The following is a 56,871-nucleotide window of genomic DNA, read 5'->3' as shown; positions in this document are numbered from 1 at the left end:
CCAGCAGCTCCGCATATCTCAGCTGCCTAAGTTCGGATATCCTGAGATTCAGCGGAAATACCACGGCACTGCCTTCCCGAATAAGCGTATACAGCAGGCCTTCGGGTATAAATTCCTTCTTGATCTCTATATCTGCTACCGGAGAAAAGGAGGATCTGCGCTGCCGCCTGCCAAACAAACCAAATAAGCCGGCCATCATGTGTCTCCTTTCTAAAATGCACCGTTCAGGTATTCCCGCGTATAATAATCGAATTTGTAAACCCAATTTCCTCGATGGTCAAGCTTAACAATGAACAACGGAATTCCATTTCTGTTTTCTTCTGTAACTTTCAACATAGACTCTTTGTTTTGCCGGCTCCGGCTGTTTCTAAAAGCACTGGAATTGCTGATAGGGTAAATTAATGAATTGAATCCCTCAATATGATAGAAGTAGGCAGCTCCCATCTCACCAAACTCAACAACGGCGAACTTGTCAAAATAAATGAAGGCGATCATCGGGTCCTGAATCAGTTCCACGTGTTGCATATAATCGATAAATTGTTTCCAATAGTTCAGACGCTTATTGTCCGGGTCTTTTTCGAAAAGGACTTGCAGTTTCTTTCGAATCATCCAGCTATTGACTTCCTTCAAAGCCGCAGAGCTTAAAAATTGCCAATCCACAGCACGTTCTCTTGGATCGCGCAGCCGATCGACAGCCTGCTGAAGGATCATGTTATGGAACTGCTGGTATTTACGCAGCTCCAGGTAATTCTTAATCAGAACTTTATAATCATCCATGGAGTATTTGTCCAGAAGTCTGACGATGAAGTCGGTTCCATCCCGGCGAATAATCCGGTCGTCTGCCAAGCCGCGCTCCAGCAGTTCTCGCATGAGGTATGCTTCCAGCTTTGAGTCTTTTTCTATTCTCAAGGAGATAAGAACATCTTGGGTCTTCATCTCCATCTGAAAGAGGGCGGCGGCCAGCCCCTCAGCGGTTCCTTGGTTATTAACGAAGGCTTGGTCGAGATGGTGCTGCAGCTCATCCTCAAGTCCAAGAAAGGCGAACCGGTCTATCGAATAAATACGCTGCAGAAGGTCCTCCAACACAGGCTCCTCATAACCATGCTGGAATAATACCCACGCGGTCTTCCCGACTTCAATCGAATAACGTGCGGTCAGGATTTGGTTAATCTTGTAGACCGTATCCAGACTTTCATCGGGAAAAGGATAATCTTCGTAAATCAGCATCAGAACTTCCATCTTTTTCAACCCTTGAGCCAGGTCTTCGATTTGTTCAACAGGTGTCGAACGTATGAGCCCCAATAGTTTGGGAAGTAGCATTTTTCCGCGTTTTCTGATTATAACGTTGGCTTGATTCTTATATTTAGATTCTATCTTCCGCCTCTCTTCAGCTAACTGCTGGGGCTTGAACGTAAACTGGTAATAGTAACGATTAATTTCCATCTTGCTCACCAAGTGCTTGCAGTTGATCGATTAATTGGTCATCTTTCAGGCGGAATTTGAATTCTACCCGTCTCGATTTATTCGCATCAATGGATCCATCCGATTTGAGGATGGGAATGCTATAAGATCGTCCGTTTGCTGTAATAACCGATTTGAGTTCTTCTATGTATTTAAATTTAGGAAAAGTCGGTTGAAAGATTTGCTGCACCACGGCAAGCGCACGGTCTTGAGATAGTTTCAAATTATAAAGATAGCCGCCTGCCGTATCCGTATGTCCTTCGACGATAATCTGGGAAATCTCACTTCGAAACCGGTCGGACAGCAGAATATCAATGTACTTGGGAATAAACTTCTCCAAATAGATCCTTCCGGTAGGAGAAACCTGGCTGCTGTTCGAATTAAAGAATACGCCTCCGGAGAAACGGATTGCGCCTGTCTGAGGATCGACTTCCAGAGCCAAATCCGAATCCTTAAAAGCTTTGATAAGTTCCTGGATAATCTCTGACTTGACTCCCGCCGCTTCTTCGATCATCTGGTTCTTCTCATTGATTGCAGCTTCCTTCTCTTCATAGGCGGATCGGGTATTAAAAAGAGTGACCATCAAGACCAATGCAAAAATAACTAACAGAGCAGACATCAAATCCGTATAGGAAACCCAAAAACTTTCTTTCTCTCCTTCATAAGCCCGCGACTTGTGCCGTTCATTCCGGAATCCTCTGGCCAATCTGTATCAACACCTTACTCCATAGTAATCGGATTCATGATCCGCTTGGACTGCCGATTGATTTCATTTACTGCCTGCTTCAAAGTCTGCATCGCATCGGGTAGGTCGATGACGCCTTCCTGTATAGCCTCCACTCCACTTGCCAAATGCTGAACGGACTTCGTCAATTCCTGGTCAAACAGGTTAAACGTATTCTGCAGTCCCCGGTGCATATCATCAGCAAACTGATTCATTGAAGTTTCCAGATGCTTGTTCGTTTTAGCCATTGAGTCGCTCGCTGACTCCCACACCTGACTCAACTGTTCTACACGAGATTCCATATTCTCCAGTTGGCCGGTTAACGTATCCTGTATTCGGATTGATATGCCATCCATTTCCACACGTTCCTGCTGAATTTCTTGGAGCAAAGATTTCAGATTATCTTGAATATGTACGAACTCCGAATTGTGCTGCGTAAATTTATCGAATATCACTTCAAGCTCCTGATTGGAGCGCTGGCTCAAATCGGCCTGCTGCGCCAGGGTTACCGCCAGTGTCTGCTGACTTTCGGTAATATTCGAAATCCGCTGCAAGTTCTCTTCCAAACGCTGTTGAACGGTGACCTGAAGTCCTGTCTGGCCTGTAATGGAGTCCACATTTTCTTTCAAACTGCTTAAATGGATGTCAAAATACTCATGAAACAGCCGGCGTTCTTCCGTCATTCGCTCCAACAGCCCGGTCGTTACTTTTTGAAGCTCGCTGTTCTTATCTGTGGTTCCGCTCAGTTCAGCCGCTGTCTTTTCAAGCACACTCTGATAATCGGTAATTCGCTCGGTATACTCATGAATTTGTGAAGTTAAGAGCGTAGTTTTCTCTACCATGGCCATCTGGCCTACAGCAGATTCCTGCATAGACTGGACAAGAGCAGCCAATTCCGTTTGAACATTCTTCTGCCATTCCAGCGTAGAATTCAGTGCTTCACCCAGATTCTTCATATGGTCGCCTGTCAGCTCGTTAAGCTGGTTCACGAATTGATTCACCATCGTCTGCATGCCCTGTGCCTGATTAAGGCTTGTCGTCTGCATTAGTTCCGACATCATCTGCTGGGTCTGCTGCATTTGAGGTTCCAGCGACTGCTGAACCGAACTCGCAATGCCGTTCACCATATTAGGAATCAGAACATCGGACAAGAAGGCTTGAAAGTCCTGCATTTGTTTCTCTTGGCGCTGATCCATGCTATACAGCAGCGTGCTTTGGTCCTGCGTTGGGAAAGCCTCATCCAGACTGTGACGAATGTCAGAAAAGGATTCGGTCAACATAGGAAAAAAATGTCTTTTGTCAAGATACTGCCAACCAAGCGAAAGCAGTACACCAGCAATCGAAGAACGAAATTTCACTTTCATGCCACTTAACAATACTCCTATTCCTGACTGCATTGCATCAGAGTTACCATCAACATGCAGTCCTGATACACCAACTGAAATTCCAAAGAAAGTACCAACGATACCTAATGAAAGAAAGATGCCAGCGACAATTTCAGCATATTTACGTTTGCCGAAACTATGTACAAGAGACTCTTCAAAGAAAAAGTCATATACATCAGGTGTATATGCGATACCTTTTTGCTGGTAGTATATGTACTGTTGATAATAGCTTTCCCAAGCGGGAAGGAGTTTTTCTTTCACATACAAATTTTTACTTTGAGTCATCCATTCATTAAACTGATTGAATTTTTCAGTTACATCTTGAAATTTCGACAAACTGTTTAACTCTGCTTTTATTTTCTTAGCCGCCACTTTACTCTTGATAGCAGGACCAAAAACATAGAACGCACTTACAGCAAATATAAGAAACATGAAATAGATGAAATACGTGTATGCTTCAGGTGTTATCCACTTTTCCATAATATCCCCCTGACCTCTTGCTATCTATTATTATCAAAAAACGACCTCACTCAATGTGAAGTCGTGCATATAGGAATAAACCCTTGCCTCATTTATTGCTTACGCACTACTAGAATGTTCAAATTCATAGATTATCATTTCTTTCCAGTACATTATACCCAGAATTCCCAAGTATTGAAAAGAGAATATTTTCTAAACCGAACACTTTGTTCTACAATACAAAAGGTTTGTCCCCAGTACTCCCAGAAACAAACTGCAGATTCAGTATACTATTAAGCCCCTAATTGAATTGGAGAGTACCTAGGGAAATTAGGTGCACTATTCATCATTAGGCGGGGAACGCAATAAGACATCGTTGATTTGACCACTGGCGTTATTGAAGTCAGGGTACTTGAAGAGCTAAGGGAATACCATAACTATAGGATCCAGGAACGGCATGACATGGGGGACGTTTGGCGCGGAGGAGCATGGTTATTCCTGTTCTCCCACCCCAACGGACAACCTTTCCATCACGAAGCACCGTGCCAATGGTTCCGAAATTTCATCTTGAAAAACAAACTCCGCTATATTCGATTTCATGATCTCCGGCATACTTCAGCCATGATTTTGATCAACCAGGGCGTTCATGCCAAAATTATTTCAGAACGCCTTGGACATGGAAGCATAACGACAACCATGAACATATATGGTCATGCTCTCCGTAGAGCTGACCAAGCCGCTGCGGATAAGTTCGAATCACTCTTCAACATTAACAAAACTGAAGGACAATCAAAACCACCCGTAGCGTATGGTTTTCTTTTGACAATCAAAACCACCCGTAGAACGGGTGGTTTGCTCTGCGGCTGAAAGCCTTTGTTACTGGCCAGCCCTAAAAGGGCGTTGAGTGATTCGCCAACCGCACTACTTTTTCGGCTACCCCTAAAGGGGTTCTTCTAGTTCTTCTTTCGTTTATCTTTGGTTTCTTCTCCTGTAAATGGATCGATGTATTCCTCCATCGTTATTTGTTCCGCGACGATATCTTCCTGCAATTGATTGCGGATATATTCTTCAATCACTTTCTTGTTTCTTCCTACCGTATCCACGTAAAATCCTTTGCACCAAAATTTCCGATTCCCATACCGATACTTCAAGTTGGCATGTCGATCAAAAATCATTAAGCTACTCTTTCCTTTTAAATATCCTATAAATGCGGACACACTTAGCTTAGGTGGAATACTCACCAGCATGTGAATATGATCTTTACACGCCTCTGCTTCAATAATTTCTACGTTCTTTCTTTCGCATAATTGTCGCAATATTTTTCCGATATCTTGCTTCAACTTTCCATAAATCACCTGGCGTCTGTACTTTGGGGCAAACACGATGTGATACTTACAATTCCATTTTGTATGTGCTAAACTGTTCACATCAGATGACATCTGTATTCCTCCTATTGTGCGATAAATTCGGTTGGCGAACCAAATTTATTGTAACACTGGGAGGAATTTTTTTGATACATCGCTGAAAGCTCTCCCGAACCATACGCATAGCGTATGGTTTTCTTTTGACAATAAGAGACGCTCGGGATTTTCCCGAGCGTCACCCCGTTCTTTCCGGCTGATCTTTTACATCAATATTACATCATTGACATTTCCCGACCATTGTATTACATTTCTTTTCGTGCTGTATCACATTGAAAAACCAATTAGAACAAGTGGTATCAGTCCCTGTTTAATTGTCAAAGTCCTAAATAGTCGTCCCACGCATGTCACCTTTCCTAAACTCCCTCTCCGCCTTACAGCCACAAGGCTTCTCAGCTCTTCCTCCCCCATTTTACTCAATATCCTAAGCAATTAAAGTTTGCATAAGAACAGGGGGAAAAAGAGGGGGCTATGACCGAGAAAATCAGAGCCAAAAAAGCAGTTAAAGTCTGCCTAATGGTAGGGAGGTTGAAGCGAATGATGGATGAATAAATCGAGAAAAAGCCTGATATAATAAGGTTTTTGAATAGTTTAGGATCTCCCCTATGACGCCCATTAGGGACAGCGGCTTCAGATCGTCGCGAGTCAGCGGTTCGAGCGGTGGCCTCGTTTTTTCTCGAATCTAACACCTGAAGCTGTTTGCGTCGGCTGTCCCCGTTGACATAACCGTATTTCCGTACAGCCCCCGAGATGCCGGGATTTTTGGTGCTCCTCGCCCTCCACCAGTTCCATCTGTCCCTGCTCCTCCGTGTGGTGCCACGTATAGGCGTCAGGCGTTTCGCCCGCGCAGATGCTCCAGCGTGAGCTGTGCGCCAGGTTCGGGTCCGTACCCACCACATGAGCGAGCTGTGGTTGCTGTAATCTAAGTGCACGTGGTCGAATTCCGGGTACACGCCCTCATGAAGCTCGGCCCCGAATCCCTTTTGAAGTCCGTGAAGATGCCTTCATAGGCATGACCGTTCGGCATTTCCAGGATCTTCGTCTCGTAAGGCACGCCCGTCTCCGGGTGCGTCGAGCAGGCAAGCTCGGCGTTCGGCGTATCCAGCCGGATCACGTCATCCGCATGAGATTTGCTCGTTCCGTCAGCCACAGCTTGTCACTCATCAAAATAACCGGTTCGTCCGGTCGGGGAAGGCACGAAAACGCCGTACTGATTAAACAGCTTATTGGGCTGTCCCGAGGCGGTATGACGCTTGCCCTTCGATCGCCCTTGTGTTTGTACGGCCGGCTTCTTCGAACGCGTCTGCTGCCAGGCTTTGGCCGGACTTTTGGGGGGCTGGAGGACATCGATCCGATAAGGCCAATGCAGCTCCACCAGCGCGTTATAGTGATGCTTCCTGAGCATTCGCTTGCTGCAAGAGCGGCACTCGTAGACCGAACAGGGGATATAGTCGATGTGGTTCGCATTGAAAATTTTCAGCCGCACGCTGCGTTTATGCAGGATCACCGAACACGACGGGCATTTCTGAGATTCTACTGGGAGAATGCTATGAATATAGTCGATTCGGAGCTCGGACTGACCGGTTACGACAGCGCCTTTGGCCATAGGCTGCGCCGGCTTGGTCCCGGTGGAAACGGGTTTCTGCTTCTGTGCGGCCATTAGTTGAACGTTCCAAACCTCATTATGAGCATCGGTGACAGATTCAAAAGCCTTCAGCATGTAGCCTTTATCCCAGCTCCGGCAATACCAGACATCCGCTTGCAAGTAGGCAATCTGGCCCCTGCGCGTCCGGCTGGCATAACGCAGTTCCAACTTTCGAGCTGCGAGACTTCCGGAACAGGACGGACAGGCTGCAATCGGTGAAGGAACCAACTGTACAGCTTCAAGTCTGCGAACGCTCATCGATATCACCACTCCCTGGTCATATATGGTAGAATCCGGGTTTACACCATTCAAGATTCGACAGCTGCTGCCGAATTCCTCCGTGCAGGCTCCGGGTTCAACTCATTTACATGAATAAACAGATCAACCATCCTGTCGCGCAAACAATGCTCGATATTCAGCCCCAAGCTATCCTTCATCTGTTTGATCGCGTCATGCCACTCCTCTTCTGTTTCCGGACCTCCGATGCTCCTGTCTCCGATAAAGTGAATGTTGACCAATATGCGGGGATATCGTAAAGGACATGGAAGTGATAAAGGTGACAGATCCGGTTGAGATATTGGTAGTCTCGTCTTCGAATTTATGCTCAGCGCAATAAAAAAACTCCCTGCAACCGCGGGAGCGTTAAGGGCGACGCCGTCGTCGCCGATGTCGACCCTTATCTCTATGGTCGAGGTGGCAACCAGCACGTAGCGGTCGAGTCGGCGCACGTCCGGCTCGGTCATCTCGCACAGTCTCTTCCCAAGCTGCCGTGGTGCGCACCGACAGAATACCCAACAACACGCAGCTCTTTACACAGTAGTTCAGATGGCTTAGCTTGACTACATCATTTGAGCTTGAGAAGGATCGTCAACTAAGCAGTCGTCTTCCTACAGTATGGCCGGTGTTCTTCCAGCGCTTCGGACGGATGACGCCAGTCCAGCGGGAAGCGATCGGGCCGATTCTGGACGGTCGGAACATTCTCATCTGTGCAGCAACCCCCAGCGGAAGAGCGAGGCAGCTTATGCTCCGCTAGTAGAGCGGCTGAAGGGAATGTCCTCGAATCCTTTTTAACATCTATAGCCGCACAAGGACAATAACGAAGACGCCGGGGGTTTTATCCGGCGTCTTCGTTTCATTTAGGTTGAATTCGGATTGATTTTTACATCAACTTTACATCAAACCTGATTTTCGACTTCCGTATCATAAATATTCCTTTTCTGTATCACACAGGAAAAAGCAACAAACTAAAGGGTTCGACTAAACTGTTTCATCCCTCACCAACAACGCCACCGACTCCACATGCACCGTCCACGGGAACATATCCACCGGAGTCACCTCAACGGTGGTGTACCCACCGTCCTCCAGCACCCGCAAATCCCGGGCCAGCGTCGAAGGATTACACGACACATACACCACGCGCTCCGGCCGCATCTGCAGAATCGTCTCTAGCAGGCGCGGATCGCAGCCCTTGCGGGGCGGGTCGACGACGATGACGTCGGGGGTGACGCCCTGCTCTTTCCAGCGCGGGATCACGTCCTCCGATGCGCCTACCTCAAACTCAACGTTCTTCATCCCGTTCAGCTCGGCGTTGGCGCGGGCGTCCTCGATGGCTTCGCGGACGATCTCGACGCCGTACACTTGATTCGCATGCTGCGCCAGGAACAGCGAGATCGTGCCGATGCCGCAGTAGGCGTCGATGACGGTTTCACGGCCGGTTAGCCCGGCGTATTCAACCGTCTTGCCGTACAGCACTTCGGTCTGCGCCGGGTTCACTTGATAGAACGAACGTGCGGAGATGGCGAACTGCACATCACCGATATAGTCATAGATCACGTCGCGGCCCCAGAGAACGCGGGTCTTACTGCCAAAGATAACGTTCGTGCGCTCGGTATTCACGTTCTGGCAAATGCTCACGACATCCGGAAGCTCCTCCCGGATGCAGCCGATCCAGGCATCCCGGTGCGGAATGTCCTGGCCGTTCGTGACGAGGACGAGCATCATTTCGCCGGTGCGGAACGCCTTCTTGACGATGACATGCCGCAGCAGGCCGCGGCCGGTCTCTTCATTATATGCGGAGATGCCGAGCTCCCGGCCGAGCCGCTTGACGACCGACACCACGACGTCGTTATGCTCGTGCTGGATAAGGCAGGTCTCCATGTCGATGATGCGATGGCTGCCGCGCGCGTAGAAGCCGCCGACAAGGCCGCCGTCGGTGACGCCGATCGGCACCTGGGCCTTGTTGCGGTAGCGCCAAGGCTCGTCCATGCCGAGCGTCGGCCGCACGAGGATGCCGCCGTCCGAAGCGGCAAGCACTGAATCGCCAGAGCTTGCCTGCCCTGCTTCTTCCTTCGCCACCTTCAGCTTCCCGATCCGCTCCAGGTTATCGATCACCAGCTGCCGCTTCCAGCGCAGCTGGGCCGCATAGTCCATGTGCTGCAGCTGGCAGCCGCCGCACTGGTCATAGATCGGGCAGGGCGGCGCGATGCGGTCGGCGCTCGGCTGAACAAGCTCCAGCAGCTTGGCGTAGCCGTACTGCTTCTTCATCTTCAGCACCTTGGCGCGGACCTTCTCACCGGGAAGCGCCCCCTGCACAAAAAGGGTATAGCCTTCCGCGCGGCCTACCCCTTCGCCCTCATGTGTCAGTCCGATAATGTCCAGCACGACTTCGTCATTCTTGCTCACCGGCAGTCCGGCGATCTCCGCCGAAACGGCACGGCGGCCGGAGTCCCGGCCGCTGCGGTGCTTCTTCATGTTGTCCGCTTCACTTCTTTCCTCTATGTTAACGCCCTTGTGCGCATCGCTATTACTCGCAATCCGCGCACATCTCGGTTCTCTTCTATCGTCTTGACTGTCTTCACTGTTTCCCAAACCTTGCTTTACAAATTCTGCGCAAAAACCTGCAAATGCCCCGGCAGAATGCGGAAATGGCCCGGAAGCGTTCCGCCCAGCTCGCCGTCCAGGTTCAACTGGACATAACCCGGGGATGTGACCTCCATTTCATTCGTGCGGAAGTAGACGACTCTCTTATCCTGCAGATGCTCGCCGCGCAGGGCGAGGCTGACGAGGCGGATGAATTCCGCCAGATTGCATTTCTTCAGCGCGATGACGTCGAACAAGCCGTCGTCAATCCGCGCGTCGGGCGCGAGCCTCTCGAAGCCTCCGACCGAATTTGTGTTGGCGATCAGGAACAGCATGAACTCGTCGTGAAGAACGTCCTGTCCGTTCGCGCGGATGATTAGCTCTGTCGGCGACAGACTGGCCATCTTCTCGATTCCCTTCAAATAATACGCAAGCTGCCCGATCATCGTCTTCAGCCTGCTGGGAACCTCGTATGTCAGTTCAGTCAGCTTCCCGCCGCCGGCGATATTGATGAAATAACGGTCGTTGGCCTTCCCGAGATCGATCGGGCGGGACTGCTGTCTGATGATCAGGTCGCAGGAATCCTCCCAATTCTTCGGTATGCCCATCGCCCTTGCAAAATCATTGGTCGTTCCAAGGGGAAGCACGCCAAGCGGAGGAATATCCGGCTTCTCCGCCATGCCGTTGACGACCTCGTTCAGTGTCCCGTCTCCGCCGGCCGCGATGATCAGGTCGTAGCCGCGCTCCACGGCATCGGCCGCAGCCGCTGTCGCATCGCCCTCGCCCGTAGTCGCATGACAGGACGCCTCGATTCCGCCCTGATCCAGCCGCACCAGAATATCGGCCAGCCTCTTTCTCACTTCTTCCCGCCCGGAAGTAGGGTTATAGATTAATCTTGCTCTTTTCATTTCCGGAACGCCACCCGTTTCATTATTGAACAGCCATTACATTACATCTTCCGATTGTGCCGCGAATAGCAGCATGAATGCCTAACTGATTATACCCAATTCCTGTATGCACAATCAATATATGAGGGCAGGCAGGCAAACAGCACAGCGGTCTCCCCCTTATCAACTTAGCCCTTTCAGGCCGGTATCCGGGCGGGATGAGGCGCTTTCTTTACTGCAAATTCTCTACTCCACGGCGGATTCCCGGACCGTCTTCAGCAGCTTCTCCGCATGCGCGGAAATCCAGTGCGGCAGAAGCGGGTGGGGGAGCAGCGTCCGGCCGGTATATTGGTAAGTCAGTCCCTTCAGCTTCCCGGGGATGACGTTCTTGGTGAAATAACCTTCGCTCAAAAAAATCGGCGCTACCAGCACCTCATACCCTTTCTCCCGATAACGGCGCACTTTGAGCGCCAGATTGTCAGGATTAAGCAGCGCAAAATCGGCGGCCGCAGTCCCGCTGATCCCGCGAACGCGCTCCGCCAGGGAAGCCATGCCGCGTTCCCAGCGCTGCCGGAAGCCGTCATGCACACTGCCGTGGCCGACGAGCAGAATCATTTCCCGGGCGGGATCGGACGACAACTCCCGGATCTTGTCCCAGACCATAACCGCAATATCCGGATCATCGTCGACGGGATCGCCGTAATGCACGCGGGCATTTACGGTGAACCTTGCAAGATCAGTCTCTTTCTCCGGCTCATCCTTCGCCCCGAGCGCATACGCTATCTCATCGACATGGGTGCTGCCAGACGATACGAACAGCGGAACGGTCAGAATATCGGTAACGCCCTGGCTCTCCAGCTCATCGACACCGTCCTGGATGGAACGGCCTTCGACCAGCTCCAAAAAAGAAACCGCCACGGGAAGCTCTTCCCGCAGCGATAAGTCGTTAACCGCCTCGTCGACGATCGCCACCCAGGACGTATCTCGCGAGCCGTGACTGATAATAAGCACACCCGGGTGCATGATATTAGCGTCCCAGACGCTCTAGCGTCATTTTGTAGCCGTCATTGCCATAGTTCAGGCAGCGTTTGACACGGGAAATCGTCGCCGTGCTGGCTCCAGTCTCCGCTTCAATCTGATTGTACGTGCAGCCCTTGCCCAGCATGCGGGCAACCTCAAGACGCTGGGACAGCGACTGGATCTCGTTCACCGTGCACAGATCATCAAAAAATATGTAGCATTCTTCCATATCTTTTAAAGTTAGAATGGCCTCGAATAATTGGTCGACGCTTTTATCGTTGAGCTTCTTCAGCTGCATTCCATCATCATCCCCTATGTGACTAATCTGCCTCTACTATATTGCACCGTGGAGGTTTTTTCAAGCGTTAACGAATTCACGCAGTAAAGAACGAAAATGACGGACACATGTCCACTCACCGCGTACAAAATCATCATTAGCCGCCCCTGGCTTCTCCTCATTTCACAGGGCAGGCACTCCTCCCATGTTACTACATCTGGGTGCACAAAATAAAGCGTGACAAGGATTTATCACATTATGAAAGGTCTGCTGGGCATCCGCCCTTTTCCGCTCCTATCCCGAAAGACCCGGGCATCCGTCCATACCTTATGTTCGCCCATGACATACAGTATAGCAAAACCAAAGGCGAAGGAAAGTGATAGCATGCCTCAGCATTACTATAATCACTCACACCGGAACAGCCGCGCTTTAGCCGAACCCTTCGGCGGTTCTCCCTATCCCGGCATCAGTCCGTATGTACAAGTGCCCGGTCCCGGAGTAGGCGGATTGGGCGGACTTGGGGCCGGAGTGGAAGCGGCGGCAGCCGAGACCGCGCTGGCCGCTCCGGCGGCTGAAGCAGCGGTTGGTGCGGCAGCCAAATCAGGCGGCCTCCTGGGCGGACTGGGGAACCTGGGCAATATGGATCAGATCAAGGGCTTGCTCGACCGCTTCGGCGGGATTGACGGCATTGTAAGCTCCATGGGCAAAGTCCAGAAGGTGATGCAGGGATTTCAGCAGATGGCTCCGATGTTCAAGGTCGTAATGGGAAGCTTCGGCAAAGGAAAGGCTGCGGCGGGACTGCTCGCGGCAGAGGAAGATTCGAAATCGTACACCCCTCGCCGGCGCAAAAAAAGAACCGCCCCAAAGCGCCGCAGTTCGGGCGCCTCGGGACGGCGTCGTTCCGGTTCTTCCTCAGGCAGACGGCGCCGCAAATAAGCGGCGCCCGGGATGCTCCTGGCTCCGGCTCGAATAAGCAATATGAGCGGAGCAGGAGGGCGGGGCGGATTTATTTGAACCAGCCCCGCCGCCGGAACCACAGCACCATGCCGACACCGAGCGCCAGCATGACCAGGAGAACGATGAAATAGCCGTATGGGGATTGCAGCTCCGGCATGACCCGGAAGTTCATGCCGTAAATGCCCGCAATCAGCGTAAGCGGCATGAAGATGGTGGTGATGACTGTCAGCGTCTTCATGATGGCGTTCATCCGGTTGGAGCTGAGTGAAATGTAGCTGTCGCGGAGATCCGCCGTCATCTCCCGGTCCGCCTCGATCATATCGGTCAGCTTGAGCAGATGGTCGTAGATGTCACCGAAATACATCCGCTCCTCCTTGTTACTCTGAATATGCTCCGAGTTCAGCACCCGGTACATCAAATCGCGCATCGGCACGATGGTCCGGCGCAGCTTGAGCAGCCGCCCTCTTACATCGAACACCTGGGCCATCAGCTCCTCCACCGATTCACTGCTACCCTGGCTGTCCAGATCGGCCAGCTCATCCTCGATTTTGTACAAGCTGGGAAAATAGTTGTCGACGAGTTTGTCCATCACCGTGTAGGCGGCAAGGATCGGGCCGCCCGACCAGCCCTTCCGGTGCTGAATCTCGCGCACAAGACGGTTCCAGGCTTCATCCAGCCCGGGCTGATGATTCAAATGAAAGGACACGAAGACCGATTTGCCGACGAACAGGTCCACTTCCTCCGCCTGCAGCGTCTCTTCATTTAAAGCATGCAGCACGAAGAACTGGATATCCTCGTAGTGATCCAGCTTCGGACGCTGCAGCACATGCAGACAGTCCTCGATCGCCAGCGGATGGAAATGAAAATACGTCTCCAGAAGAGCCGTCTCCTCGGGGGCCGGCTCCGAGAAATCGGCCCATATCCAGGCATAATCCTCGATCCGGAGATCTTGAAGCGGCCGCCCCGTCAGAACCTCGCCCCGGCGGTTGACCGCAAGCGTGCGTATCATAGCCTGCCCTCCTGAAGTTCGAGCTGCATCACCTGCAGAAATTTGCGGATATTGACCTTGGCTTTGCCGGATTCCCGGCCCTGCTCGATCTCCTTCATCTTCACCCGCACATCTTCGAAATCGAAATAGAGCGGGGCGTAGTACTCGAACTTGGGATGGCTGTAATCCGTCAGCCCGATGGAAGCGAGATGGGTAAGCCCTGTCGCCAGCGCCCGGCGCAGCCGCTGCTCGATTGCCTTGATCTCCTTCGCGATTTCACCCGGTCCGGCCTTATAGCCCGCCGCCACCGCTTCGTACAGCTCCTTAAGCGGAGGCAGATTCCCCGTATCCTCACGCTCCGACAGAATCTCCATGATCGCGATAATGTCGCGGCTTCCGCTCTCGCCGATCATCCCCATGTTCATCAGGATCGGTTGCACGATCTCCTTCACCGTGCGTCTCGGCGGAGCGGCCGGAACGCCTCCGAACCGGAGTCCCTCCAGCTTCTTCAGGCTGGATTTGATCTCGTCCAGATACAGGCTCATCGCGTAGCGCTCATTCACCTTGCGCAGCACGGTCTGCACCTCGATCCGGTTGATCGGCTTGCGGATGAAGAACTCGATTCCGCTCTCATAGGCGCGGCCCACCATATCCTGATTCTCAATCTGCGAAATCATGACGAACTTCGACTTGCATCCTTGCGCCTGCAGCGACCGGATGGTCTCGATTCCGTCCTGGTCCGGCATCAGAAGATCCATCAGCACAATGTCGGGCGACTCCTCCAGAATGAGCCGTACACCCTCCTGTCCGCCCTCCGCTGTTCCCGCCACTTCGCCGAGCCCGCTATCCTCGATAATATGCTGCAGCATTCGTCTCGCGCTCCGGTCGTCGTCCACTATGCAAAAAGAAAGCGCCATTGCTACTCCTCCTTTCGCAGCTTTTCCGTAAGTATCGCTATTCTAAACATGGCCCCGCCTGCGTATGGGGCATTGCTTACTGTAATATCTCCATCGAACATCCTGACAATGTCCCGGACATGGGACAGCCCGATGCCGGTCGCGGCAGCGCCCTCGTCATCGAATTTCGTCGTGAAGCCCGGCTCGAACAGCAGCTCGATGTCGTGCTCTCTCACGCCTCCACCGCTGTCCGTTACGGTAAACACCGTATATTCATCCTTCTCATAGATGTTCAAGTAGACGTTGCCTTTCACCGGAATGGCTTCGACGGCGTTGGCGGTAAGATTGTTCAGAAGCGTCAGCAGAGGAATATAGCTTGCAGTGGTGTAATCCGTGGTTAGCGTCTGGTTGAAGGTAATGGTCTTGCCCAGCATGTCGGCGTATTTCTGATTGCTCTTGATCGTGAACCGGAGAAGTCCCGACAATGGCATATCTCCCGTTACCTCGCGGTCCACCAGCTTCGTGAGCCCGGCCAGAATCCGCTGCGAGTCCTTCTTCACCTCGTGAATCTGCTGCGTCATCTGAAGCAGTTGGCTGCCGTGTCCATCATCCCCGCCATCCTTCAGGCTGCGGTAGAGCGCATAGCTATCCAGTGTGGCCTGCTCCAAGGTGCCGATTGATTTGCGCAGGTAGAAGACCTCGCCGTACAGGCCCGAACCGAAGCCGAGCATCTGCTCGATCCGCCGGTTCTGCTCCTTCTGCACCGCCCGCAGCTGGCTGACGGAAATGCTGCTGTAGAGTCCGGTCGTGAAATACGTCCGCAGCATGGCGATAGCCATCAAATAGTTCCATTCGTTCAGCCGGAAGCTGTCCGTGCCCAGCACCAGCAGCCGGGTGAGCAGCTCCATCTCGTTCGACAAGAGGTCAATCACCGCCGCGACGGCGCCCAGCACCAGCGGGTGGAACCGATCCATCCGCTTCTTGATGAGCCTCATCAGGAGCGCGAATACGATGTAATATACGGTAGCCGAGAAATGGCGGGCCGTAATCTCATGCAGGCTGAGGTCTGTCGCCGCAAGATCGATGGCCGTCCGGAACAGCAGGACGAATATCCCGGTGATCAGGCCGGTAAGCGGATAGGAGAGATGCCGGAACAACAGCAAAAACAGCAGAAATACACTGCTGCCCAGAGCGATCCGGAAGACGTCGCCGTCGAAGGGATTGATCTTGAACTCCCCGGCAATTGCGGTTACGACGGCGACCATCAGAATCTGAATATATCGATGTCTATAGAACGGCTGGCCCATAGGCTCATGCTCCCGAGTAAAAGTGTTAGCCATTATAGTACCACAATCCGCCTTGAAAACCTACCGAATCCTACACAAACCGAGGCGATTCCATCAAGCGTTTCGGGCCTCCAGACGTCTGGACAGCAGAGACAGCAAATAGTTCACGCAAAAATAGATTAAAGCAACGAGCAGAAGGATCGGAATGGTATAGTTGTATCCGTGTCCGATGATAATACCCGCGTTGTGCATCAGCTCTGCCAGCGAAATGACAACCGCCAGCGATGTATCCTTGAGGAGCGAGATGAACTGGCTGACGAGCGGCGGAACCATCCGGCGCAGCCCCTGCGGAAGCACGATATGCCAGAGCGTCTGTGCGCCCGTAAGTCCTGACGAACGCGCCGCCTCGATTTGCCCTTTGTCCACCGAATTAAGTCCCCCGCGAACAATTTCCGCAATCATCGCTCCCTCGAAGATCGTAAGTGCGACGATGGCCGCCGCCATCGGTCCCATTTTGATACCGACCTCCGGCAGTGCGAACCGCATGAAGAAAATGAGGAGCAGCAGCGGCAGGTTCCGAATGAGCTCCACGAACACGAAGCTGATCGGCGACAGTACCGGAAGCTTGGCATAGCGGATAACCCCCAGCACGCAGCCGAGCAGAAAGCTCAACACAATCGCCGAAAAGGCGACGATCAGCGTAACATAAAGGCCGTCCAGCAAAAATTTCAGATTATCGGGCGAATAGGCTCCTGCAAAATCCATAGGTGGTCCTCCTTCCCTGAAAAAAGATAAGATACTGCTACAATTCAGTAATCTGTTGTTCTCTGCGTTCCCACACAGTACTCGCATATGCCTTATAAGCAGTCACTGACTTAGTGTGATACTTTTAGCGTGCGCTGTGCTGAAGTCTGCGCTCCCACACCCGCATTCCATAGCTCATCGGCAGCGTCATCACGAGATAGAACAGCGCCACAAATACGTAAGTGTCGAAGGTGCGGAAGGTATCCGTATTGATGGAATCCGCGTAGAACATTAGATCGAAGCCCGAGACAATCGTCAGTACCGACGAATTCTTGATCAGATTGATGAACTGGTTGCCGAGCGGCGGAATAACCAGCTTGATCGCCTGCGGAAGCACGACATGGATCATCGTCTGCATATACGTCAATCCTGAAGAACGCGCCGCTTCGGTCTGGCCCTTTGGCACAGCCGCGATGCCCGCCCGGATCGCTTCAGCGATGAATGCCGAGGTATATACGGCAAGCCCCAGGGTTCCGGCCGGAAAGCCGTCCAGCGAAGAGCCGACCGCCGAGGAGCCGTAATAGAAAATATACACGACCAGCAGCAGCGGAATATTGCGGATAAACTCGGTATAGCCGGTTCCGAACCATCTAAGAGCCCGCACCCCGGAGATCCGGAACACGGCAATAATCAATCCGAGCACAAAGCTGCCGATCAGTCCGAGAAGGCTTGACAGCAGCGTTCCCCGAAGACCCAGCATATACGTGCCAAAGTAATCCGTCAGAATGGAGAAATCCAAAGTGGTCACCTGCCTTTCTGTCAGTCTTGCCAATGTTAATTAGCTCTGTGATAACAGGAAAGGATGGCCGGCATAAGAGCACCGTCCCATCCTTTCGCTGCCGCCGGCGTTGTTCGCCGATCTGTTTGATGTTGTGTCTGCCCGGGTCCCTCTCTTGTACATCCCCATGTACCCCGGGCAGGGAGCCTGCCGCTCCAAGATTAGATGTATGAATTATTGTGCCGGCGCTTTGCCGATCCATTTTTCATATATTTTGTCGTATTCGCCGTTGGATTTCAGTTCGGCCAGTGTGTCGTTGATTGCCTTCACCACTTCGGAGTTGCCCTTCTGGACGGCGATGCCGTAAGGCTCGTCGGTGAACGGCTTGCCCACTACTTCGTAGCCCGCGTCCTGGGCGGCCATGCCGTACAGGATAGCGTCATCTGTCGTCAGCGCGTCGCCCTTGCCGGCTTTCAGCGCGTTGAAGGCGTCCTGATAGTTGTCAAATTCCAGGACGGTAATGCCCGGAACCTTCTCTTTGATATTTTTCACAGAAGTGGAGCCTTTGGAGCCAAGCACCTTCGAATCCTTCGTCAGGCTCTCAAGACCGGTAATGGGGCTTCCCTTCTTCACCAGCAGCGATTGTCCCGCCTGGAAGTATACATCGGAGAAGTCGACTTCCTTCTTGCGCTCTTCGGTGATCGTCATTGTCGCTACAACCATGTCGATCTCGCCGTTGTTCAGCATCGGGATGCGCGTCTTGGACGTCACTTCCTTCAGCTCAATCGCGTTCTCGTCGCCGAGGATATGCTTCGCGATCGCCTTGGAGATGTCGATGTCGAAGCCTTCCACCTGACCGCTCGAAGGGTCCTTCAGACCGAACAGCTTCGTGTCGTACTTCACGCCGACCAGCAGCTTGCCGCGCTCCTTGATGGCCGCGATGCCGCCGCCAGAGCTTTCGCTTCCGCTGCCCGAGTTGCCACTGCCCGCGTTGTTCCCGTTGCTGCCGCAGCCTGCCAGTATGAACAGGGCCGCAACCATCATGACGCTCAACCATTTCCAGCTCTTCTTCATTTGTGTTCCTCCCCAGTGTTTATATATAGTCTTAATGACTTAGTACCCGGCTTAGAAAAGTCTTCGTGCGCTCCTCGCGCGGCTCCGCAAAGAACTGCTCCGGAGCGGCCTCTTCCACAATCTGGCCCTGGTCCATGAAGATTACCCGGTCGGCAACCTCGCGGGCGAAGCCCATCTCATGGGTTACGACGACCATCGTCATGCCCTCTTTGGCCAGTGTCCGCATTACGTCTAGCACTTCACCGACCATCTCCGGATCGAGCGCGGAGGTCGGTTCGTCGAACAGCATAATCTTCGGCTTCATCGCAAGCCCCCGGGCGATCGCCACCCGCTGCTGCTGTCCGCCGGAGAGCTGATTCGGAAAGGCCGACGCCTTGTCGGCAATGCCGACTTTTTCCAGATAATACATCGCGGTCTGCTCGGCTTCTGCCTTGGCGACTCCCAGCACCTTGACCGGAGCGAGCGTAATGTTATCGATGACCTTCTTGTGCGGATACAGGTTGAAATGCTGGAATACCATCCCGATATCACGGCGAACCTTGTTGATGTCGGTCTTCTTGTCATTGACGGCTGCGCCGTTCACCGTAAGCTGTCCGCCGGAGATGGTCTCAAGCCGATTGATGCAGCGAAGCATCGTGCTCTTGCCGGAGCCGGACGGACCGACCACGACGACCACTTCCCCCTCCTCAACATGCAGATTGATGCTTTTGAGCACATGGAACTGACCGTAATGTTTATCTACCTGATGAAAATCGATCAACGACTGCCCCCCCTTGCTTCCTGTGATCAGACAGAATACGATGAAGCTCCTTCGCTTCTCTGTCAGCTATCGTAACACCTGAACACAACGTTAATGCAACACCTACGCGAAACTACATTTTCCTACAGCGGACTTCATAAGAAAGCCGTAATTTTCTTCCCGAAGCGTGACATATTTTATTTTCTTTCTCCCCTGATTAATGTTTTTTATCGTTTCTCTGTAATCTTTACTGACATTTCCACCCTTTTAAACGCAAAAAAAGAGTCCCACCGATTCGCCCGGTATAGACTCCTTGTGTCTGGCCTATTGACTTAGAACAAAATTTTGAAGATGACTCCCGCCAGCACGGCGCTGATCGGGATCGTGATGAACCAGGTGATGACAATCCGGCCCGCTATTCCCCACTTCACTGCGGAGAAACGCTTGGCCGAGCCTACGCCCAGAATTGCCGATGTAATGGCATGGGTCGTACTGACCGGCAGATGCAGAAGCGTCGCCGAGAAAATAACCGAGGCTGCCGATATATCGGCGGCGAAGCCGTTGATCGGTTCGATTTTGAAAATCTTCGTGCCCATCGTCTTGATGATCTTCCAGCCGCCGATCGATGTTCCGAGCGCCATGGATGTCGCCGCACAAATTTTGACCCACAGCGGAACTTCCATTGAGCCGAGGTGGCCGGAGGTGACCAGCGCGAAGGTGATAATACCCATCGCTTTCTGTGCATCATTCGTTCCGTGCGTGAATGACTGGAAGGCGGCCGTCAGAATCTGCATCGTACGGAAGCCTTTGTTGACGGTATGCGGACTTCGCCTTGCGAAGATCCATTTGAGTATCGTCATGACGATGTAGCCGATAACGAAAGCAATAATTGGCGAGAAGATAAGTCCTTCCACAATTTCCGTGAATCCGGACCATTTGATATGATCGGAGCCGGCTCCAACATACACCGCACCGGCAAGCGCTCCGATCAGGGCATGGGAAGACGACGACGGAATGCCGAACCACCAGGTGAGCAGGTTCCAGATGATCGCGGCGAGCAGAGTGGCGATAACCACTTCGATCCCGTTGTCCAGCTTCGTGGGGTCGGTTACGCTGCCCCCGATCTTCTTCGCTACCCCCGTAAAGAGCATCGCGCCGACGAAGTTCATGCACGCCGCCATAATGATGGCCGTCCGGGGCGGAAGGGCCCGGGTCGATACCGAGGTCGCGATGGCGTTCGCCGTATCATGGAATCCGTTGATAAAGTCGAATCCGAGTGCAAGTACTATAACAATACCTAGCACAAATAAAGATGTATCCATATTTACTGCCCCTTATGAGTTGCGCATAATAATCGATTCCAGCATGTTGGCCACGTCTTCGCACTTGTCTGTCGTCGTTTCAAGCCGCTCGTACAGCTCTTTGCGCTTGATGAGCTCAATCGGGTCCTTGACCTGATCGAACAAGGCCTTAGTGCAGTGGCGCAGCACTTCGTCGCCCTGGTTCTCCAGATCATTCAGGCGGATCGTATGCTCGCGGATGGCCAGCAGCTTCTTCTGGGACAGCAGGTGAACCGCCTTCTGGATTTCATAAGCGGATTGACGCAGAATTTCAGCGAACTGGGTGATGTATTCGTCCGTCTCGGTCATGTTGTACATATAGAAACGGGTCGCCGAGGAATCCAGTCCGTCGATAACGTCGTCCATGCTTGTGATCAGCGCCATAATATCGTCACGCTCAAGCGGTGTGATGAACGTCTTGTTCAATTCAGTGATGACCGTGTGTGTGAACGTGTCGCACTGAGACTCGTATTTCTTCATTTCCCCTGCGAACTGCTCAAGATCGCTCAGGTCGGACAGATGCTGCGCGAAATAATCGGCGGCCTGTACAATCGTATCCGCCATATTCTCAAGCGTCTCGAAGAAAATGTCCTTTTTTCTCAGCTTCATTATTGTAAGCTCCTTTGCTCGAAATTCCCCATCCAACCTTGGAAGCACCCATTTGTTATCGGCGTATTAAACGGAATGACAACCTATGTTATTTTATCACAGGCAACTTATAGATAGAAAGTAAAACAAGGAAACAAAACGAACATTATGCAGTATTTTGTCGAGCACCGTAAAAGTATTCGCTATCTTCGGAACGACTGGAATGATATGGTCTCTTTGTATACTCTTTGCACTTTCTCTTGTTCCTATTCTGAAAAAAGCTTTCAGCCTTTCGCCGGCTGTATCGGCTGTATGGCTAAATTGACTGTATCACCCGGCGTCTACCGTTATGTGGCTATCAAGCGGCGGCGACGCAGGCACAATGAGAATATGGGTCACGCCCGGCACGAGCGGCGCTTCCTTCCCGTCCTTCACGAACCGGATAATATCTCCGGCGCCCCGGGCCCACCGGCCCGAAAGGACCTGCCCCCGCTGAAACAGCATCGCCTGGCCTCCCTGCTCCAGATTGACGGACAGCCGTCCGACATCGTCGAGCACCTTATGGTTCGCTTCCATGACGATGATGTTCGCGGCGGTCACGGGCTTGCCGGTTTCCAGGTCCGTATGCGGCTTGCTGTTCACCATGCGACCATAGATGCCGGAGGCGGAATCGTATCTGTAAGACACTGTGTAGCTCTTCAGGAGATAATACAGGCTGAACCCGGCGGCGTTCTCCCCCTTCTCCGGCTGCTCGCCCTCCTTCAGAAAGGCGTAGCCTGGAGTGCTCTTCGCATCGTCGTAACCGAGCTTCGTGATTCCTGCCCGCAGCTTGTCGAGGCTCGTATACAAATTATGCGGCGCCTTGCGGCTCTTGTCCCGCCAGAAGAATGCGCCGGCTCGGCCGATCTCGTCCAGATCATCCTTATGCTGCCGCTGCAGGATGGCGTAGGCGTCAGGGCTGCCCCCGGCATGCGCGGTCACGGCGCCGTATGATTCGCCGATGTCGATCAGATACGGCCGGATGCTGCGGACCGGTCCGATCTTCGCGGTGTCCGCTACGCTCTGGTACACAGCGATCAATCGCGTAATGCCGCCTTCGGCCAGCACCTCGTAGAGGATGTCCGCATCCGTAAGGCCGGATTGCGGACGCGCGGCCGGCGCGTTGTTGATCATCACCGCCAGGGGACGGGGAAGCGGAGCGGCCGCGACGGGAAGACCCGTGAGGCCTGACACGGCGGCGGGAGAAGGCGATGGCAAGGGTGACGCCACGGCAGCCGTGACGGTCGGAGCCGGTGCTGCGGATGATAGTGCGGTGCTCGGCAGCGGAGATTTCTCCGGCTCGCCGCCGCAGGCCGTCAGCAGCATGGAGACCAGGGCGGCCCCGGTCAGCAGGCGGTATGTATAAGGCAAGAACTTCGTCATAAACAGCGTTTCCTCCAGTCGGTACGTCAGTTTGTCGGTATGTTGATTTGTCGGTATGTTGATTTGTCGGTATGTCAGTATGTCGGTTAGTCGGCAGAACCGTTGTCTTCCCTTCATTTAACCACGACCGGCAATTTTTGTCTTCTCTATAATATGTTTAATAGGGATATAAAAAGCCCTGCCGGATGGGCAGAGCTTGTCGTCTATCAATTGGGAATCGCAACAAATCACATGGGATGGAAAAGTTTGTGCGCTTCGCGTACAGCCTTATGAGGCTAGCCGAGCTTCCAGCAGTTCAGACTCAGCGTTCCGTACTGGTACGCCTGGAACATCCGCTCCGCCGTGCGGCCGCTGTCCGCCGTCCCCATAGCATAGAAGAGCGGGATAAAATGCTCCCGTCCGTAGGAAGGGACCGCTTCTTTGGCATAGGGAGCAAGCTTGTCGTAATGGTACAGCTCTTCGAGCTTCCAGCCTTCCAGACGTTCCGCGATCCAAGCGTCGAATTCAAGCGCCCATTCTTCCGGCCCGTCGTCTTCCTTCATCAGCCGGAGATTATGAACGAGACCTCCGCTGCCGATGAACAGAACGCCCTCCTCGCGCAGAGGCGCAAGCATCCGTCCGATTTCATACTGCTCCATCGGTGAGCGGAGTGAATCAACGGATAGAGCGACAACCGGAATGTCTGCCTCTGGGAACAGCCGTCTCAGAATAACCCAGACCCCGTGGTCGAGGCCTCGCCCCGATACGGCCCGGCAGGGAAGATTATGCTCTGCGAACAGCTCGGCGATCCTTGCCGCGAGTCCGGGATCTCCCGGAGCCGGATAGGTCAAGCCGTACATTTCCTGCGGGAAACCGTAGAAATCATGCAGCGTCTCATATCGTTCGTCACTCGTGAACAACTGCTCTGAACTGTCCCAATGCGCCGAAAAGACCACAACACCCTTGGGCTTCGGCAGTTCCTGTCCCAGTTTCTCCAGGAAGCGGGTGTACTCATTATCCTCCAGGGCAAGCAGCGGCGAACCGTGTGCGATAAACAAGGCCGGTAGTTTCATCGATGCCAACCTCCGTATACAGTATGATCTGCATCTTTATTGTACCGCTTCTCTCGCGGCAATGCGAGAGCCCCCTTTGACACCCGGTAAAGCTCCACTGATTGCCCGGAACTGTCAACATTCGCTATTATATTAGCCCGTAACAGTCGGCATAGCGTCAGATCATCCAGTTCTGCCACTCCTGCTGGATTTCCTCCCGCTTGTTCATCCAATCGCGCGTAATTCCGATAACCTCAGCCTGGGCTTCGCCCGAAGAGAAGGTATGATCCGCCTGAAAAATAATCTCTTTGTCGCAGCGGCTTTCCGGCCGCTTCCAGAACAGCTTCTGATAGAGGAAGGCGTAATCGGTCGGGATGACCTCGTCGGATGTTCCGTGCACGACAAGAACGTCTCCGCCGAATTTCTCGGCTTCCTGAAAGGGCTGGTAGTCCGCCAGCGAATTGAAGAACACCGGCGCGAACGAATAACCGGCATGGTCCGCAGAGCCATCCTTGACCGAAGCGTCGTAAGTATCCCGTCCGACGATCTTCACGATATCGTTGAACGGATAGCCGACGGCTGCCCACATCACCAGATTCTTCACCCGGCGGTCCCGCACTCCCGTCAGGAGAGCGACGGCGCCTCCCAGGCTGTGGCCGATCAGCGTTACCCGCGTCGGGTCGACATCGGCGCAGCTCAGACCGTAGTCCAGCACGGCCCGGGTCTGGGCGATCATCGATTCCAGCCCCTCAGCCCCGTAACTTCCTGTGCTCTCCCCGCAGCCGATATAATCGAAGCGGATAACCATATAGCCCTCATCGGCCAGCTCCCGTGCCGCCTTCACGAACAGCCGGTCCACCCCGATCCGGCTGCCGATGAATCCGTGGCAGATTACGGCGAGCGGGACACGGTTCTTGCAGCGCCCGGAAGCCCCCTGCGGCTTCGTCGGATAATGGATGCTTGCGGTCAATTCTTCCTGTTGGTGTCTGATGACGATAGCTCGCTCCATACATGAGCCCTCCCTGATCAAGCTTATTCTTAACAAATCCGATTAAAATAGTATGAATTAATTTTATCTTACCCTCTGCTTCCTCGGATTGTCAATAGAAAAGGCTCTTTTTGTCTCATCCCGACAAAAGAGCCTTTCCGGATACGCTGCTGCCTGTTCCTGCTCAAGAATTATTCGTAGCTATGCTTGAACATATCATGCGTGTCCTGTCTGCCTTCCCAGTTCTGAAGCCATGCTTCGGGGGAACCCGGCGTGCATTGCCATAGATTGGCGCAATCCTTCTCCTCCGCTTCTGCCTCGGCCTCGCCGGAGCCGGAGCCGGAAGTAACCTGCAGGCTGCGATCCCCGATCGGCGCCGCCAGCTCCGCCTCGCCTTTCCGCTGATCCATCCCAATCCCGCCTTTTCAAGTAGAGTTAACGGTGCAGACCGTGCTGCCGCCTCACCCAAGTATGACCTTTTCGCAGGCAGACTATTCAGGCGGAATAGGCCATAGAGCCTGCCGTTCCCGGGAATCTCCTTGCGCTGACTGCGCCGGGAACCTATACTTTGAGTAACAAATAGCTGCTTAATTGCTTAAAGAGAGGCTGGCCTTGCTCGTATGAATGTGAAAGAAATGGTCCGGGAAAATAACCGGCTCCGGGAACAAATGACACCGTTCAACCGTTCTTATATGGAGGATATGATTATCGCCCTCCGCGAAAGCGGGGTGAACCGGCAGCACGCAGAGGAACTGCTTCTGGAAGCGGCGCATAAGCTGCTGGAGGCCCAGAAACGGGGCAAGAACGCCAAGCAGGTCTTCGGCGAGCATCCCGAAGAGGTATTCAGGGAAGTGATGGACAGCGCTCCCCGCCGGCCCGGCATCGACGCCGCACGCATACGCCCGCTGATCCCCTTGTTCGCCCTGAGCTGGCTGCTGGGCATATACGGAATCGCCGGCTTGGTCGTGCAGGGGCAGACCGGGTCGCCGGGGTACTTCGGCACCATCGGACTGTTCGAAATTCTGATCGTCGGATTGGGAGCGCCGATACTGGTCGAGCTCCTGATGAAATGGCTGAATTCCCTGTCGGAGGACGATGCGCCGAAGGCCGGCAAATTCGATTTAAAAGCGCTCGGCATCTATGTCGCGGCCGTTGTGGCGGTTGTGGCAGTCAACGCAGTTCTGGGCGGACGCCTGCCGGTCTTTCCTTTGTCCCCTTGGGTCGCGCTTCTGCTGTTCGCGGCGGGTCTTGCAGGCCAAATCCGTTTTTTCCGCCGTAAATAACATTCTATTTATTCAAACTGGCTGGACCGTTTCAAGCTATTCGCCAGCAATGGACAGGAGGAGTTCCCTATCATGAACAAATTCGCCATCCTGACAGCCGCTTCCGCGCTCGTCTTGTCACTGCAGTGTCTCGTTTCCGAACAGGCCTCCGCTCTCGCTGCGTCGCCGCATACCGTATCTGCCGTGTCGGCAGCAGCCAGCCAGAGCCATGCGGAGGCCGTCTACCGGGCTTCTCTCCCATTGCTGCTGAACTCGGCCAAACTGCCTGAAGCGATGGACTACCTGAACGCCAAGCTGTACGCAGTCGGCTCCTACCGGGCCACCATAATGACCCTGACGCTGGAGAATACCCAGAAGGCCGCGTTGCCGGCCTGGGAAGCCAAATTCGCAAATGAAGCGGTTCAGCGGGAGCTTACCATCCTGTATGAACCGGGAGACAGCCTGCACATGCTGGCGGAGAAGAGTGACCGCCCGGCCCTGCGGGCCATGCTTCTCCGTGCGGAAGACTGCGGCTACAAGCTGGAGACGGCGGAAGGTTCCTTTTTTCCCGTGATCGATTACAGCTCCTACCTGAATTTCAAGACGCATGTCACCGGAGACATCCGGGAGTACATCGCTATCATGGCCGTGGAGTCGAATCTCCCCATGAGCAAAGACAACGGGCTGGTCATCGCCTGGGCGGATGTCGTCTCCAGAGCGCTGTCGCAGGAAGCTTTCATTGCCGATTACCCGCGGTCGAACCGCATCGCGACGATCAAGACGCTGTACAAGAGTTATGAGACGGCCACCTTCTACGGGCTGAACAATACACCGCTGTTCCATTACGACAACCTGGAGATGGATTTGGAGGCGGAGAAGGCGTATAACGCGGTTCTTGCCAAAGATACCAGCGGCTCGCCTTACCTTGAGAAGCTGTCTGCGTTCATGAAGCTGGCAAAGGCGGATGACTACAAGCTGACGGGCGAAGTCGAGGCATACCGCAAAGAGAACATCCCCCTTTAGTAAAATAATGACAAATGCTCCCCGCACCGCAACAACCGGGCGATGAGCAATGCAGCCCCAGCACAAAGAAACCTTCGGTTCCACATTGTGGCCGAAGGTTTTTTGGGTTGCGACGCTGAGATGGCTGTCTATAGCCTGTAAGCAAGGACAAGACTAAATCAGCATATTGAACAGCTTCAGATCCTTGTTCAGCTCGACATAGTCCACGCCCTTGAGCTTCATCCGCTCGATTAGCGGCTCATAGGCGTCTTTGGAGAGCAGCTCGATGCCGACGAGCGCCGGCCCGTTCTCCTTGTCGTTCTTTTTCGTGTATTCGAATCGGGTAATATCGTCGTCCGGCCCCAGCGCTTCGGACAGGAATTCGCGGAGCGCCCCGGCCCGCTGCGGGAAATTAATCATAAAGTAGTGCTTCAAGCCTTCATAGATCAGCGAGCGTTCCTTGATCTCCTGCATCCGGTCGATATCATTGTTGCCGCCGCTGATAATGCAGACCACGGTCTTGCCGCGAATCTGGTCGCGGTACAGATCAAGCGCCGCAACCGGCAGCGATCCGGCAGGCTCCACCACGATTGCATTCTCGTTGTACAGCTCCAAAATAGCCGTGCAGGCTTTGCCTTCCGGCACCTTCACGATGTCGTCCAGCGCCTTCGAGCAGATCTCGTATGTGAGTCCGCCGACCCGCTTCACCGCCGCGCCGTCGACGAATTTGTCGATCTCCGGCAGCGTGACAACTTGTCCGAGCCGGAAAGCTTCGCTCATGGAAGCCGCGCCCGACGGCTCGACTCCGATCACCTTCGTCGACGGGCTGACCGTCTTGACGTATGCGCCAACGCCCGCCGCGAGGCCGCCGCCGCCGATCGTGACGAACACGAAATCGGCCGGTTCGCTCAGGCTCTCCATAACCTCCATGGCGATCGTCCCGTTGCCCGCGATGATCTTGGGTTCATCGAACGGATGAATCAGCGTCATGCTGTGTTCGATACAGGCCTGCATCGCTTCTTCATAGGCGTCGTCGAAGGTATCGCCCTTCAGCACTACCTCGACGAATTCACCGCCGAATCTCCGTACCTGCTTCACCTTCTGGTTCGGCGTCGTGCTCGGCATGAACACCTTGCCGTGAATGCCAAGCGCGCGGCAGGAATAAGCGACGCCCTGGGCGTGGTTGCCCGCGCTTGCGCAGACGATTCCCCGTTTCCGGTCTTCCTCGGACAAGCTGCGAATCATATTGTAAGCCCCGCGGATTTTAAATGAACGGACAATCTGCAGGTCCTCCCGTTTTAGATAGACATTGCAATCATACTTGGCCGACAGCACCGCGTCGCGCTGCAGCGGCGTCCGCTGAACGACTTCCCGCAGCATATGGTGCGCGCGCACGATGTCTTCCAGCCCGACAATCCGGCCGTCCTTTTCCTTCATCGTTTCTCCCCGTTTCACTGTCTTGATTGGCGTTTCGTTGTCCCGCTTCTTGTAAAGATACTCTCCCCGCAAGGAATTTTCAAGCACCGGAAGGCTGTTGAAGCCTTCTTCCTTCAATTTCCTCAGGATAAACGCTTCACCTGTCCTCCAGACGCCTGATCGTATTTCATGGAGCCTGCAGACCACTGTGGAACGCCCGACTTATACATGCATGGATTTGCGCAAAAAATCCCGGCTGCCGCAGAAGCATTCTGCCGCAACCGGGAAGCTGCCATCAATCACGCCGGAGCTCGCAAGAGCATCAGGCTTTGAAGCGGGATACCGTGCCCAGAAGCGCGGCCGCGCCGCTGCGGATCTGCTCCATCTCCGCTACAATGCTGCCGGACTGGGCGATGATCTGTTCCGCGCCGGACGCAATGCTGCCGGCTCCTTCCGCCCCTTCGCTCGTGGCGGCTGTCGTCTCGCCAATGGCGCTTAACATGCTCTGGATGGACGCCAGGAGCTGCTCGGTCGTTGCGCTGAGGTCGGTGACGAGCTCCTCGACGTATCTGGCATCGTCGCTGTACTGGAAGCCCGTCTGCTGCATGGCGTCATAATCCCGCATGACCTGCTTGTCCACGAAGCTCAGCATGTCCTCCGCGCCTTCCACGAGACTGCCTACAGCGGCCACAACCGCTCCTGTTACCTCCATGATCTCGCTGACGGCGGTACGGGAGCTTTCGGACAGCTTCCGGATTTCTTCCGCCACAACGGCGAAGCCTCTGCCCGCCTCTCCTGCCCGAGCCGCTTCGATGGATGCGTTCAGCGAGAGCAGATTCGTCTGCGCGGCGATATCCAGAATGGCCGTTGTCAGCACCTTGATCTGCTCAATCGAAGCCGAATCCTCGATCGCCTTCCGCAGCTTCTCCTCGCTCTTGCCATAATGCCGCTCCGCCGCCGTTCTGGATTCCAGCGCCGATTCCTTGAGACTCTCGGCCCGGGCATTGATCTCCTTGGCCGAGCCCGCACCCTGATTGGCTTTGTCCGCGATCGCATGAATCGCATTCTCGATTTCAAGCGTGCTGGCATTAAGCTCCTGCATCGAGGCCGCCGACTGCTGCATGCCGGCGGATAATTCCTCGGTGATAGCTGAGATATCCGCTATACTGTCATCCAATGACGATACGTTGCCCTCCGTATTGTGTACAGCCTCCGAAATGCCGCGGGAGCTGTGCACAACCTCGCCAATCATCTTCTGCTGGGCCGCCACCATTTCATTGAAGCCGTTCACCAGAACCCCCATCTGCCCCTTAACCTGAAGAGAGGCCCGCGCCGTCAGATCGCCAGCCGCAGCTTTCTGGAAGGCTTCCGTCAGAACCGGAATCGGCTTCAGAATACTGCCGGACAGGAAGAAGAGCAGAAGACCGAGCACAACGACCGAACTGAGAATCGACAGCACGAAAATAAGCTGGAAGACTCTCAGTTGCTTCTCCGCATCACCCGCCGGTACAAGAAGGGCAACCGCCCATTGCTTGTCCACAGCGGGAGCATAGGATACATACATGGCATGACCGTCTATCTTGGTCTTGACGACGCCGGAGCCCCACTGCACCATCCGGTCGCCGACCGCCTTCCAGTCGGCTCCGAGATCGCTCATCTTCTTCATCAGAATATAGTCGCTGTCCGGATGGTAGATGAACGCCCCCGTCTTGTCGACCAGCAGGGCGTATCCGCTGCCTTTGTAGTTGAAATGCTTCAGCGTCTCGGTAATCTGCTGCGTGGAGATATCGGCGCCCGCCACACCGTTCAGCTTGCCGTTGTCATCAGTAATGGGCGCGCTGACCGTAACTACCATTTTGCCGGAAGTGACGTCGATGTAAGGATCGGTCACTGTTAATCCGTTGTTCTTCACCGTTGTGGCATACCAGCCACGTTCCTTCATATTATAGTCGGCCGGCGGCTCGAACTCGTCCTGCGTAATGAGCTTGTTGATGCCATCCAGCCCGATATACACATTTAGCAGATCCTTGTTGCTCTCCTTCATGAAGGTAAGCGAACGGATCAGCTCGCTGTACCCTTTGGTTGTCTTAACATTGTCGGCGGATGTAACGCCCTTAATATAATCCCGGATGTACGCGTTGGCCCCGATCGATTGCACGTTGTCTCCCGCTGGCTGAAGCAACTCCGTCACCTTCGAGGCGATCTGCATTTTCTCATAGTTCAGAGACTGGTTGAGATCTTCCACGATGATACTCTTCGCCCGGTTATAAATCACACTCGACATTACTAGAAGAATCAGTACAGCCGCCGCAATAACCGACAGGAACAGCTTTCTGCGAATACCCATTTCCGTGAAGCCACCAAGGGCTTGCTTCCATCTGCTTCGGAAGTCTGGCGATTTCTTAGGACCATCCCCGGAAGGGTCCGGTCCGGCAGCGCGCCGATTCCGCTTAGCCTCGTCTTCCCCGAGTCTTGGCGTCAGCAGACGTTTAAGTCCGGATTTCCCCGTTCCGGATGGACGCGTCTCCCCTTGTTCTTTCCCCTCATTATGCAGTTCTTCGGTTGGCGTTACCTTTTGTACCATAGTCATCCCGCCTTCGGCATTCATAAATGATAAAAATGTTAATTTTTTCAGAAAACCATTTGAGTTTTCTTCTTTATCTAGCACAAATGCACCTCATTCCTCCAGCCGTTTCCGGCTGCAGCCGAACAAAGTGTAGCTGCTCAAATTAGGTTTTCTATAACTAAGCCGATAATTAAGAATATCGGAACTCAAATATCCGATTTTAATGGTATGTCAGGTTTTCTCTCAGAAGTAGTGTCTAAAATATGTACAAGCGGGATGATAACGAAATTAATGGCATGAGGATAACGGCCTGGTGGTATTTCTTGGCGGACAAGAGCGTTTTCGGGGAGTATAGAGCCGCATTTTTAAACAAGAAGTTTATAAATATTTGTTTCTATGCTTTGCACATAAATTTATGGAGTGATACCATATGCTCCTATTTGAATGATGCAGCATGCTAATTTCAAAAAAAGCCTCTACCCCAAGGGTAAAGGCTTTTGTTTTGGTCATTTTATGGAAGAGCTCTACTGCTTCAGCATCCATTTCAGCAGCTCCGGCACGCTTGTCCACAGCCGGGAATGAAGAATGACGTACCAGACCGCCTCGTTCGCATCCCCTACACCGATATAATCCGGCAGGCTGTGCGGCAGCATCCGGGCTCCCAGCAAATAATCCGGAACATGCTTGTTCACGCCCTGGGCTACCCGGTACAGCATTTTCAGCCGGGCGGTTGCACCGTGGCGTTTGAACTCCAGCACCATCCGGTCATAGGCATAAGCCGCAGCCTGGTCATCTTCGGCAAAGTGTTCGAGCCGTTCTTCCGCTTCATCAAGCCGGTTGTCATACAGATATACGGCGGGCAGCAGATAGCGAGACCCCGTATGATCATCAGAATCAATCTCCAGAATATGCTCCAGCATGGCAGCAGCCTCTTTCGTCTTCCCGCCGAACCAGCAGGACTCCGCATAGCTGTGGCAGAGCCGCACATACGGCCGGGCTTCGGGAATGACCCAGAACAAGCCTTTGGCCTCCTGGAAGAGATCCTCGCCCAGCTTGCGTCTTCCGGCTTCGATACCGCTACGGATCAGGTCTCTCGCCTCGGATTCGTCTTGCGCTTCTTCGGCCAGAATCGCATAAGCCTCCATACGGTCCGGGTCGAGCTCAAGCACCGCCCGGGCGAACTGCACCCTTGATTTCGGCGAGCCGGCCAGCACCGCTCTGTCCAGCAGCTCCTCGGCCTTCTCCGATGCATCGCCTTTCAATGAAGCGATAACGATCTCGGACGGAAGCATTTCATTGGTTTCTCCGATTTCATATTCCTCCATGTATGCCGTCAGTTCCTTGAAACGACGGGCAACCGTTGCTGCCGTCACCTCATATTTCAGGGCAAGGTCTCCCTGGGTAATCATGAAGCCGTATTCCTCGGACAGCAAATACTCAATCGCCGCGCAGAAGGCGCCTTCCTTCTTGACGACAGGCTTCACCATGCGCGAATAGCCGTTCCAGAGCATCAGTCCTTCCGCAATAAGCTCCTTGTCATATTCAGCTTTCATTTGCTCGATCAGCGTGAGTCCCAGCTGCTGATGGGACGGATGCTCCCATTCAAGCTCGCGGGAGACCATCTTTCTCAGCTTGGGCAGCGTAAGCTTCAGTTCCTTCGCAGGCGCTTTGGCTTCTGCGATTGCCACCGGCCCCGACTCAAGCGGGGCCACCGTTCCGACTGCTACGGGCTCTGCCGGCAAGACGACGACATCCTGGTTCGCGCTCCATGCCGCCTTGTCGGCTTCCATGCAGCACTTTTTATATTTTTTTCCGCTTCCGCAAGGACACGGCTCATTTCTTCCGATCTTACTCAAAACTGATTCCTCCTTAAATCTTTACAGCACAGGCAAACAGCCCACCCCGATATGTATGCTCTCTCTGGACTTTCGTTTATCATTATAGCATTTCAGCATTCAAGGATAAACGCCTTATGGCGTCCTTAGACGCCGTGCGTTTACCGAGAAATAGAAGGCGATGATAAGTGCGAAGCTTATTCATTCTTATATTTAAAAAGGGCCTCTCCATATTTGGAAAGACCCTTCATTCTGTATATATCCGTACATTTTCCCCCGTACGAATGCTATTATAGCATCTCAATCCCGGCTTGTCAGTCTTTTTTCGGGACTTTTAACATAAAAATTTGTGAAATCTGTGAGGCACACGACATACAACCGTTATCCCTCTAGACCAGGGCTTTGGCCGCAATGTCGCTGCGGTTCTGCTTGCCTTCGAATGCAATCTTGCCCGCAGCCTCATAGGCGGCGGCGCGAGCTTCTGCGATTCCGGCTCCCCGGCCTACAACGCCCAGCACCCGGCCTCCGCTGGTCACTACGCGGCCGCCTTCGTCAAAGGCCGTTCCCGCATGAAAAATAAGTCCATCTTGTCCAGCCTCCTCCAGCCCCTCGATCGGAAGCCCATTCTTATAAGAGCCCGGATAGCCCGCCGAAGCCAGCACGACGCAGACCGCCGCTTCCTCGCTCCACTCGATGTTCATCTCCCCGAGCCGTCCTTCGATGGCCGCCTCGAAAATATCCAGCAGATCGCTCTTCAGTCTCGGCAGCACGACTTGAGTCTCCGGGTCGCCAAAACGGGCGTTGAACTCCACCGTCTTCGGCGTTCCGTCCGGAGAGATCATCAGTCCCGCGAACAGCACTCCGCGGAAAGGACGTCCCTCGGACACCATCGCCTTGGCCGTCGGCTTGATGATCGTCTCGATCGACTGCTCGATAATCGCACTGTCAATATGCGGAAGCGGGGAGTACGTTCCCATTCCGCCCGTGTTCGGTCCCTTGTCGCCGTCAAAGACCGGCTTATGGTCCTGCGCCGCCGGCATTGGCAGCACAGTCTCGCCGTCCACGAAGGCCAGGATCGACATCTCCTGCCCGGCAAGGAATTCCTCAATGACGACCTGGCTTCCGGCTTCGCCGAACACGCGGGACACCATCATATCCTGAAGCGCCTGCTCGGCCTCTTCTCTGGAGTAAGCAACCGTCACGCCCTTGCCTGCGGCAAGGCCGTCCGCCTTGATCACAACCGGAATCGGCTGCTCCCGAAGGTAAGCCAGCGCCTCTTCATACTCCGTGAACTTGCGGTAAGCAGCGGTTGGAATATTATATTTTTGCAGCAGATCCTTCATGAAAGCCTTGCTGCCTTCGATCTCCGCCGCGTTCTTGCGCGGGCCGAAGACGCGCAGGCCTTCGCCCTCCAGATGGTCCACAATCCCTGCGGCCAGCGGATCATCCGGGCCTATCACGACAAGCCCGACTTGCTTCTCCTTGGCAAAAGCCGCCTGCTTGTCGAACTCGAACACGCCGATCGGCACGCATTCCGCAATCTGCGCGATCCCGGCATTGCCGGGCGCGCAGTAAATTTTGTCCGCTCTGGGGCTCTTGGACAGGCTCCAGCATATGGCATGCTCCCGTCCGCCGCCTCCGATAACCAAAATATCCATGGTTCTTTACAACCTCCGGTCGGTTCTAGTGTTTAAAGTGACGAACGCCGGTGAAGACCATCGCAATGCCATGCTCATTCGCCGCTTTGATGGATTCCTCGTCACGGACGGAACCGCCCGGCTGGATGATGGCGGTGATTCCCGCTTTGGCTGCTTCCTCCACCGTATCGCCCATCGGGAAGAACGCGTCGGATGCCAGCACGGCGCCCTTCGCTTTATCTCCCGCCTGCTCAATGGCGATCTTCGCGGAGCCTACGCGGTTCATCTGTCCCGCTCCGACGCCAACTGTCATGTTGTCTGCAGCCAGCACAATCGCATTGGACTTCACATGCTTCACGACCTTCCAGCCGAACAGCAGCTGCTTCAGCTCTTCTTCGGTTGGCTTCCGGTCGGTAACAACCTGCAGGTCATCCGCCGCGATGGAATGCACGTCGCTGTCCTGTACAACCATTCCGCCTTCGACGGTCGTGATAACCAGGCTGCTCTTGCGGTCGGCCGCCGCGCCCAGCTCGCTGATCTTCAGCAGGCGGATGTTCTTCTTCTTCGTGAGAATCTCAAGCGCTTCATCGGTGAACCCGGGAGCCAGAACGATCTCCAGGAAGATATCCTTCAAGAGATTCGCCGTATCGGAATCAATATAGCGGTTCGCAGCCACAATGCCGCCGAAGATGGAGACCGGGTCGGCATCATAGGCTTTTTGGAACGCATTCAGAATGCTCTCGCCCACACCCACTCCGCAAGGGTTCATATGCTTCACGGCAACGACAGCCGGTTCATCAAATTCCTTGACGATCTGCAGTGCCGCGTTGGCGTCATTAATATTGTTGTAGGACAGCTCCTTGCCGTGCAGCTGCTCGGCTGTCGTCAGCGATGCGCCGGACGCCAGCGGCTTGCGGTAGAACGCTGCTTTCTGATGCGGATTCTCTCCATAGCGCAGGTCCTGGATCTTCTCATAAGTAACGGTAAAGCGCTCCGGCAGCGGATCGCCGGTCACGTTCGACAGATAATCGGAAATCAGGGCGTCGTATGCCGCCGTGTGGCGGAAGACTTTGGCCGCAAGCCGTTTGCGGGTTTCAAGCGTCGTGTCGCCGCCGGCGCGAATTTCTTCCAGCACCTGCCCGTAGTCGGCCGAATCGACCACTACACTGACGAAAGCATGGTTCTTCGCCGCCGAACGCAGCATGGTCGGTCCGCCGATGTCGATGTTCTCGATCGCTTCCTCATAAGTAACATCCGGTTTGGCGATGGTTGCGGCAAAAGGATACAGATTAACAACGACAAGGTCGATGTAATCCAGGCCCAGTTCCTTCATCTGGCGCGTATGCTCTTCGTTGTCGCGTACAGCCAACAGTCCGCTGTGCACTGCCGGATGCAGCGTCTTCACGCGGCCATCCATAATCTCCGGGAAGCCTGTTACGTCAGAAATGCCGATAACCGGCACGCCTTCCTTGGCGAGAAGGGTGCTCGTTCCGCCCGTCGAAATGATCTCAACACCAAGACTCGACAGCTCGCGGCAAAAATCCACGATGCCCTGTTTGTCCGATACGCTGACCAGCGCTCTTTTGATACTCACTTTGTATAATCCTCCTCCATATTGACCTGCTGTTGGCTGTTAACGGGATAAAACATGAACTGTATCAATCATTAAGGGAAACGATGAACCGACATTCACCCGATGAATGAACGGAATGAATCAGCATTCTCCGGGCACCTCCACCCGCTAGGATTCAAGCCGGGGCGGCAGTTTGGCATACAGCTCCCGACAGGAGGCGCTGCGGTATTTCCCGAGAAATATCGAAGCTGCATTCATCTCTGTCGAAAAAGCCTCAAGTCTCGCGGCATGTCCGCCTTTACTCTGCTTATTCGTCAGGGCTCGCGGTTATGACCGCAAGCGCGCCTTCTCGTATCCATCGTATCGATGACGTTGGTTTAGGCCCGGATTGTCGCCACTCGGCCTTCCAGCGTGACCCGGCCAGCGGCGAACGCCGCGACCACCTCAGGGTAGAGCTCATATTCGACCTCATGAATGCGCTGCGCCAGCGTATCCGCCGTATCGCCGTCTTCCACGGCAACGGCGCGTTGCGCGATAACCGGACCTGTATCCATGCCGCCATCGACAAAATGCACCGTCACGCCCGTCAGCTTCACGCCGTATTCCAGCGCCTGCCCGATCGCGTCCTTGCCGGCAAAGGCCGGAAGCAGCGACGGGTGGATGTTCACAATCCGGCCCGCGTACGGTTCCAGCAGGACCGGGGTGATCAGCCGCATATATCCGGCCAGCACGATCAGGCCGATCTCACGACGCCGCAGTTCCTCTACAATCTGCTCCTCGTATTCCTTGCGGCTTGCAAATTCCTTGGGCCGAAGCAGCAGCGAGGGAATTCCTGCTTCCTCCGCCCGCTTCGCCACCGGCGCTTCAGGCCGGTCGGATACGAGCAGCTCAATCCGCCCGCCCCCAAGCCGTCCTTCTTCCTGCGCCTTCGCCAGCGCCGCAAAATTGCTGCCCGTTCCCGAGGCGAACACGGCGATCCGGCTGAAATCCATCATACTTCGGCTCCCTTAAAGGTAACCTTTCGTTCGCCTTCCGTTACGGCGCCGATGACATACGCTTCCTCGCCGCTGTCCTTCAGCAGCTTGAGAGCTTCGTCCGCTTGCGCCGAGTCCACCACCAGCACGAGTCCGATGCCCATGTTGAAAGTGGTGAACATGTCGCGGTTGCTCACGCCTCCCTTGCTCTGCAAGAGGCCAAAGACCGGCAGAATCGGCCAGGAGCCGTATTCGATCTGCACGTTCACGCCTTCCGGAAGCGTACGCGGGATGTTCTCGATGAAGCCTCCGCCCGTAATATGCGCCATCCCCTTCACCTGAATACGCTCCAGCAGGGCGAGCAATGGCTTCACATAGATTTTGGTCGGAGCCAGCAGCACATCGGCCAGAGGCGCGCCCAGTTCAGGCAGCACTTCATCCAGGCCATATCCGCCTTCTCCGTCCAGCAAAAGCTTGCGAACCAGCGAGAACCCGTTGCTATGCACGCCGCTCGACGCAAGTCCGATGACTGTATCGCCGGGCTTGATGCTCTCGCCTGTCACCAGCTTGGCTTTGTCCGCCACGCCGACTGTGAAGCCGGCGATGTCGTACTCGCCTTCCGCGTACATGCCCGGCATTTCCGCCGTCTCGCCGCCGATCAGCGCACAGCCCGCCTGATAGCAGCCTTCGGCGATGCCCGACACGATGGCTTCGATCTTCTCTGGCACGACCTTGTCGCAGGCCAGATAATCGAGGAAGAAGAGCGGCTCCGCGCCCTGCACGACGATATCGTTCACGCACATGGCGACCGCATCGATGCCGATCGTATCGTGGCGGTCCGCCGCGAAGGCGATCTTCAGCTTCGTGCCGACGCCGTCGGTTCCCGATACGAGCACCGGCTCCTCGTATTTATCCTTATTCAGGCCGAACAGGGCGCCGAAGCCGCCCAGCTCCGTCATAACCTCCGGACGGAACGTGCGCTTCACATGCTTCTTCATCCGTTCAACCGCTTCATTGCCCGCCGCAATATCGACACCGGCGTTTTTATAAGCTTCCGACACTTGGACACCTCATTTCAAGTAGTGGGGGGAGAGATTCCGATCAGAGCCGCCACTTGCGCGGACAGCTTGGACTTCCGATCGCTGTTATAGTTGGATTTCCTTATTGAACCGCCAAGCGGTTGAAATCCAACTATAAAGGCGAACGCTATCGCTTCTCCAGTTCCAATCTTCCTCTTCGTGGCGCCTCCTCCTGAATCGTAGGAGGAGCAGCATAAGAGCCGGGCGCCTCTATTCAGGCGCCCCGGCTCCAAAGGCGAGGCCGGCCAGCGCATTCGCGTAGCGAACAGGTTAAGGCCGGCCAAGCCCCCTGCGGCGACCCGAAGGAGCCGCAGAGATCTGATCCGCATACGAAGCAGCGGACCTTCGCAACTGCCGAGACCGGCCAACGCATTCGCGAAGCGAACAGGCTGGGGCCGGTCGAGCAACCCTGCGGCGACCCGAAGGAGCCGCAGCACGCTGCGCCACCAAAGCGTGTCCCAGCCTTCCGCGCCAGCGGAAGGCTGGGACGGACGCGCTCAGCGCTCGAACATCGCTCACCATCGTTACAAACCAAACACCATTCCGCCAAAAATTCCGGGTGGCCGGAGGGCCGGGGCCCTCCGGGGTCCCCCTGGCAGGGGGATTTAGGGGGTGGTCCCCAATTAGCAGCCGCAGCCTTCCTTCTCTTGCCCGCCGAAATCAACCTGCGTCGGGTAATCATTGTCGAAGCAGGACAGGCACAGTCCACCTTTGTAATCGCCGGCGTTGCCGCCGCCGATGGACTGAATCAGTCCTTCAGGCGACAGGAATGACAGGGAGTCGGCGTTGATTTCCTTCCGCATCTCTTCGATGGACTGGCGGGAAGCGATCAGCTCCCGCCGGTCCGGCGTATCGATGCCGTAGAAACACGGGTTCTTGAAGGGCGGCGATGTAATCCGCACATGCACCTCGGTAGCGCCCGCCTCACGCAGCAGATTGACGATCCGCCGCGAGGTCGTGCCGCGCACGATGGAGTCGTCGATCATGACGACCCGCTGGCCTTCGACGACGCGCCGGACGGCGCTGAGCTTCATCTTGACGCCCTGCTCGCGCAGCTCCTGGCTGGGCTGGATAAAGGTCCGGCCCGTGTATTTGTTCTTGATCAGTCCGAGCTCATACGGAATGCCCGTCTGCTCCGCGTAGCCGATGGCAGCGGAGATGCTGGAATCCGGCACGCCGGTTACGATGTCGGCATCGACGAAGCCTTCCAGCGCCAGGCGGCTGCCCATCCGCTTGCGCGCGGCATGCAGATTGGAGCCGTTCATGTCGCTGTCCGGGCGCGCGAAGTAGATATACTCCATCGCGCAGAGCGCCTTGCGCGCCGGCTCGGCGAAGCGGTCCTCCGTGAGGCCGTTCTCGTCCAGAATCAGCATCTCGCCCGGCTGAATGTCGCGGACCAGCTCCGCGCCAATCGTCTCAAGCGCGCAGGATTCGGAGGCGAAAATATACGCCTCGCCAACCCGTCCCATCACGAGCGGCCGCAGGCCGTTCGGATCGGAAGCGACGAGCAGCTTGTCGTTCGTCATCAGCAGGAACGCGAAGCCCCCCACCAGCTGGCGGAGCGCATCCTTGGCCGCTTCGACGAACTCCTTCGGCGAACGGGCGATGAGATGCGCCAGCACCTCGGTGTCGCTCGTCGTCTGGAAGATCGAGCCGCTGCTCTCCAGCTGACGCCGGATTACAGGCTCGTTCACGATGTTCCCGTTCGTCGCGATCGCGAGATCGCCGTCGCGGTATTTGAAGACCAGCGGCTGCGCATTCGTCAGCCGGCTGTCGCCGCTGGTGGAATAGCGGACATGTCCGATGGACATGTCGCCGACCAGCGACTGTATTTTATCCTTATCAAAAACTTCTTTAACCAGACCCATGCCCCGGTGATAATTGAAATCCCTGCCGTTCGCGACGCAGATTCCCGCGCTCTCCTCGCCGCGGTGCTGCAGCGCGTGCAGGCCGTAATAGGACATGGAAGCGGCTTCCGGGTGTCCGTAGACCCCGAATACGCCGCATTCTTCCTTGAGTGTGTCGAATATGTCTCCCGAGCCCGTACCTTCATTGTAAAAGTCGCCGGTCCACAGGAGGTGTTCTCCCTGCTTGTTCCCGGTCTTTATTTCATAAGACATGGAATAGCATCCTCCCAAATGGTGGTCAGCTCCGATACCGGTTCGTCCAGCGCGGAAGCGCCGTCCAGATGCACCCGCAGACGCTCTCCGCCGACCGTTCCGATGTTCTCGACCGGTACGCCGGCAGCTTCGATGCAGGCGCGAAGCTCTTCGGCCTTGGCGCTTGCAGCCGTCAGCAGGATGCGCGATTGGCTCTCGCTGAACAGCGCCACATCGGAACGCAGTCCGTTTGCGGACAGCTCAACATTCGCGCCGACACGGCCGCTGATGCAGCTCTCGGCCAGTGCGGCTGCAAGGCCGCCTTCGGACAGGTCATGCGCCGACGCCACAAGCCCTTTCTTGATCGCGCCAAGCACGGCGTCAAGCAGCTTGCGCTCGGTGGCGAGGTCGATCGCCGGCGGGCGTCCTTCCGTTACGCCGTGAACGGCGTATTGGAACTCGCTGCCGCCAAGCTCTGCGAAGGTGTCGCCGAGCAGCAGAATCTGATCTCCCTCGTTCTTGAAGCCCTGAGTTGTGATATGATCCGTATCTTCAACAAGTCCGACCATGCCGACGACCGGCGTCGGGTAGATCGCACCGGTAGCATTTTCATTATAGAGACTGACGTTGCCGCCAATAACCGGGGTCTCCAGCACGCGGCAGGCTTCCGCCATGCCGTCTACGGCGCGTTCCATCTGCCAGAAAATATCCGGCTTCTCGGGACTGCCGAAATTCAGGTTGTCGGTGATTGCAAGCGGCTGTCCGCCGGAGCAGACGATGTTGCGCGCAGCTTCAGCAGTCGCGATTTTGCCACCGACTTCCGGGTCCAAATACACAAAGCGACCGTTGCAGTCCGTCGTCATCGCCAGACCTTTGCGTGTGCCGTGAATCGTCACGACCGCAGCGTCAGAGCCTGGACGAACCGCCGTACTGGTGCGGACCATATAGTCGTACTGGTTATAAATCCATGCCTTGCTCGCTACTGTCGGAGAGGCCAGCACTTTTTTCAGCGCACCGCCCAGATCCTTCACTTCTTCGTAGCGAAGCGTATCAACGGAGGCGTTCTCCTCGTAGTAGGCAGGTACGGCAGAAGGTTTGTTATATACCGGGCACTCGTCCACGAGTGCTGTTACCGGCATGTCGCCGACAACTTCGCCGTGATGGAACAGCTTCAGACGGCCGTCGTCCGTAACCTTGCCGACCTTGCAGCAGATGACGCCCCAGCGGTCGAAGATTTCCTGAGCCTGGGCTTCATCCTTCGGCTCAACGACGAACAGCATGCGTTCCTGGGATTCCGAGAGCATCATTTCGTAAGGCGTCATGCCTTCCTCACGCTGCGGAACCTGATCAAGATACAGCTCCAGGCCGTTGCCCGCCTTGCTCGCCATTTCCGAGCTGGAGCAGGTCAGACCCGCCGCGCCCATGTCCTGAATACCGAGCACGATGCCGCTGTCGATCAGTTCAAGACAGGCTTCCATAACGAGCTTCTCCATGAACGGGTCGCCGACCTGAACAGCCGAACGTTTCTCTTCCGACTCTTCGCTCAGCTCGACCGATGCGAAGGTTGCGCCGTGAATGCCGTCACGCCCCGTTGGCGGGCCGACATAGAACACGGGGTTGCCGACGCCTTTGGCGACGCCGCGCTGAATCTTGTCATGATCGATCAGGCCGACGCACATAGCGTTGACGAGTGGATTGCCGTCATAGCTGTCGTCGAACATCACCTCGCCGCCGACCGTCGGAATACCGATACAGTTGCCATAGCCTGCGATGCCGGATACGACATGCTCGAACAGATATTTCGTCCGTTCGCTCTCCAGTTTGCCAAATCGCAGGGAGTTCAGGACGGCGACCGGTCTTGCGCCCATCGAAAAAATATCGCGGATAATCCCGCCCACGCCCGTCGCCGCGCCCTGATACGGCTCAACGGCGGATGGATGGTTGTGGCTCTCGATTTTGAACACAACAGCCTGGTTGTCGCCGATATCTACAATACCCGCGCCTTCGCCCGGTCCCATGAGGACCTTCGGTCCGCTGATCGGGAACCGCTTCAGCAGCGGCTTCGAGTTCTTGTAGGCGCAGTGCTCGGACCACATTACGCTGAACACGCCGATTTCCGTATAGTTCGGAAGGCGTCCCATGAATCCGCAGATCAGCTCGTATTCGCTGTCCGACACGCCGAACTGGCTGTAAATCTTCTGATCCTTAATCTGCTCCGCAGTCGGTTCCTTAACGGACACTTGCTGTGCCATGCGAATCCCTCCAGGTCTTCAAAATTGAGGTGAACATCCGTTTGCCGTCCTCGGAGCCCAGCAGGGTGCTGACTGCGCGTTCCGGATGGGGCATCATGCCGACGACGTTGCCCTTTTTATTACAGATCCCCGCAATGTCGGCCAGAGAGCCGTTGGGGTTATTGGTATAGGTGAAGACGATCTGGTTATTTGCTTTCAGCTCGGCCAGCGTTTCTTCATCGCAGTAGTAGTTGCCTTCTCCGTGAGCGATCGGAATGATGATTTCTTCGCCTTCGGCGAAGTCGGTCGTAAACGGGGTTGTGTTATTCACAACCTTAAGCGTTGTATCGTGACATCGGAATTTCATCGAATTGTTGCGGAGCAGCGCGCCCGGAAGCAGACCCGCCTCGGTTAGAATCTGGAAGCCGTTGCAGATGCCAAGGACGAATTTGCCCTCTTCAGCCGCCTTCGCCACCTCGTTCATCACCGGAGCGAAGCGCGAAATCGCGCCGCAGCGCAGATAGTCGCCGTAAGAGAAACCGCCGGGAACGAGAATGCAGTCATAAGCCGACAGGTCGGTAGTCGTGTGCCACACGTAATCGACTGGCTCGCCGAGCGTATCTTGCACTGCTTTGTAGCAGTCGATATCACAGTTGGAGCCGGGGAACACAAGCACAGCAAATTTCATGAAGTTACGCCTCCAATTCGTATCGGTAATCCTCGATCACCGTGTTGGCCAGCAGCTTCTCGCACATCTCCTTCAGACGCGCGCCTGCTTCCTCGCGGTTGTCGGTATCCAGAGTCAGCTCCATGTACTTGCCGATGCGCACGCTCTCCGCTTCCTGAAAGCCCATGGAATGCAGCGCTCCCTGTACAGCTACGCCCTGGGGATCCAGCACGCTTTTTTTAATGGTGACATATACCGTCGCTTTTAACATACTTTCTCGTTCCTCCTAAGAATTTAATCCCCCAAAAGTGACGAATCACCTGGGAGTTTATTCCGATTACTTTTGGGGGGGCCCCCGTAAACCCACATTCTCCCGAACAGTGACGTATCACTAGGGAGCATTCTCCGATTACTTCCATCTAAAAAAATTCAGTTCAGCCCGTGCCCCGTCAGACGGCGGTAAATGTCCAGATAGCGGCTGCTCGTCTCCTCAACCACCTCGGCCGGAAGCGGGTCCGGCGTGCTGTTCTTATCCCATGAGGAGGAAGCCAGATACGTACGTACCGGCTCCTTGTCCATGCTGTCGATTTCAATATCCAGCGCGTACTTGTCCTTGGCCCAGAACCGGGAAGCGTCCGGCGTAAAAATCTCGTCGATCAAGATCACCTTGCCGTCCAGCACCCCGAATTCGAACTTGCAGTCCGCCAGCAGAATGCCGCGCTCCGCGCAGTAGCTCTCGGCAAAAGCGTACAGCTTCAGGCTCTTCTCCTTCAGCTCGTCCGCCAGCTCCGCTCCAACCAGCTCCCGCATTTGCTCGAACGGAATGTCTTCGTCATGGCCGACATCATTCTTCGCCGCAGGCGTGAAGATCGGCTCTGCCAGTTTCGCATTCTTGCGCAGTCCCTCCGGCAGCTTGATGCCGTTCACTGCTCCGGTCTGCTGATACTGCCGCCAGCCGCCGCCCGTGATATAGCCCCGGACCACACATTCGATGTCCACGCGTTCCGCCTTGCGCACCACCATGATCCGGTTCTTCAGCAGCTCCCGGTTCTCTTCCTTGACGATGCCTTCCAGACGGTTCACATCGATATGCACCACATGATTCTCCAGCAAATTCTTCGTCTGGCCGAACCAGAACGCGCTCAGCCGGTTCAGCACATTGCCTTTGTCCGGCACGGCCGGCTCCAGCACGTAATCGAATGCCGAGATCCGGTCGGTCACGACGATCAGCATATGCTCTCCCAGATCATACAGCTCGCGCACCTTGCCTTTGTACAGCAGCGGAGCGTCAATCAAATCTACCGCGGTCGAGACGGTCGCTTGTGTCATGGCTGTTCCTCCCCATCCTTCTATCAGTCTATATCAGGCCCAATCTGCGGAAGATCGTATCCACATTCTTCAGATGCCAGGACGGATTGAACGCGTCCGCGATTTCCTCCGGACTCAGCACTTCTGTAATTTCCGGCGTTTCCTCGATAATGTCGCGGAACTGGCGCTGTGTCTCCCACGCCTGCATGGCGCGGGGCTGCACGGTGTCGTACGCCTGCTCGCGGCTGAAGCCCTTGTCGATGAGCTTCGTCAAGACGCGGCCGGAGAACGGCACGCCATACGTGCGCTCCATGTTGCGCTTCATGTTCTCCGGGAATACGGTCAGGTTCTTCACGATGTTGCCGAAGCGGTTCAGCATGTAGTTGAGCAGCATCGTCGCATCCGGGAGAATGATCCGTTCCACCGAGGAATGCGAGATGTCGCGCTCATGCCAGAGCGGCACGTTCTCGTAAGCTGTCATCATATGCCCGCGAATGACGCGGGACAGGCCGGAGATGTTCTCGCAGCCGATCGGGTTGCGCTTGTGCGGCATGGCCGAGGAGCCTTTTTGACCTTTGGCAAAAGCTTCCTCCACCTCGCGCACCTCGCTCTTCTGCAGCGCGCGGATTTCCGTCGCGAACTTATCCATTGAGGTCGCGATCAGCGCCAGTGTTGCCATATACTCGGCATGGCGGTCACGCTGCAGCGTCTGCGTCGAGATCGGCGCCGGGCTTGTGCCCAGCTTCTTGCAGACGAACTCTTCCACGAACGGGTCGATGTTGGCGTAGGTGCCGACCGCGCCGGAGATTTTGCCGAACTGGACGCCGTTCGCCGCATGGCGGAACCGCTCCAGATTGCGTTTCATTTCTTCATGCCACAGCGCCATCTTGAGGCCGAAGGTTGTCGGCTCGGCATGTACGCCGTGGGTACGGCCCATCATCGGCGTATCCTTGTAGGCGATCGCTTTGTCCTTCAGGATGTCGATGAAGTTCAGGAGATCCTTCTCCAGAATCTCGTTGGCCTGGCGCAGCAAATAACCGAGCGCCGTGTCCACGACATCGGTAGAGGTCAAGCCATAGTGCACCCATTTGCGTTCTGCTCCGAGACTCTCGGACACCGCGCGCGTGAAGGCGATAACGTCATGGCGAGTCTCCTGCTCGATTTCATAGATGCGGTCGATGTCGAATTTCGCGTTCTTCCGCAGCTCTACCGTGTCTTCCTTCGGAATGACGCCAAGCTCCGCCCACGCTTCACAGGCGCACAGCTCCACTTCCAGCCATGCCTTGAATTTATTCTCCTCGGTCCAGATAGCCCGCATTTCCGGTCTGCTGTAACGTTCGATCATATGATTTCAGTTCCTCCAAAGGTTAGTGTGCTCCACCCAGGCCAGCGCAGCCGCCGTATCCTTGCAGAGCAGGTTGATATGACCCATCTTGCGGCCTGTCTTGCTCTCGGTCTTGCCATATATATGAAGCTTCGGGATTACCCCAAGCTGATTTGCTTCTTTATCATCCCCGCAAAAACGCGCGGCCGCCCCTTCCAGATGCTGGCCCAGCACATTCACCATGACCACCGGCGTCAGCAGCTCTGTCTCTCCGAGCGGCAGATTGCACACCGCCCGGACATGCTGCTCGAACTGCGAGGTGGCGCAGGCATCCATCGTGTAATGGCCGGAGTTATGCGGCCGGGGCGCCAGCTCGTTAACGAACAGCTCCCCGTCTTCCGTCACGAACATTTCCACAGCCAGCAAGCCGACGGCGTTCAGCCCGGCGACCAGCGTCTCTGCCAGCTTCTGCGCTCTCCGCTGAATGTCTTCAGCGATGCGGGCCGGCACGATGGACAAGTGCAGAATGTTGTTCACATGGATGTTCTCCGCCGGCGGGAAGCTCTTGACCTCGCCGCGCGGGCTGCGCGCCGCAATGACGGAAATTTCGCACCGGAACGGTACGAATTTCTCCAGCACGAGCGGCGCATCTTCAGAGGAGCGGGCCTCCCCTGCGGCCGCTCCGGAGACCGCGCCGCCTCCGTCAGCGGCGCCGGCACGTTCCGGCGCAAGCCGCCGGAACGCGTCCTCCAGGCCATCCTCGCTCCGCAGGACGGCCTGGCCCTTACCGTCATACCCGCCGGTGACGGTCTTGAGCACCGCCGGCAGGCCGAGCTCCGCGGCCGCCGCCTTGAGGTCCGCAAGGCTCGCCACCTTGCGGTAGGGGGCCACAGGGACGCCTGCGGCTTCTATGGCGGCCTTCTCGCGCAGCCGATGCTGCGTCGTGTACAGCAGCGCACTGCCCTGCGGCACGTACGATTCCTCTTCCAGCAGCGCGGCCACGCCAGCGTCGACGTTCTCGAACTCGTACGTGATCACATCGGCCCGCTGCGCCAGCTCGCGGGCGGCCTTGATGTCGTCATAAGCCGCCACGATCTGCGGCGAGACCTGCCCGCAGGGCGCGTCCTGCGTCGGGTCCAGCGACACGAAGCGGTAACCCATGGCGCTGCCGGCGAGCGCCATCATGCGCCCGAGCTGGCCGCCGCCCAGCACGCCGACGGTCGCCCCCGGCGCAATCACGCGGTCAAAGGACGGCTTCCCGTCCTTCGTCGCCGCAGCCTCACTCCGGGTCTCGCGCTCCGCCGGTTCCGTCACGGCATTGCCGCCCTGCGCTCCCGCTTCCTGCGTCTGCCCGCCGCGAAGCTTCTCTGCGCCGGCCCCTGCAGTTCCTTCGTCCGGCTTTAGCATCCGCTGCGGCTCCAGCATCCCGTAAGCGTCTCTCATAATTCACTGCTGCTTTCCAGCACTTCGTCACGGATGGCATCCCGGCGGCGCTGCGCCCGCTTTGCCGTCTCGGGATCGAAGGCGCCGATTATCTGAGCAGCCAGCAGCCCGGCATTGACCGCGCCCGCCTTGCCGATCGCCACTGTTGCGACCGGAATGCCGCCCGGCATCTGCACGATCGAGAGCAGCGAATCCAGGCCGTTCAGCGCCTTGGACTGGACCGGCACCCCGATCACGGGAAGCATCGTCTTCGCGGCAACCATTCCCGGAAGATGCGCCGCTCCTCCGGCTCCGGCTATGATTACCCGGAGTCCCCGTCCCGCGGCCTCTTCCGCGTAGCGGAACATGAGATCCGGCGTGCGGTGCGCGGAGACAACCTTTTTCTCATACGGAATCTCCAGCTCCTCCAGCACCTCGCAAGCGTGCCGCATTGTCTCCCAGTCCGATTTGCTGCCCATGATGACACCTACCTGAACCGACATGTCTCAACCTGCCTTCCGTTCATATGAATGTGAATCAGCTCCTGTTTCTATCTTGACCCATTTCGCTATAGTTTTCCATCCCAAGCATGAAAAAAAGCCCGATTCCCAAACAAAATTCGTGGGGAACTCGGACTAACGGCGGTAAGCGAGACGTCTTCCTTCTCACCTTAATCAAGGAGAGACAGGAAAAAGGACAGCATCATGAGTTGCGGCCCCTGCCGCTTCACGATGTCGCCTTGCGTCTTCACTTTCTCCGTAGTCCGGAAATTTACGGTTCCCGGGTAGAAACTTCCGGGCCTTATTCCCGGATTTATACGAGCTGTGAATGTCTTCAGTTTAACAATCCCCTACACAGGATGTCAACTCAAACCCGAACATTGTCAAATATCAATGACAAAACGTTCGCTTTTGGCAATATTTTATAAAGATCCCGCGGCTTATGCAGGCTTTTACTCTCAGAAGAAGCGTTTTCTTTTCCATGAATAGATTCCTGGGGGCAACCCGGATCAGCGCGAAGCACGCATGTTTATAGTTCTCACTAAAAAAGGAGCACCTTGATCGGCACTCCTCCTCTAAAGCTATCTCTTCGCAGCGGAGGCCACAGCCCCCACTACGTGTTTATTTAACTACCAGTACCGGAATCCGCGCACTTTGAACGACGTTGTGGCTGACGCTTCCGAGTACGAATTCGCGAATGCCGCCGAGTCCACGGCTGCCGATCACGATGATGTCGATTTCGTTATCCTTGGCGTATTTCAGAATCGTCTCCGCCGGTGAACCCTGCAGCAGTTCAACCTTGGCGTTCAGCCCTTCATCCGCTAGCCGTTGCTTCACTTCTTCGGTCGTCTTGACGGCCACGTCGTAATAATCCTTGTTGACCGAGGCCGGAAGAGGTGCGAGAGCTTCCCCGATAAAGAACCGAGGGAATTCAAATGCGTGTACGACATGCAGGGAGGACCCTTGAGTTACCTTGGCCAGCTCGACCGCGCGGTCCAACGCTTTGTTGGCTGCTTTTGAGCCGTCATAGGCAAGTAAAATTTTTGAGAATAACATGTGCGCCACCTCTTTTTCGAGTTTGTCCTGCCGTGTGGAAGAATTATTTCAAAAAATAGCTGTACATCAGGACGTTCAGGATGACCAGCAGCGGAATACCGACGACGAACGACGGATGCTTCGTCTTGTGACGCCTGCGGTACATCGCCGTCAGGACGCCAAGCGCTCCGCCGGCCGCAGCCAGCAGAAACAGCGTCTTCTCCGGAACCCGCTCCCGCCTCGTCCTTGCCTTGTCCTTGTCTCCGGACATAACGACGTATCCGATCAGATTAATCACGATAAACCATACCGTCACGAGATCGATCATTCTACCCCTCTTCCCGACCGTCCTATACCTATTATTATATTACCCTTCCAACCAAAAAACCAATAATCCTCGGTATGGAACTCCCACAATTCCCCGCGCCGGTTATCGGGTTGATTCGCGCTCCAATGCAGCGCATCGGGTCAGCCGCAGCCTCAACCACAGCCCTCCTCCGCTTTCACCGCCCTAACCCGCGTCGCTCAACCGGGAGCTTTCTCCCTTCCCGCTAAGCCATGCGACCATGAAGTAGGAGGCTCCCAGATGTTCTACATAGGGCGAGAGCACCGGTACATAAATATAAGAAGAGAACCAGAACCAGAAGACGAGAAACAGAAAGAACAGCCTGGACCTGCCGGCATTTTGCCCGGAAGGCGTTCCGGAAGAAGGTGATAAGGGCGACTTGGATTCTACTGACAGTGACAATGACATCCCCCTGATCTTTGTTAGGTCCGCCTATTCCGGAGCGCCAGCGGTCTGCGGCTGTCCGGGCACAGAGGCATTATTCTGACAATCCGCCGCAGGCCGGTTCTTATACTGTTCGCCCCAATCCCGCATCAACATAATAATCGGAACGAGCGTCCTGCCGAAATCGGTCAAGGAATATTCCACCTTGGGCGGCACCTGATGGTACACTTCCCGGTGGATAATGCCGTCCTCCTCCAGCTCTCTGAGCTGCAGAGTCAGCATTCGCTGCGTAATCGCCGGGCAGATTTTCCGGAATTCCCCGAAGCGCTTGGTGCCGGAAATAAGATGGTACAGGAGGACTCCCTTCCATTTGCCGCCGATGACATCCAGCGTAAATTCGACCGGACAGCCCCGGTCATCCGGGCAATCACCGTACCCGCTTTTTCGGTCCCGCATGAACCCCACGCTCCCTTAGTATCAAAATGGATACTACATCACATAAATGTGCGTACTATTATTTTATACTCCATTGATTACAATAAGTACAGAACGAATAACCGGTCGGTCCTTATCCGATCAACGAAGGAGATGGAGACAATGAGTCATGCGCCAACCATGAAAGCTGTAGGCCTGTATCAGTACCTGGATATTTCCAATCCGGAGAGCCTGATCGACGTGGAGCTTGAGAAACCGCAGCCCTCCGGGCGGGATTTGCTTGTCCGCGTACACGCCGTTTCGGTCAATCCCGTCGATGTCAAAGTGAGAAGCCCCAAGTCCAAGACGGAGCAGCAGCCACGGGTGCTGGGCTGGGATGTTGCGGGTGTCGTGGAAGCGACAGGTCCGGACTGCACCCTTTTCCAGCCTGGGGATGAAGTATACTATGCGGGCAGCATCGAACGTCCCGGCGGGAACAGCGAATATCATCTCGTGGATGAGCGCATCGTCGGCAGAAAGCCCTCGTCGCTGAACTTCGCCGAAGCCGCCGCTCTGCCCCTGACTACGCTCACCGCCTGGGAGGGATTGTTCGATCGTCTGGGCATATCGCGGTCTCCGGAAGACAACACCGGCAAGCATTTGCTTGTGATCGGCGCAGCGGGCGGCGTGGGCTCCATTGCGATCCAGCTGGCGAAGCATGCCGGGCTGACCGTGATCGGAACCGCCTCGCGCGAAGAATCCGCCGATTGGGCCAAGGGCCTTGGCGCAGACCATATCATCACCCATTATGAGGCGTTTCTGCCTCAGTTGAATGCCGCCGGCATTCCTTATGCCGATTATATTTTCTGCCTCAACAACACGGATCAGCATTGGGAGAACATGGCCGAGGCTGTGGCGCCCCAAGGCCAAATCTGCTCGATCGTCGAGACTGAAGGCCCGCTGAATCTCAATCTGCTTATGGGCAAAAGCGCCGCCTTCAACTGGGAGCTCATGTTCACCCGCGCCCGTTACCAGACGCCGGATATGATCAAGCAGCATGAGCTGCTGAATGAGACGGCCGATCTGGTAGACCGCGGAATTCTCCGCACCACCCTGACACGCCGCCTGGCGCCGATCAACGCAGCCACGCTGCGCGAGGCCCACGCCCTCGTCGAGTCAGGACGCACAATCGGCAAGGTCGTGCTGGAAGGGTTCTAAGAAGATATTCACTCCAGACAAAAGCTCCCGGGAGCAGAACTTCGGACATTTCAGTCTGACTGCCGGGAGCTTTGTTCAAAAATATAAGTACGCAGAGCCTTCGCCTACACTTCACTTCGAGTACTTTACAGAACTCCGCCAGGCCTTACTATTAATGCAATTAAGGGTTAAGCCGCTGGATCATTAATGTCCTGCCGCCGAGTCGACATGGCGGAGGAAGCCCCGGCCCAGGAGAACGACAAGCACCGCCACTACAACGAATGCGGCTCCGACATAGAACGGAACATGCGGGTTATACCATTCCGCCAGCTTGCCGGCCAGCCAAGGTGCAAGCGCACCGCCGATGAAGCGCACGAAGCTGTACGCCGCGGAAGCGGTCGAGCGTTCTACCGGCGCAGCTTCCATGACTGCCGTGGTAATCAGCGTGTTGTTGGTTCCAAGGAACGCACCTGCCACAATAACCGACACAATGACAGTAGTCTGCGACGAGGTCCAGATCCCCATCGCGAGCAGCGTCAGGGCGAACAGCAGCAGCGCCACCGACATGGACGGGATGGAGCCGAAGCGTCTCTGCAGGCGGGGAGCGACGAATACCGATGTAATCGCCAGCAGGATGCCCCAGCCGAAGAAGACGTAACCCAGTCCGTGTTCATCCAGATTCATAACAAAAGGAGTGTACGCCATCAGCGTGAAAAAGCCGAAATTGTACAGGAAAGCTGTAATCGCCAGTACCAGAAGACCCGGGTAGCGCAGCGCCTTAAAGGGGTCCGACAGCTTCGAGCGGTTTTGCTGCTTGGGCACCTTCGGCATAAGCAGGCCGACCGAGATGAAGGCGATCGCCATCAGGGCGCTCACACCGATGAACGGACCGCGCCAGGAGATCGAGCCGAGCTCGCCGCCAAGCAGCGGACCGACCGAAATGCCCAGCCCAAGCGCCGCCTCATAGAGGATAACCGCCTTCGCCGAGCCTTTGGTCGACAGGCCGACGATGGCCGACAGCGCCGTTGCGATGAACAAGGCGTTGCCAAGTCCCCAACCGGCACGGAAGCCGACAAGCTGACCAATGCTTCCGGACATCCCGCCTAGGAACGAGAAAGCGATGATGAACAGCGTTCCCGTCATCATCGTCCATTTGACACCCATCCGGCTGGAAATAAACCCGGTCACCAGCATCGCGATCCCGGTTACGAGATTATAGCTGGAGAACAGCAGTGACGTTTGGCTTGCGGTGGCGTTCAGTTGATGGCTGATCGCCGGCAGAATCGGGTCAACTAGCCCAAGGCCCATAAAAGAGATCACACAGGCAAACGCAATGGCCCAGACGGCCCTCGGCTGCCCCGTTCGGTCATTTTCCAGAGTCTCGGACTTAAGAGACTCCATCTTCGACATACTCATGTTCGGTTTCCCTCCAAAATCATAGTTCTTCTCTGTCTTGTGCGGGAGGCTTGCCCCGCCTGCAGCCTTTCACTTGCGAACTTCTCTCTTCCTTCACGGCCTCTTAGGATTGCAGTTCCTCCAGTACGGTCTGCGCCCGTTCGTGCATGCTCCGAAGCTCGTCACGGAAGCTCACCATCTTCTCCAGCTTGCGGTCCAGCAGCTCCAATTGATCGCTCAGCTTCTGCTCCAGCTCCGTCAGCTTCTCGATCCGTCCCTCCTGCCCATCGCGGCCTTTGTAATTCTGGCGATAATGCTCCAGCGAATGACGGAACGACACGAATTGCTGCAGATCCTGAAGCGAAATGCCGAGCACTTCCTTGGCATCCACAATCCGGCGCAGATTGGTTATGTCATCGGCTGTATACAGCCGCGTACCCTTCTCGCTCCGGTGCGGCGAATCCAGCAGCCCGATTTCTTCGTAATAGCGGATCGTCCGTTTAGTCAGCCCGGTCTCTTGAGCGACTTGTTCAATTTTCAACCAGTTCATGCTAGCCTCCTTGATTTCTACTCATGAAAATTTTCAGCAAGTCAGCATTCTTTTTCATATCCATCGCCAATTATATTTAATGTTTACGTTAACGTCAACTTTTATTTGCAAAACATCCCATGTTCCCCCCCTAATATAGGGAAAAAGCGGCCCGCCTTGAAGCAAATGAATGCCCAGGCTGCCGCTACTCTCTTGATTGATATTCAATTCGCGAGCTTGTCTGTTCCTCCGTGTCCGGGACCGAACATATTCAGCACGACAACGCCGATTACGATCAGCGCAATGCCCACCACGCTGCCGATGCTGATTTTCTCTTTCCATACCAGAACGGAAATGAGAACCGTTGCTACCGTCCCGACGCCCGACCATATCGCATACGTCACATTTAACGGTATCGTCTTCATCGTCAGGGAAATAAAAAAGAACGAGCACACGAACGCCACAATTGTAAAAAGAGTCGGATACAGTTTCGTGAATCCCTCCGAGGCTTTTAGCATAGAAGTTCCGACAAGCTCGCTGGCAATGGAAATTGCAAGAAACAAATAGGCCATTATTTTCCCTCCTTCGTCCATCTCTTCAACTCTTCAAGCACACGCTTCCTAAGCTCCTCTCCAGGAGGAGCCAGTCCGAATCTTTCGGCATACCACAAGCCGTCGGCCGCAAGCCTTACAATCGTGGCCAGTACCGGATCGAGGCCGTCATTTTCCATCTTTTGTTGAATAACGGAGTACTCATCCCGCATCTTGGCCAGCATCTCCGGGTTGGTAAAAAGCGCTGCATACAGCGCCGCAGTCAGCTCGCTTTCGCAGTCTTCGAAGGAAGCCCCGGCATAAGCTCGGCTCCATTTGCCCCTGTCCAGCTCATCCTTCTCCACTCTCTCATTAAGATCCCGGACAAACTGCTCCGACAGCTGTTCGACCATGCTGATTATCAGCTTCTCCTTGTTGGGAAAATGGTAGAGCAGTCCTCCCTTGCTGATGCCCGCCTTCTTCGCTACGGCTTCAAGGGTTAACCGTTCCACTCCTTCTTCCTTAACCAGAACTGCTGTGGCTTTTAAAATCAGCTCTCTTTTGGATTGCCGTCCTATTGTACTCATTTGGAAGTTCACCTCACCTATTTACTATACCGTCTGGACGGTATATTTTCAATTCTTAGTCAACCGCTTCGTATTTCTTGCACAATTTCACATATATTTTCTGTTTTATTGAACGCGGAAAAACGAAAATAATGTCTTTTTTTAGCGAATATCGAGATTGGGATAGATTGAGTTCGATATCAGCAGCATATATGCTACTTATTCAGTCAAATTGAAGAATATATCCAATTTCCATGAAATTAGCGATTTTACAAAAAACAAGGAGGACCATATGATGATTCCAATTCGATAAAGCGGTTACATTAAAGCGCAAAGACCTCATAATGGCAATTTTACTAATACTCGGCATCATCCGACTTGAATGCGGAGTTACGGTTTTAATGAATTTGCCAACAGAGAGCTATTCGCTATCTTTTGTGCAAACGTTTGCTTGCTTGAATTAGAACATCTCTTTTCATTAGTCCGGCATTTGATATGAAGGAGCTTATGGATTTGCAGGACTTTATCGACTTCAGTCAGACAAGTCTATTGAGGCGGCAAGCTTGATCTTCCAGATGCGCTCCCGCTTTTCGAACAGTCAATACCCGAATGCCTACAGCGTTCGAAGGCAAGACGGGCTTTTCGGGAATGTGATGACAGCACAAAGCATAAAGGCCGTTACAGCACCATACTAAAAAGGAGGCAGAAAATGCAATCGGTTAAAAAGTGGTCTTCATCTTTTTTGGCACTTGTCATGATATTTTCTCTGTTGCTATACGTTTCACCGAAGCAGGCAGCCGCAGCGGCAAGCACATCCAATTTTACATGGGATAATGCAAACGTTTACTTTGTGATGACGGACCGTTTTTATGACGGCAACTCATCAAACAACAATTCATACGGCAGGCCTTCCGTCGATGCTAAGGGCAGTAATATCGGCACTTTTCACGGCGGTGATATCAAGGGTCTGACGAAAAAGCTGCAAGAAGGATACTTTTCGAATCTCGGAACGAATGTCATTTGGCTGACCGCGCCTTATGAGCAGATGCATGGGTGGACGGGAGGCGGAAGCGGCGGCGATTTTGCCCATTATGCCTATCACGGTTACTACGCCAATGATTTCACGGAGATGGACAAAAATATGGGCACCATCGACGAAATGCGTGAATTCGTGGATTTAGCCCATTCCCTGGGCATCCGGGTCGTATTGTGGATGTCGTGATGAACCATGCCGGCTATTCGACCATCAAGGATATGGAGCAATACGGATACGGCACACGGCTGAACGGGATGACCAGCAGTTGGGTCCCGGGAAGCGGACAAACCTGGCACAGCTTCAACGACAACATCGACTATAACGATGCGACAAGCTGGGCTAAATGGTGGGGAGCGGGCTGGGTCAGAGCGGGAATCGCCGGATATACGGCCGGCGGCGGCGACGATTTGACGCAGACGCTTTCGGGCTTGCCAGACTTCAAGACCGACGTGACGACAAGCCAGGGTCTTCCTCCGCTTCTCAAGACGAAATGGGCGCAGGAAGGTAGCTCCAACAACGCATGGGTCGTTCCGGCGGCAAGCGGACTCCGTCAGGACCTGGGGATCGCTCCCGCGGATTATATTGTGAAATGGCTGTCTTCCTGGGTACAGGAGTTCGGCATCGACGGTTTCCGCTGCGATACTGCCAAGCATGTGGAGCAATACAGATGGAAGCAGCTTAAGGATTCCACAAATGCGGCTCTTCAAACCTGGAGAGCGAATAATCCGACCAAACCGGGCGCCAACTGGACGGACAATTTCTGGATGACCGGCGAAGTCTGGGGTCATGGCATTTCCAAGGATTCGTATTACAGCAACGGGTTTGATTCCCTTATCAATTTCTCGTTCCAGAATTCCAATTTGAACGATCTGGAAGGCTTGTTCTCCAGCTATGCCAGCCAGCTTAACAGCGACAGCGATTCATCCTTCAATGCGTTGAGCTACATTTCGTCACATGACACGAAGCTGTACGACCGGAACTCGTTGATTCAGGCGGGAACCGCGCTGCTGCTGCTTCCGGGTGGCGTTCAGACTTACTACGGAGATGAAAGCGGCAGAGTGTTCGGGGCAACCGGTTCGGATTCGACACAGGGCACGCGTTCGGACATGAACTGGAGCAGCATGAATACCGATGTGCTTCAGCACTGGCAAAAGCTTGGCCAATTCCGCAATAATCATCCCGCTGTTGGAGCGGGCACCCATAAATTGCTGGCCAGCTCGCCTTACACCTTCAGCCGCACGTATACCAATGCCGCTAAAGGCATTGACGACAGAGTAGTGGTTGCGACAGGCGCCTCCGGCTCGACATCCGTAACCGTCAGCGGGGTATTTGGCGACGGAACTCTGGTCAGAGACGCTTATACGGGCGCAACGACAACCGTCAGCGGTGGCAAGGCCGTATTCACCGCAGGCTCCAAGGGAGTTATCCTGATTGAAGCGGCAGGTCCCATCCAATACGATCCCAGTGTATCCGCTTCTCCCGCTGGCGGTAAGTTCACGACGGACGAAGTCTCGGTAACGCTGAGCACCGCATATGCCGACACCTCGACATATACGACAGACGGCAGCGAGCCAA

58 protein-coding genes and 1 riboswitch (2 of these 59 cut by a window edge) are annotated in these 56,871 nt (G+C 54.9%); of the genes, 8 read left to right on the top strand and 50 right to left on the bottom strand.

The annotated features are described in order from the left end of the window. The 4 genes in view from PSTEL_RS03995 to PSTEL_RS03980 are tightly spaced (at most 14 nt apart) and all read right to left on the bottom strand, a layout consistent with a single transcriptional unit that may run on beyond the window. Positions 1 to 199: the 5' portion of a DEAD/DEAH box helicase gene (locus PSTEL_RS03995; RefSeq protein ID WP_084064669.1), read on the bottom strand. 2,555 nt of this gene lie to the left of the window's left edge; 199 of the gene's 2,754 nt are visible here — the first part of the coding sequence; its start codon is at positions 197 to 199; the stop codon falls past the left edge of the window. 11 nt (positions 200 to 210) lie between these two features. After that, a complete protein-coding gene (locus PSTEL_RS03990) occupies positions 211 to 1,452 on the bottom strand; it encodes a hypothetical protein (RefSeq protein ID WP_169744532.1) in 1,242 nt (413 codons plus the stop codon). Next, positions 1,433 to 2,167 (bottom strand): OmpA/MotB family protein, encoded by a 735-nt coding sequence (locus PSTEL_RS03985; protein ID WP_038693622.1) that lies wholly within the window; start codon positions 2,165 to 2,167, stop codon positions 1,433 to 1,435. The genes PSTEL_RS03990 and PSTEL_RS03985 overlap by 20 nt, the downstream gene beginning before the upstream one ends. A 14-nt stretch (positions 2,168 to 2,181) precedes the next feature. Then, positions 2,182 to 4,050, bottom strand: coding sequence for a hypothetical protein (locus PSTEL_RS03980; RefSeq protein ID WP_038693621.1), 1,869 nt, complete (start codon positions 4,048 to 4,050; stop codon positions 2,182 to 2,184). 360 nt (positions 4,051 to 4,410) lie between these two features. On the opposite strand from PSTEL_RS03980, the gene PSTEL_RS03975 reads away from it, so the two are divergent. Further along, positions 4,411 to 4,896, top strand: a complete 486-nt coding sequence (locus tag PSTEL_RS03975; RefSeq protein WP_038693620.1) for a tyrosine-type recombinase/integrase — start codon at positions 4,411 to 4,413, stop codon at positions 4,894 to 4,896. Positions 4,897 to 4,982: 86 nt separating this feature from the next. Here PSTEL_RS03975 and tnpA read toward each other — a convergent pair whose 3' ends face one another. The 5 genes from tnpA to PSTEL_RS03955 all read right to left on the bottom strand — a co-directional run bounded on the left by tnpA (position 4,983) and on the right by PSTEL_RS03955 (position 7,838). After that, the gene (tnpA, locus tag PSTEL_RS03970) at positions 4,983 to 5,468 is read right to left on the bottom strand and encodes an IS200/IS605 family transposase (protein WP_038693619.1); all 486 of its coding nucleotides are present in this window, start codon (positions 5,466 to 5,468) and stop codon (positions 4,983 to 4,985) included. A gap of 627 nt (positions 5,469 to 6,095) precedes the next feature. Continuing rightward, complete coding sequence (locus PSTEL_RS26695; protein ID WP_169744531.1) at positions 6,096 to 6,347, bottom strand: HNH endonuclease; 252 nt, start codon at positions 6,345 to 6,347, stop codon at positions 6,096 to 6,098. 25 nt (positions 6,348 to 6,372) lie between these two features. Continuing rightward, entirely contained in the window at positions 6,373 to 6,600 is a 228-nt protein-coding gene (locus PSTEL_RS03965) for a hypothetical protein (protein ID WP_038693618.1), read from the bottom strand. A gap of 6 nt (positions 6,601 to 6,606) precedes the next feature. Then, positions 6,607 to 7,353 (bottom strand): hypothetical protein, encoded by a 747-nt coding sequence (locus tag PSTEL_RS03960; protein ID WP_156995768.1) that lies wholly within the window; start codon positions 7,351 to 7,353, stop codon positions 6,607 to 6,609. Between the two features lie 50 nt (positions 7,354 to 7,403). Continuing rightward, a complete protein-coding gene (locus PSTEL_RS03955) occupies positions 7,404 to 7,838 on the bottom strand; it encodes a hypothetical protein (RefSeq protein WP_038693615.1) in 435 nt (144 codons plus the stop codon). A gap of 92 nt (positions 7,839 to 7,930) precedes the next feature. Here PSTEL_RS03955 and PSTEL_RS27365 point away from each other — a divergent pair, with 92 nt between their 5' ends. Next, positions 7,931 to 8,128, top strand: coding sequence for a hypothetical protein (locus PSTEL_RS27365; RefSeq protein WP_156995767.1), 198 nt, complete (start codon positions 7,931 to 7,933; stop codon positions 8,126 to 8,128). Positions 8,129 to 8,352: 224 nt separating this feature from the next. Here the strand turns inward: PSTEL_RS27365 and rlmD are convergent, their stop codons facing one another. The 4 genes from rlmD to PSTEL_RS03935 all read right to left on the bottom strand — a co-directional run bounded on the left by rlmD (position 8,353) and on the right by PSTEL_RS03935 (position 12,159). Continuing rightward, positions 8,353 to 9,846 (bottom strand): 23S rRNA (uracil(1939)-C(5))-methyltransferase RlmD, encoded by a 1,494-nt coding sequence (gene rlmD, locus PSTEL_RS03950; RefSeq protein WP_038693613.1) that lies wholly within the window; start codon positions 9,844 to 9,846, stop codon positions 8,353 to 8,355. A 125-nt stretch (positions 9,847 to 9,971) separates the two neighbouring features. After that, on the bottom strand, positions 9,972 to 10,862 hold the full coding sequence (locus PSTEL_RS03945; RefSeq protein ID WP_038693611.1) for a diacylglycerol kinase: 891 nt from the start codon (positions 10,860 to 10,862) through the stop codon (positions 9,972 to 9,974). Between the two features lie 225 nt (positions 10,863 to 11,087). After that, positions 11,088 to 11,864, bottom strand: a complete 777-nt coding sequence (locus PSTEL_RS03940; RefSeq protein ID WP_038693610.1) for a sirohydrochlorin chelatase — start codon at positions 11,862 to 11,864, stop codon at positions 11,088 to 11,090. A 4-nt stretch (positions 11,865 to 11,868) separates the two neighbouring features. Next, positions 11,869 to 12,159, bottom strand: a complete 291-nt coding sequence (locus PSTEL_RS03935; protein WP_038693609.1) for a YerC/YecD family TrpR-related protein — start codon at positions 12,157 to 12,159, stop codon at positions 11,869 to 11,871. Between the two features lie 363 nt (positions 12,160 to 12,522). On the opposite strand from PSTEL_RS03935, the gene PSTEL_RS03930 reads away from it, so the two are divergent. Further along, positions 12,523 to 13,074 (top strand): hypothetical protein, encoded by a 552-nt coding sequence (locus tag PSTEL_RS03930; protein WP_038693608.1) that lies wholly within the window; start codon positions 12,523 to 12,525, stop codon positions 13,072 to 13,074. A gap of 70 nt (positions 13,075 to 13,144) precedes the next feature. Here PSTEL_RS03930 and corA read toward each other — a convergent pair whose 3' ends face one another. The 13 genes from corA to PSTEL_RS03865 form a co-directional block, all read right to left on the bottom strand. Then, complete coding sequence (corA, locus tag PSTEL_RS03925) at positions 13,145 to 14,104, bottom strand: magnesium/cobalt transporter CorA (protein ID WP_038693606.1); 960 nt, start codon at positions 14,102 to 14,104, stop codon at positions 13,145 to 13,147. Beyond that, entirely contained in the window at positions 14,101 to 15,000 is a 900-nt protein-coding gene (locus tag PSTEL_RS03920; RefSeq protein WP_038693604.1) for a response regulator, read from the bottom strand. The genes corA and PSTEL_RS03920 overlap by 4 nt, the downstream gene beginning before the upstream one ends. Before the next feature lie 2 nt (positions 15,001 to 15,002). Continuing rightward, the gene (locus tag PSTEL_RS03915; RefSeq protein ID WP_245625069.1) at positions 15,003 to 16,319 is read right to left on the bottom strand and encodes an ATP-binding protein; all 1,317 of its coding nucleotides are present in this window, start codon (positions 16,317 to 16,319) and stop codon (positions 15,003 to 15,005) included. A 60-nt stretch (positions 16,320 to 16,379) separates the two neighbouring features. Further along, entirely contained in the window at positions 16,380 to 17,030 is a 651-nt protein-coding gene (locus tag PSTEL_RS03910) for an amino acid ABC transporter permease (RefSeq protein WP_038693602.1), read from the bottom strand. A gap of 124 nt (positions 17,031 to 17,154) precedes the next feature. Then, positions 17,155 to 17,769 (bottom strand): amino acid ABC transporter permease, encoded by a 615-nt coding sequence (locus tag PSTEL_RS03905; RefSeq protein WP_052099124.1) that lies wholly within the window; start codon positions 17,767 to 17,769, stop codon positions 17,155 to 17,157. A gap of 252 nt (positions 17,770 to 18,021) precedes the next feature. Next, positions 18,022 to 18,861 (bottom strand): glutamate ABC transporter substrate-binding protein, encoded by an 840-nt coding sequence (locus tag PSTEL_RS03900; protein ID WP_038693599.1) that lies wholly within the window; start codon positions 18,859 to 18,861, stop codon positions 18,022 to 18,024. Between the two features lie 31 nt (positions 18,862 to 18,892). After that, a complete protein-coding gene (locus PSTEL_RS03895) occupies positions 18,893 to 19,621 on the bottom strand; it encodes an amino acid ABC transporter ATP-binding protein (RefSeq protein WP_038693598.1) in 729 nt (242 codons plus the stop codon). A 311-nt stretch (positions 19,622 to 19,932) separates the two neighbouring features. Continuing rightward, positions 19,933 to 20,922, bottom strand: a complete 990-nt coding sequence (locus tag PSTEL_RS03890) for an inorganic phosphate transporter (protein WP_038693596.1) — start codon at positions 20,920 to 20,922, stop codon at positions 19,933 to 19,935. Between the two features lie 12 nt (positions 20,923 to 20,934). Beyond that, positions 20,935 to 21,549 (bottom strand): DUF47 domain-containing protein, encoded by a 615-nt coding sequence (locus PSTEL_RS03885; protein WP_038693595.1) that lies wholly within the window; start codon positions 21,547 to 21,549, stop codon positions 20,935 to 20,937. A 309-nt stretch (positions 21,550 to 21,858) separates the two neighbouring features. Further along, positions 21,859 to 22,950: a DUF3048 domain-containing protein gene (locus PSTEL_RS03880; protein ID WP_038693594.1), complete on the bottom strand. Its 1,092-nt coding sequence runs from the start codon at positions 22,948 to 22,950 to the stop codon at positions 21,859 to 21,861. Positions 22,951 to 23,225: 275 nt separating this feature from the next. Further along, complete coding sequence (locus PSTEL_RS03875; protein WP_038693593.1) at positions 23,226 to 24,002, bottom strand: dioxygenase family protein; 777 nt, start codon at positions 24,000 to 24,002, stop codon at positions 23,226 to 23,228. A 157-nt stretch (positions 24,003 to 24,159) separates the two neighbouring features. Beyond that, positions 24,160 to 24,990, bottom strand: coding sequence for an alpha/beta hydrolase (locus PSTEL_RS03870; protein WP_038693592.1), 831 nt, complete (start codon positions 24,988 to 24,990; stop codon positions 24,160 to 24,162). A gap of 170 nt (positions 24,991 to 25,160) precedes the next feature. Continuing rightward, positions 25,161 to 25,379: a hypothetical protein gene (locus tag PSTEL_RS03865; RefSeq protein ID WP_038693591.1), complete on the bottom strand. Its 219-nt coding sequence runs from the start codon at positions 25,377 to 25,379 to the stop codon at positions 25,161 to 25,163. Between the two features lie 210 nt (positions 25,380 to 25,589). On the opposite strand from PSTEL_RS03865, the gene PSTEL_RS03860 reads away from it, so the two are divergent. Then, positions 25,590 to 26,252, top strand: coding sequence for a DUF1129 family protein (locus tag PSTEL_RS03860; protein ID WP_038693590.1), 663 nt, complete (start codon positions 25,590 to 25,592; stop codon positions 26,250 to 26,252). A gap of 72 nt (positions 26,253 to 26,324) precedes the next feature. Further along, positions 26,325 to 27,254 (top strand): hypothetical protein, encoded by a 930-nt coding sequence (locus PSTEL_RS25995; RefSeq protein WP_052098176.1) that lies wholly within the window; start codon positions 26,325 to 26,327, stop codon positions 27,252 to 27,254. Between the two features lie 153 nt (positions 27,255 to 27,407). Here PSTEL_RS25995 and ilvA read toward each other — a convergent pair whose 3' ends face one another. The 20 genes from ilvA to PSTEL_RS03750 form a co-directional block, all read right to left on the bottom strand. Next, a complete protein-coding gene (ilvA, locus tag PSTEL_RS03850; RefSeq protein ID WP_038700091.1) occupies positions 27,408 to 28,670 on the bottom strand; it encodes a threonine ammonia-lyase IlvA in 1,263 nt (420 codons plus the stop codon). Between the two features lie 301 nt (positions 28,671 to 28,971). Further along, positions 28,972 to 31,239, bottom strand: a complete 2,268-nt coding sequence (locus PSTEL_RS03845) for a methyl-accepting chemotaxis protein (protein WP_169744530.1) — start codon at positions 31,237 to 31,239, stop codon at positions 28,972 to 28,974. A 500-nt stretch (positions 31,240 to 31,739) separates the two neighbouring features. After that, positions 31,740 to 33,071 (bottom strand): SEC-C metal-binding domain-containing protein, encoded by a 1,332-nt coding sequence (locus PSTEL_RS03835; protein ID WP_038693586.1) that lies wholly within the window; start codon positions 33,069 to 33,071, stop codon positions 31,740 to 31,742. 368 nt (positions 33,072 to 33,439) lie between these two features. Next, complete coding sequence (purD, locus tag PSTEL_RS03830) at positions 33,440 to 34,708, bottom strand: phosphoribosylamine--glycine ligase (protein WP_038693584.1); 1,269 nt, start codon at positions 34,706 to 34,708, stop codon at positions 33,440 to 33,442. A gap of 25 nt (positions 34,709 to 34,733) precedes the next feature. Beyond that, positions 34,734 to 36,281, bottom strand: a complete 1,548-nt coding sequence (purH, locus tag PSTEL_RS03825; RefSeq protein WP_038693582.1) for a bifunctional phosphoribosylaminoimidazolecarboxamide formyltransferase/IMP cyclohydrolase — start codon at positions 36,279 to 36,281, stop codon at positions 34,734 to 34,736. Positions 36,282 to 36,637: 356 nt separating this feature from the next. Continuing rightward, a complete protein-coding gene (purN, locus tag PSTEL_RS03820) occupies positions 36,638 to 37,252 on the bottom strand; it encodes a phosphoribosylglycinamide formyltransferase (RefSeq protein WP_038700089.1) in 615 nt (204 codons plus the stop codon). Continuing rightward, complete coding sequence (purM, locus tag PSTEL_RS03815) at positions 37,252 to 38,295, bottom strand: phosphoribosylformylglycinamidine cyclo-ligase (RefSeq protein ID WP_038693580.1); 1,044 nt, start codon at positions 38,293 to 38,295, stop codon at positions 37,252 to 37,254. Before purM ends, purN begins: the two co-directional genes overlap by 1 nt. Positions 38,296 to 38,309: 14 nt before the next feature. Further along, positions 38,310 to 38,750, bottom strand: a complete 441-nt coding sequence (locus PSTEL_RS03810) for a hypothetical protein (RefSeq protein WP_038693578.1) — start codon at positions 38,748 to 38,750, stop codon at positions 38,310 to 38,312. 186 nt (positions 38,751 to 38,936) lie between these two features. Continuing rightward, on the bottom strand, positions 38,937 to 40,433 hold the full coding sequence (gene purF / locus PSTEL_RS03805) for an amidophosphoribosyltransferase (protein ID WP_038693576.1): 1,497 nt from the start codon (positions 40,431 to 40,433) through the stop codon (positions 38,937 to 38,939). Continuing rightward, positions 40,418 to 42,664, bottom strand: a complete 2,247-nt coding sequence (gene purL, locus PSTEL_RS03800) for a phosphoribosylformylglycinamidine synthase subunit PurL (protein ID WP_038693574.1) — start codon at positions 42,662 to 42,664, stop codon at positions 40,418 to 40,420. The genes purF and purL overlap by 16 nt, the downstream gene beginning before the upstream one ends. Further along, entirely contained in the window at positions 42,642 to 43,331 is a 690-nt protein-coding gene (gene purQ / locus PSTEL_RS03795; RefSeq protein ID WP_038693572.1) for a phosphoribosylformylglycinamidine synthase subunit PurQ, read from the bottom strand. The genes purL and purQ overlap by 23 nt, the downstream gene beginning before the upstream one ends. A gap of 4 nt (positions 43,332 to 43,335) precedes the next feature. Next, positions 43,336 to 43,581, bottom strand: a complete 246-nt coding sequence (gene purS, locus PSTEL_RS03790) for a phosphoribosylformylglycinamidine synthase subunit PurS (RefSeq protein WP_038693570.1) — start codon at positions 43,579 to 43,581, stop codon at positions 43,336 to 43,338. A gap of 158 nt (positions 43,582 to 43,739) precedes the next feature. Then, the gene (locus PSTEL_RS03785; RefSeq protein ID WP_038693568.1) at positions 43,740 to 44,639 is read right to left on the bottom strand and encodes a phosphoribosylaminoimidazolesuccinocarboxamide synthase; all 900 of its coding nucleotides are present in this window, start codon (positions 44,637 to 44,639) and stop codon (positions 43,740 to 43,742) included. Between the two features lie 28 nt (positions 44,640 to 44,667). After that, positions 44,668 to 45,963, bottom strand: a complete 1,296-nt coding sequence (gene purB, locus PSTEL_RS03780; RefSeq protein ID WP_038693566.1) for an adenylosuccinate lyase — start codon at positions 45,961 to 45,963, stop codon at positions 44,668 to 44,670. A 6-nt stretch (positions 45,964 to 45,969) separates the two neighbouring features. Next, the gene (purK, locus tag PSTEL_RS03775) at positions 45,970 to 47,385 is read right to left on the bottom strand and encodes a 5-(carboxyamino)imidazole ribonucleotide synthase (RefSeq protein WP_245625068.1); all 1,416 of its coding nucleotides are present in this window, start codon (positions 47,383 to 47,385) and stop codon (positions 45,970 to 45,972) included. Continuing rightward, complete coding sequence (gene purE, locus PSTEL_RS03770; protein WP_038693564.1) at positions 47,382 to 47,867, bottom strand: 5-(carboxyamino)imidazole ribonucleotide mutase; 486 nt, start codon at positions 47,865 to 47,867, stop codon at positions 47,382 to 47,384. Before purE ends, purK begins: the two co-directional genes overlap by 4 nt. Before the next feature lie 236 nt (positions 47,868 to 48,103). Then, positions 48,104 to 48,205, bottom strand: a riboswitch (purine riboswitch). Positions 48,206 to 48,485: 280 nt separating this feature from the next. Then, on the bottom strand, positions 48,486 to 48,920 hold the full coding sequence (locus PSTEL_RS03765; RefSeq protein ID WP_038693563.1) for a universal stress protein: 435 nt from the start codon (positions 48,918 to 48,920) through the stop codon (positions 48,486 to 48,488). Positions 48,921 to 48,963: 43 nt separating this feature from the next. Further along, positions 48,964 to 49,227: a DUF1294 domain-containing protein gene (locus PSTEL_RS03760; RefSeq protein WP_038693562.1), complete on the bottom strand. Its 264-nt coding sequence runs from the start codon at positions 49,225 to 49,227 to the stop codon at positions 48,964 to 48,966. A gap of 183 nt (positions 49,228 to 49,410) precedes the next feature. Further along, entirely contained in the window at positions 49,411 to 49,647 is a 237-nt protein-coding gene (locus PSTEL_RS03755) for a hypothetical protein (protein ID WP_038693560.1), read from the bottom strand. A 30-nt stretch (positions 49,648 to 49,677) separates the two neighbouring features. Continuing rightward, positions 49,678 to 50,085 (bottom strand): winged helix-turn-helix transcriptional regulator, encoded by a 408-nt coding sequence (locus tag PSTEL_RS03750; protein ID WP_038693558.1) that lies wholly within the window; start codon positions 50,083 to 50,085, stop codon positions 49,678 to 49,680. Between the two features lie 141 nt (positions 50,086 to 50,226). On the opposite strand from PSTEL_RS03750, the gene PSTEL_RS03745 reads away from it, so the two are divergent. After that, on the top strand, positions 50,227 to 51,261 hold the full coding sequence (locus tag PSTEL_RS03745; protein ID WP_038693557.1) for a zinc-binding alcohol dehydrogenase family protein: 1,035 nt from the start codon (positions 50,227 to 50,229) through the stop codon (positions 51,259 to 51,261). 183 nt (positions 51,262 to 51,444) lie between these two features. Here the strand turns inward: PSTEL_RS03745 and PSTEL_RS03740 are convergent, their stop codons facing one another. From PSTEL_RS03740 to PSTEL_RS03725, 4 genes are all read right to left on the bottom strand, one after another. Then, positions 51,445 to 52,650, bottom strand: a complete 1,206-nt coding sequence (locus PSTEL_RS03740) for an MFS transporter (protein ID WP_038700085.1) — start codon at positions 52,648 to 52,650, stop codon at positions 51,445 to 51,447. A gap of 109 nt (positions 52,651 to 52,759) precedes the next feature. Next, the gene (locus PSTEL_RS03735; protein WP_038693556.1) at positions 52,760 to 53,185 is read right to left on the bottom strand and encodes a MerR family transcriptional regulator; all 426 of its coding nucleotides are present in this window, start codon (positions 53,183 to 53,185) and stop codon (positions 52,760 to 52,762) included. Positions 53,186 to 53,388: 203 nt separating this feature from the next. Continuing rightward, positions 53,389 to 53,736 carry a DMT family transporter gene (locus PSTEL_RS03730; RefSeq protein WP_038693554.1) on the bottom strand — a complete coding sequence of 116 codons (348 nt, stop codon included), beginning with the start codon at positions 53,734 to 53,736 and terminating at the stop codon, positions 53,389 to 53,391. Next, positions 53,736 to 54,281 carry a TetR/AcrR family transcriptional regulator gene (locus tag PSTEL_RS03725; RefSeq protein ID WP_038693552.1) on the bottom strand — a complete coding sequence of 182 codons (546 nt, stop codon included), beginning with the start codon at positions 54,279 to 54,281 and terminating at the stop codon, positions 53,736 to 53,738. Before PSTEL_RS03725 ends, PSTEL_RS03730 begins: the two co-directional genes overlap by 1 nt. A gap of 832 nt (positions 54,282 to 55,113) precedes the next feature. On the opposite strand from PSTEL_RS03725, the gene PSTEL_RS27360 reads away from it, so the two are divergent. After that, positions 55,114 to 55,482 (top strand): alpha-amylase family glycosyl hydrolase, encoded by a 369-nt coding sequence (locus tag PSTEL_RS27360; RefSeq protein WP_169744529.1) that lies wholly within the window; start codon positions 55,114 to 55,116, stop codon positions 55,480 to 55,482. Next, positions 55,482 to 56,871, top strand: partial view of a carbohydrate binding domain-containing protein gene (locus tag PSTEL_RS27355; protein ID WP_052098174.1) — the 5' portion only. It continues 1,319 nt past the right edge of the window; only the first 1,390 of its 2,709 coding nucleotides appear in the window; it begins with the start codon at positions 55,482 to 55,484; the stop codon falls past the right edge of the window. Before PSTEL_RS27360 ends, PSTEL_RS27355 begins: the two co-directional genes overlap by 1 nt.

The sequence above is a fragment of the Paenibacillus stellifer genome (assembly GCF_000758685.1).
Taxonomy (GTDB): Bacteria; Bacillota; Bacilli; order Paenibacillales; family Paenibacillaceae; genus Paenibacillus_AQ; species Paenibacillus_AQ stellifer.
This window is presented reverse-complemented; position numbering and strand designations above follow the sequence as displayed.

Excerpts from the sequence above, each read along its gene's own strand:
- PSTEL_RS03980 (WP_038693621.1), bottom strand. The coding sequence starts at position 4,050 with ATGGAAAAGTGGATAACACCTGAAGCATACACGTATTTCATCTATTTC.
- tnpA (WP_038693619.1), bottom strand. The coding sequence starts at position 5,468 with ATGTCATCTGATGTGAACAGTTTAGCACATACAAAATGGAATTGTAAG.
- PSTEL_RS03960 (WP_156995768.1), bottom strand. The coding sequence starts at position 7,353 with ATGAGCGTTCGCAGACTTGAAGCTGTACAGTTGGTTCCTTCACCGATT.
- PSTEL_RS03955 (WP_038693615.1), bottom strand. The coding sequence starts at position 7,838 with ATGACCGAGCCGGACGTGCGCCGACTCGACCGCTACGTGCTGGTTGCC.
- rlmD (WP_038693613.1), bottom strand. The coding sequence starts at position 9,846 with ATGAAGAAGCACCGCAGCGGCCGGGACTCCGGCCGCCGTGCCGTTTCG.
- PSTEL_RS03945 (WP_038693611.1), bottom strand. The coding sequence starts at position 10,862 with ATGAAAAGAGCAAGATTAATCTATAACCCTACTTCCGGGCGGGAAGAA.
- PSTEL_RS03940 (WP_038693610.1), bottom strand. The coding sequence starts at position 11,864 with ATGCACCCGGGTGTGCTTATTATCAGTCACGGCTCGCGAGATACGTCC.
- PSTEL_RS03935 (WP_038693609.1), bottom strand. The coding sequence starts at position 12,159 with ATGCAGCTGAAGAAGCTCAACGATAAAAGCGTCGACCAATTATTCGAG.
- PSTEL_RS03930 (WP_038693608.1), top strand. The coding sequence starts at position 12,523 with ATGCCTCAGCATTACTATAATCACTCACACCGGAACAGCCGCGCTTTA.
- corA (WP_038693606.1), bottom strand. The coding sequence starts at position 14,104 with ATGATACGCACGCTTGCGGTCAACCGCCGGGGCGAGGTTCTGACGGGG.
- PSTEL_RS03920 (WP_038693604.1), bottom strand. The coding sequence starts at position 15,000 with ATGGCGCTTTCTTTTTGCATAGTGGACGACGACCGGAGCGCGAGACGA.
- PSTEL_RS03915 (WP_245625069.1), bottom strand. The coding sequence starts at position 16,319 with ATGGCTAACACTTTTACTCGGGAGCATGAGCCTATGGGCCAGCCGTTC.
- PSTEL_RS03910 (WP_038693602.1), bottom strand. The coding sequence starts at position 17,030 with ATGGATTTTGCAGGAGCCTATTCGCCCGATAATCTGAAATTTTTGCTG.
- PSTEL_RS03905 (WP_052099124.1), bottom strand. The coding sequence starts at position 17,769 with ATGCTGGGTCTTCGGGGAACGCTGCTGTCAAGCCTTCTCGGACTGATC.
- PSTEL_RS03900 (WP_038693599.1), bottom strand. The coding sequence starts at position 18,861 with ATGAAGAAGAGCTGGAAATGGTTGAGCGTCATGATGGTTGCGGCCCTG.
- PSTEL_RS03890 (WP_038693596.1), bottom strand. The coding sequence starts at position 20,922 with ATGGATACATCTTTATTTGTGCTAGGTATTGTTATAGTACTTGCACTC.
- PSTEL_RS03885 (WP_038693595.1), bottom strand. The coding sequence starts at position 21,549 with ATGAAGCTGAGAAAAAAGGACATTTTCTTCGAGACGCTTGAGAATATG.
- PSTEL_RS03880 (WP_038693594.1), bottom strand. The coding sequence starts at position 22,950 with ATGACGAAGTTCTTGCCTTATACATACCGCCTGCTGACCGGGGCCGCC.
- PSTEL_RS03875 (WP_038693593.1), bottom strand. The coding sequence starts at position 24,002 with ATGAAACTACCGGCCTTGTTTATCGCACACGGTTCGCCGCTGCTTGCC.
- PSTEL_RS03870 (WP_038693592.1), bottom strand. The coding sequence starts at position 24,990 with ATGGAGCGAGCTATCGTCATCAGACACCAACAGGAAGAATTGACCGCA.
- PSTEL_RS03865 (WP_038693591.1), bottom strand. The coding sequence starts at position 25,379 with ATGGATCAGCGGAAAGGCGAGGCGGAGCTGGCGGCGCCGATCGGGGAT.
- PSTEL_RS03860 (WP_038693590.1), top strand. The coding sequence starts at position 25,590 with ATGAATGTGAAAGAAATGGTCCGGGAAAATAACCGGCTCCGGGAACAA.
- PSTEL_RS25995 (WP_052098176.1), top strand. The coding sequence starts at position 26,325 with ATGAACAAATTCGCCATCCTGACAGCCGCTTCCGCGCTCGTCTTGTCA.
- ilvA (WP_038700091.1), bottom strand. The coding sequence starts at position 28,670 with ATGAAGGAAAAGGACGGCCGGATTGTCGGGCTGGAAGACATCGTGCGC.
- PSTEL_RS03845 (WP_169744530.1), bottom strand. The coding sequence starts at position 31,239 with ATGACTATGGTACAAAAGGTAACGCCAACCGAAGAACTGCATAATGAG.
- purD (WP_038693584.1), bottom strand. The coding sequence starts at position 34,708 with ATGGATATTTTGGTTATCGGAGGCGGCGGACGGGAGCATGCCATATGC.
- purN (WP_038700089.1), bottom strand. The coding sequence starts at position 37,252 with ATGGATTTCAGCCGGATCGCCGTGTTCGCCTCGGGAACGGGCAGCAAT.
- purF (WP_038693576.1), bottom strand. The coding sequence starts at position 40,433 with ATGTCTTATGAAATAAAGACCGGGAACAAGCAGGGAGAACACCTCCTG.
- purL (WP_038693574.1), bottom strand. The coding sequence starts at position 42,664 with ATGGCACAGCAAGTGTCCGTTAAGGAACCGACTGCGGAGCAGATTAAG.
- purQ (WP_038693572.1), bottom strand. The coding sequence starts at position 43,331 with ATGAAATTTGCTGTGCTTGTGTTCCCCGGCTCCAACTGTGATATCGAC.
- purS (WP_038693570.1), bottom strand. The coding sequence starts at position 43,581 with ATGTTAAAAGCGACGGTATATGTCACCATTAAAAAAAGCGTGCTGGAT.
- PSTEL_RS03785 (WP_038693568.1), bottom strand. The coding sequence starts at position 44,639 with ATGACACAAGCGACCGTCTCGACCGCGGTAGATTTGATTGACGCTCCG.
- purB (WP_038693566.1), bottom strand. The coding sequence starts at position 45,963 with ATGATCGAACGTTACAGCAGACCGGAAATGCGGGCTATCTGGACCGAG.
- purK (WP_245625068.1), bottom strand. The coding sequence starts at position 47,385 with ATGAGAGACGCTTACGGGATGCTGGAGCCGCAGCGGATGCTAAAGCCG.
- purE (WP_038693564.1), bottom strand. The coding sequence starts at position 47,867 with ATGTCGGTTCAGGTAGGTGTCATCATGGGCAGCAAATCGGACTGGGAG.
- PSTEL_RS03765 (WP_038693563.1), bottom strand. The coding sequence starts at position 48,920 with ATGTTATTCTCAAAAATTTTACTTGCCTATGACGGCTCAAAAGCAGCC.
- PSTEL_RS03760 (WP_038693562.1), bottom strand. The coding sequence starts at position 49,227 with ATGATCGATCTCGTGACGGTATGGTTTATCGTGATTAATCTGATCGGA.
- PSTEL_RS03750 (WP_038693558.1), bottom strand. The coding sequence starts at position 50,085 with ATGCGGGACCGAAAAAGCGGGTACGGTGATTGCCCGGATGACCGGGGC.
- PSTEL_RS03745 (WP_038693557.1), top strand. The coding sequence starts at position 50,227 with ATGAGTCATGCGCCAACCATGAAAGCTGTAGGCCTGTATCAGTACCTG.
- PSTEL_RS03740 (WP_038700085.1), bottom strand. The coding sequence starts at position 52,650 with ATGTCGAAGATGGAGTCTCTTAAGTCCGAGACTCTGGAAAATGACCGA.
- PSTEL_RS03735 (WP_038693556.1), bottom strand. The coding sequence starts at position 53,185 with ATGAACTGGTTGAAAATTGAACAAGTCGCTCAAGAGACCGGGCTGACT.
- PSTEL_RS03730 (WP_038693554.1), bottom strand. The coding sequence starts at position 53,736 with ATGGCCTATTTGTTTCTTGCAATTTCCATTGCCAGCGAGCTTGTCGGA.
- PSTEL_RS03725 (WP_038693552.1), bottom strand. The coding sequence starts at position 54,281 with ATGAGTACAATAGGACGGCAATCCAAAAGAGAGCTGATTTTAAAAGCC.
- PSTEL_RS27360 (WP_169744529.1), top strand. The coding sequence starts at position 55,114 with ATGACGGACCGTTTTTATGACGGCAACTCATCAAACAACAATTCATAC.